The 57,671-nt window shown below is 69.1% G+C and carries 47 protein-coding genes and 1 pseudogene (1 of these 48 running past the window's edge); 21 read left to right on the forward strand and 27 right to left on the reverse strand.

Going from position 1 to position 57,671, the window contains the following annotated elements; genetic code table 11:
- Positions 1–942, reverse strand: a 942-nt coding sequence (locus AC3IFE_RS29055) for an aldo/keto reductase (protein WP_489193606.1), incomplete at its 3' end; no start/stop codon positions are given.
- Positions 943–1,034: 92 nt separating this feature from the next.
- Entirely contained in the window at positions 1,035–1,787 is a 753-nt protein-coding gene (locus AC3IFE_RS29060) for an SDR family NAD(P)-dependent oxidoreductase (protein WP_489193608.1), read from the reverse strand.
- A 165-nt stretch (positions 1,788–1,952) separates the two neighbouring features.
- Between AC3IFE_RS29060 and AC3IFE_RS29065 the strand changes: the two genes are divergently transcribed.
- Complete coding sequence (locus AC3IFE_RS29065) at positions 1,953–2,558, forward strand: TetR/AcrR family transcriptional regulator (RefSeq protein ID WP_489193610.1); 606 nt, start codon at positions 1,953–1,955, stop codon at positions 2,556–2,558.
- A gap of 203 nt (positions 2,559–2,761) precedes the next feature.
- Here the strand turns inward: AC3IFE_RS29065 and AC3IFE_RS29070 are convergent, their stop codons facing one another.
- Entirely contained in the window at positions 2,762–4,186 is a 1,425-nt protein-coding gene (locus AC3IFE_RS29070; protein ID WP_489193612.1) for an aminotransferase-like domain-containing protein, read from the reverse strand.
- A 571-nt stretch (positions 4,187–4,757) separates the two neighbouring features.
- Between AC3IFE_RS29070 and AC3IFE_RS29075 the strand changes: the two genes are divergently transcribed.
- Positions 4,758–6,938: a DUF4132 domain-containing protein gene (locus AC3IFE_RS29075; protein WP_489193614.1), complete on the forward strand. Its 2,181-nt coding sequence runs from the start codon at positions 4,758–4,760 to the stop codon at positions 6,936–6,938.
- Between the two features lie 22 nt (positions 6,939–6,960).
- Here AC3IFE_RS29075 and AC3IFE_RS29080 read toward each other — a convergent pair whose 3' ends face one another.
- The 5 genes from AC3IFE_RS29080 to AC3IFE_RS29100 form a co-directional block, all read right to left on the reverse strand.
- Positions 6,961–7,881 (reverse strand): hypothetical protein, encoded by a 921-nt coding sequence (locus tag AC3IFE_RS29080; RefSeq protein ID WP_489193616.1) that lies wholly within the window; start codon positions 7,879–7,881, stop codon positions 6,961–6,963.
- 38 nt (positions 7,882–7,919) lie between these two features.
- Positions 7,920–8,045: a hypothetical protein gene (locus AC3IFE_RS29085; RefSeq protein WP_301736832.1), complete on the reverse strand. Its 126-nt coding sequence runs from the start codon at positions 8,043–8,045 to the stop codon at positions 7,920–7,922.
- A gap of 55 nt (positions 8,046–8,100) precedes the next feature.
- Positions 8,101–9,834, reverse strand: coding sequence for a site-specific integrase (locus AC3IFE_RS29090; protein ID WP_489193618.1), 1,734 nt, complete (start codon positions 9,832–9,834; stop codon positions 8,101–8,103).
- Positions 9,835–10,017: 183 nt separating this feature from the next.
- Positions 10,018–10,209 (reverse strand): DUF2964 family protein, encoded by a 192-nt coding sequence (locus tag AC3IFE_RS29095; protein WP_489193619.1) that lies wholly within the window; start codon positions 10,207–10,209, stop codon positions 10,018–10,020.
- A 13-nt stretch (positions 10,210–10,222) separates the two neighbouring features.
- Positions 10,223–10,702: a universal stress protein gene (locus tag AC3IFE_RS29100; protein ID WP_301736829.1), complete on the reverse strand. Its 480-nt coding sequence runs from the start codon at positions 10,700–10,702 to the stop codon at positions 10,223–10,225.
- 297 nt (positions 10,703–10,999) lie between these two features.
- Here AC3IFE_RS29100 and AC3IFE_RS29105 point away from each other — a divergent pair, with 297 nt between their 5' ends.
- The 4 genes from AC3IFE_RS29105 to AC3IFE_RS29120 all read left to right on the forward strand — a co-directional run bounded on the left by AC3IFE_RS29105 (position 11,000) and on the right by AC3IFE_RS29120 (position 16,562).
- The gene (locus AC3IFE_RS29105) at positions 11,000–11,761 is read left to right on the forward strand and encodes a 2-keto-4-pentenoate hydratase (RefSeq protein ID WP_489193621.1); all 762 of its coding nucleotides are present in this window, start codon (positions 11,000–11,002) and stop codon (positions 11,759–11,761) included.
- Positions 11,762–11,792: 31 nt separating this feature from the next.
- The gene (locus tag AC3IFE_RS29110; RefSeq protein ID WP_489193623.1) at positions 11,793–13,205 is read left to right on the forward strand and encodes a 3-deoxy-D-arabino-heptulosonate 7-phosphate synthase; all 1,413 of its coding nucleotides are present in this window, start codon (positions 11,793–11,795) and stop codon (positions 13,203–13,205) included.
- 473 nt (positions 13,206–13,678) lie between these two features.
- The gene (locus tag AC3IFE_RS29115) at positions 13,679–15,847 is read left to right on the forward strand and encodes a PA5441 family protein (protein ID WP_489193625.1); all 2,169 of its coding nucleotides are present in this window, start codon (positions 13,679–13,681) and stop codon (positions 15,845–15,847) included.
- Between the two features lie 7 nt (positions 15,848–15,854).
- Positions 15,855–16,562, forward strand: a complete 708-nt coding sequence (locus AC3IFE_RS29120; protein ID WP_489193627.1) for a DUF3142 domain-containing protein — start codon at positions 15,855–15,857, stop codon at positions 16,560–16,562.
- 132 nt (positions 16,563–16,694) lie between these two features.
- On the opposite strand, the gene AC3IFE_RS29125 is transcribed toward AC3IFE_RS29120, so the two are convergent.
- Complete coding sequence (locus AC3IFE_RS29125; protein WP_489193629.1) at positions 16,695–17,531, reverse strand: alpha/beta fold hydrolase; 837 nt, start codon at positions 17,529–17,531, stop codon at positions 16,695–16,697.
- Positions 17,532–17,666: 135 nt separating this feature from the next.
- On the reverse strand, positions 17,667–18,500 hold the full coding sequence (locus AC3IFE_RS29130) for an oxidoreductase (protein WP_489193631.1): 834 nt from the start codon (positions 18,498–18,500) through the stop codon (positions 17,667–17,669).
- Between the two features lie 94 nt (positions 18,501–18,594).
- On the opposite strand from AC3IFE_RS29130, the gene AC3IFE_RS29135 reads away from it, so the two are divergent.
- Complete coding sequence (locus AC3IFE_RS29135; protein WP_489193633.1) at positions 18,595–19,566, forward strand: AraC family transcriptional regulator; 972 nt, start codon at positions 18,595–18,597, stop codon at positions 19,564–19,566.
- Positions 19,567–19,787: 221 nt separating this feature from the next.
- Here AC3IFE_RS29135 and AC3IFE_RS29140 read toward each other — a convergent pair whose 3' ends face one another.
- The gene (locus AC3IFE_RS29140; RefSeq protein ID WP_489193635.1) at positions 19,788–20,993 is read right to left on the reverse strand and encodes an MFS transporter; all 1,206 of its coding nucleotides are present in this window, start codon (positions 20,991–20,993) and stop codon (positions 19,788–19,790) included.
- Positions 20,990–21,355 (reverse strand): RidA family protein, encoded by a 366-nt coding sequence (locus AC3IFE_RS29145; RefSeq protein ID WP_089471129.1) that lies wholly within the window; start codon positions 21,353–21,355, stop codon positions 20,990–20,992. The genes AC3IFE_RS29140 and AC3IFE_RS29145 overlap by 4 nt, the downstream gene beginning before the upstream one ends.
- Positions 21,356–21,489: 134 nt before the next feature.
- On the opposite strand from AC3IFE_RS29145, the gene AC3IFE_RS29150 reads away from it, so the two are divergent.
- Together AC3IFE_RS29150 and AC3IFE_RS29155 are read left to right on the forward strand one after the other, a co-directional pair.
- The gene (locus AC3IFE_RS29150) at positions 21,490–22,308 is read left to right on the forward strand and encodes a TrmB family transcriptional regulator (protein ID WP_301736820.1); all 819 of its coding nucleotides are present in this window, start codon (positions 21,490–21,492) and stop codon (positions 22,306–22,308) included.
- 16 nt (positions 22,309–22,324) lie between these two features.
- Positions 22,325–23,184, forward strand: a pseudogene (locus AC3IFE_RS29155) (PhzF family phenazine biosynthesis protein).
- 27 nt (positions 23,185–23,211) lie between these two features.
- Here the strand turns inward: AC3IFE_RS29155 and AC3IFE_RS29160 are convergent.
- Together AC3IFE_RS29160 and AC3IFE_RS29165 are read right to left on the reverse strand one after the other, a co-directional pair.
- Positions 23,212–24,375 (reverse strand): aldose epimerase family protein, encoded by a 1,164-nt coding sequence (locus tag AC3IFE_RS29160; RefSeq protein ID WP_489193638.1) that lies wholly within the window; start codon positions 24,373–24,375, stop codon positions 23,212–23,214.
- A gap of 103 nt (positions 24,376–24,478) precedes the next feature.
- Positions 24,479–25,516 (reverse strand): helix-turn-helix transcriptional regulator, encoded by a 1,038-nt coding sequence (locus AC3IFE_RS29165; RefSeq protein WP_489193640.1) that lies wholly within the window; start codon positions 25,514–25,516, stop codon positions 24,479–24,481.
- Here AC3IFE_RS29165 and AC3IFE_RS29170 point away from each other — a divergent pair.
- Positions 25,504–26,412: a LysR family transcriptional regulator gene (locus AC3IFE_RS29170; protein ID WP_089471125.1), complete on the forward strand. Its 909-nt coding sequence runs from the start codon at positions 25,504–25,506 to the stop codon at positions 26,410–26,412. The two genes, AC3IFE_RS29165 and AC3IFE_RS29170, sit on opposite strands and share 13 nt — an antisense overlap.
- 145 nt (positions 26,413–26,557) lie before the next feature.
- On the opposite strand, the gene AC3IFE_RS29175 is transcribed toward AC3IFE_RS29170, so the two are convergent.
- The 6 genes from AC3IFE_RS29175 to AC3IFE_RS29200 form a co-directional block, all read right to left on the reverse strand.
- The gene (locus tag AC3IFE_RS29175; protein WP_301736818.1) at positions 26,558–28,045 is read right to left on the reverse strand and encodes a mechanosensitive ion channel family protein; all 1,488 of its coding nucleotides are present in this window, start codon (positions 28,043–28,045) and stop codon (positions 26,558–26,560) included.
- 111 nt (positions 28,046–28,156) lie between these two features.
- Positions 28,157–28,576 carry a DoxX family protein gene (locus tag AC3IFE_RS29180; RefSeq protein ID WP_089471123.1) on the reverse strand — a complete coding sequence of 140 codons (420 nt, stop codon included), beginning with the start codon at positions 28,574–28,576 and terminating at the stop codon, positions 28,157–28,159.
- Between the two features lie 230 nt (positions 28,577–28,806).
- Positions 28,807–30,618 carry an ATP-binding protein gene (locus AC3IFE_RS29185; protein WP_301736817.1) on the reverse strand — a complete coding sequence of 604 codons (1,812 nt, stop codon included), beginning with the start codon at positions 30,616–30,618 and terminating at the stop codon, positions 28,807–28,809.
- Positions 30,619–31,052: 434 nt separating this feature from the next.
- Positions 31,053–31,874: an alpha/beta fold hydrolase gene (locus AC3IFE_RS29190; protein ID WP_301736816.1), complete on the reverse strand. Its 822-nt coding sequence runs from the start codon at positions 31,872–31,874 to the stop codon at positions 31,053–31,055.
- A 64-nt stretch (positions 31,875–31,938) separates the two neighbouring features.
- Positions 31,939–32,370: a DUF3331 domain-containing protein gene (locus tag AC3IFE_RS29195; protein ID WP_301736814.1), complete on the reverse strand. Its 432-nt coding sequence runs from the start codon at positions 32,368–32,370 to the stop codon at positions 31,939–31,941.
- A gap of 125 nt (positions 32,371–32,495) precedes the next feature.
- Complete coding sequence (locus tag AC3IFE_RS29200; RefSeq protein WP_301736813.1) at positions 32,496–32,915, reverse strand: hypothetical protein; 420 nt, start codon at positions 32,913–32,915, stop codon at positions 32,496–32,498.
- On the opposite strand from AC3IFE_RS29200, the gene AC3IFE_RS29205 reads away from it, so the two are divergent.
- Complete coding sequence (locus tag AC3IFE_RS29205) at positions 32,896–33,717, forward strand: alpha/beta fold hydrolase (RefSeq protein ID WP_489193644.1); 822 nt, start codon at positions 32,896–32,898, stop codon at positions 33,715–33,717. The genes AC3IFE_RS29200 and AC3IFE_RS29205 overlap by 20 nt on opposite strands.
- Before the next feature lie 100 nt (positions 33,718–33,817).
- Here the strand turns inward: AC3IFE_RS29205 and AC3IFE_RS29210 are convergent, their stop codons facing one another.
- On the reverse strand, positions 33,818–35,398 hold the full coding sequence (locus AC3IFE_RS29210) for an MFS transporter (protein ID WP_489193645.1): 1,581 nt from the start codon (positions 35,396–35,398) through the stop codon (positions 33,818–33,820).
- Positions 35,399–35,481: 83 nt separating this feature from the next.
- Between AC3IFE_RS29210 and AC3IFE_RS29215 the strand changes: the two genes are divergently transcribed.
- Both AC3IFE_RS29215 and AC3IFE_RS29220 read left to right on the forward strand, forming a co-directional pair.
- Positions 35,482–36,510, forward strand: a complete 1,029-nt coding sequence (locus tag AC3IFE_RS29215) for an HlyD family secretion protein (RefSeq protein WP_489193647.1) — start codon at positions 35,482–35,484, stop codon at positions 36,508–36,510.
- A complete protein-coding gene (locus tag AC3IFE_RS29220) occupies positions 36,507–37,955 on the forward strand; it encodes an efflux transporter outer membrane subunit (RefSeq protein WP_489193649.1) in 1,449 nt (482 codons plus the stop codon). The genes AC3IFE_RS29215 and AC3IFE_RS29220 overlap by 4 nt, the downstream gene beginning before the upstream one ends.
- A 27-nt stretch (positions 37,956–37,982) precedes the next feature.
- Here the strand turns inward: AC3IFE_RS29220 and AC3IFE_RS29225 are convergent, their stop codons facing one another.
- Positions 37,983–39,254, reverse strand: a complete 1,272-nt coding sequence (locus AC3IFE_RS29225) for an NAD(P)/FAD-dependent oxidoreductase (protein ID WP_089471116.1) — start codon at positions 39,252–39,254, stop codon at positions 37,983–37,985.
- A 226-nt stretch (positions 39,255–39,480) separates the two neighbouring features.
- On the opposite strand from AC3IFE_RS29225, the gene AC3IFE_RS29230 reads away from it, so the two are divergent.
- The 7 genes from AC3IFE_RS29230 (at position 39,481) to AC3IFE_RS29260 (ending at position 47,736) form a co-directional block, all read left to right on the forward strand.
- A complete protein-coding gene (locus AC3IFE_RS29230; protein WP_089471115.1) occupies positions 39,481–39,753 on the forward strand; it encodes a ubiquitin carboxyl-terminal hydrolase 14 in 273 nt (90 codons plus the stop codon).
- Between the two features lie 325 nt (positions 39,754–40,078).
- The gene (locus AC3IFE_RS29235) at positions 40,079–41,365 is read left to right on the forward strand and encodes a c-type cytochrome (RefSeq protein ID WP_489193652.1); all 1,287 of its coding nucleotides are present in this window, start codon (positions 40,079–40,081) and stop codon (positions 41,363–41,365) included.
- Positions 41,362–41,862, forward strand: coding sequence for a (2Fe-2S)-binding protein (locus AC3IFE_RS29240; protein ID WP_089471113.1), 501 nt, complete (start codon positions 41,362–41,364; stop codon positions 41,860–41,862). The genes AC3IFE_RS29235 and AC3IFE_RS29240 overlap by 4 nt, the downstream gene beginning before the upstream one ends.
- Complete coding sequence (locus AC3IFE_RS29245; protein ID WP_489193654.1) at positions 41,862–44,123, forward strand: xanthine dehydrogenase family protein molybdopterin-binding subunit; 2,262 nt, start codon at positions 41,862–41,864, stop codon at positions 44,121–44,123. The genes AC3IFE_RS29240 and AC3IFE_RS29245 overlap by 1 nt, the downstream gene beginning before the upstream one ends.
- A gap of 105 nt (positions 44,124–44,228) precedes the next feature.
- On the forward strand, positions 44,229–45,146 hold the full coding sequence (locus AC3IFE_RS29250; RefSeq protein WP_489193656.1) for a LysR family transcriptional regulator: 918 nt from the start codon (positions 44,229–44,231) through the stop codon (positions 45,144–45,146).
- Between the two features lie 181 nt (positions 45,147–45,327).
- Positions 45,328–46,545 carry an MFS transporter gene (locus AC3IFE_RS29255; RefSeq protein ID WP_489193658.1) on the forward strand — a complete coding sequence of 406 codons (1,218 nt, stop codon included), beginning with the start codon at positions 45,328–45,330 and terminating at the stop codon, positions 46,543–46,545.
- A 78-nt stretch (positions 46,546–46,623) separates the two neighbouring features.
- Complete coding sequence (locus AC3IFE_RS29260; protein ID WP_489193660.1) at positions 46,624–47,736, forward strand: alkene reductase; 1,113 nt, start codon at positions 46,624–46,626, stop codon at positions 47,734–47,736.
- 94 nt (positions 47,737–47,830) lie between these two features.
- On the opposite strand, the gene AC3IFE_RS29265 is transcribed toward AC3IFE_RS29260, so the two are convergent.
- The 3 genes from AC3IFE_RS29265 to AC3IFE_RS29275 form a co-directional block, all read right to left on the reverse strand.
- Positions 47,831–48,505 carry a phosphohydrolase gene (locus AC3IFE_RS29265; RefSeq protein WP_489193662.1) on the reverse strand — a complete coding sequence of 225 codons (675 nt, stop codon included), beginning with the start codon at positions 48,503–48,505 and terminating at the stop codon, positions 47,831–47,833.
- 79 nt (positions 48,506–48,584) lie between these two features.
- Complete coding sequence (locus AC3IFE_RS29270; protein ID WP_489193664.1) at positions 48,585–50,483, reverse strand: amidohydrolase; 1,899 nt, start codon at positions 50,481–50,483, stop codon at positions 48,585–48,587.
- A 144-nt stretch (positions 50,484–50,627) separates the two neighbouring features.
- On the reverse strand, positions 50,628–53,561 hold the full coding sequence (locus AC3IFE_RS29275) for an ATP-binding protein (protein WP_489193666.1): 2,934 nt from the start codon (positions 53,559–53,561) through the stop codon (positions 50,628–50,630).
- Between the two features lie 400 nt (positions 53,562–53,961).
- On the opposite strand from AC3IFE_RS29275, the gene AC3IFE_RS29280 reads away from it, so the two are divergent.
- Positions 53,962–54,882, forward strand: a complete 921-nt coding sequence (locus tag AC3IFE_RS29280; protein ID WP_089471106.1) for an AraC family transcriptional regulator — start codon at positions 53,962–53,964, stop codon at positions 54,880–54,882.
- A gap of 176 nt (positions 54,883–55,058) precedes the next feature.
- Here the strand turns inward: AC3IFE_RS29280 and AC3IFE_RS29285 are convergent, their stop codons facing one another.
- The gene (locus tag AC3IFE_RS29285) at positions 55,059–56,048 is read right to left on the reverse strand and encodes an alpha/beta hydrolase fold domain-containing protein (RefSeq protein ID WP_489193668.1); all 990 of its coding nucleotides are present in this window, start codon (positions 56,046–56,048) and stop codon (positions 55,059–55,061) included.
- Between the two features lie 184 nt (positions 56,049–56,232).
- Positions 56,233–57,671, reverse strand: partial view of an ATP-binding protein gene (locus AC3IFE_RS29290; protein WP_489193670.1) — the 3' portion only. Its footprint extends 1,129 nt past the window's final position; the window shows 1,439 of its 2,568 coding nt (coding positions 1,130–2,568); its start codon lies off the right edge, out of view; the stop codon is at positions 56,233–56,235.

The raw sequence follows: 57,671 nt of genomic DNA on the forward strand, positions 1-57,671 counted from the left end.
AATCGCGCTCGCGATGTCGAGGCGGCCGATCTGCTCTACCGAAAGGGTGACCCGGATAGCGGCCAGATTGCTCTGGAGCTGCGCCAACGTGCGCGGCCCGATGATAGGCTGCACGCCCTTTCCGGCAACCCACGCGATGGCGATTTCTCCGGGAGTCACGCCCGCTTCGTCTGCAACGGCAATCAGCGCGTCGAGGATCGCCGTACGTTGCGGGGTATTTTCGGGCTGGAACACGTTGCCGCCAAAACCTTCCCGCCTCCCGGTTTCGCCATTACGGTATTTTCCGGTAAGCATGCCGCCGCCCAACGGGGACCAGCCAACGATCCCCAGTCCCAATGCCTTGCCGGCCGGAAGAAGTTCATGCTCGCTGCTACGTTCCACGAGGCTGTATTCCAGCTGAAGACCCGCGACAGGCACCGTACCGCGCAACTCGGCGATGGTCGCCGCGCGAGCCACCCGCCAGGCGGGGAAATCGGACAGACCCGCGTACAGGATCTTGCCGGCACGTACGAGATCGTCGAACCCTCGCACGAGCTCTTCAAGCGGCGTCACACCGTCGGACATGTGCGCCCACAAAAGGTCGATACGGTCGGTCTTGAGTCGCTTCAAGCTGGCCTCCACGGACGCCACCATGGCTTTGCGGCTGTTGCCCGTCGTGAGAATGCCGTCCTGAGGCGTGGCGCGATAAGTGAATTTCGACGCCAGCACAAATGCGTCCCGGTGACCACGAAGCAGTTCGCCGAGAATTTCCTCGGACTCGCCGAACTGATATCCGTTGGCGGTATCGATGAAATTGCCCCCGGCCTCCGCGTAGGCTTCAAAGATGCGACGCGCCTCCGCCGGCTCGGCACCATGGCCCCAGCGCGTCCCGAAATTCCCCGCGCCGAGTACCAGTTCGGAGACTCGCAGCCCCGTATGTTGTCCAAACAGTTTGTATCGCATGAACGTTGCTCCTGAACGATGCTGGAATGCTGAAGTCGGAACCACCGTGCAATCGTGGCAAACCGGGCTTCGGCGAAGTTTCCGCAATTCGATTAGATCTGGCTGGCACCGCCGTCTACGGGCAAGTCGACGCCGTTGATGTACGCGGCTTCGTCGGAGGCCAGAAACAACGCGGCAGCAGCAACGTCATCGGGATGCGCAATGCGGCCCAGCGGATTTTGCGATGCCACATGCGCCCTCATTCCGGACGCAGCGTTCGGATCGCCCACCAGGCCGTCAATGGCGGGCGTATCGACCATGCCGGGGCTAATGACGTTGACGCGAATTTTCCGTTCCTTCAGATCCAGGAGCCAACCGCGCGCCAGTTGCCGAATCGCCGCCTTCGTCGCGCTGTATACGCTGAATGCCTCCATGCCCCTATAGCCCGCTGTCGACGAAGTGAGAATGATCGAGGCGCCTTCGGAAAGCAGAGGAACCGCGTACTTGACGGTGAACACGACGCCCTTCAGGTTCGTATCGACGATGCTGTCGTAATGCGCTTCAGTGATCGCCGAGAGCGGTACAAACGCTGCAATGCCGGCATTCGCGAACAACACGTCCAGCTTGCCGCTCGTGTCACGAATCGTGGCGTAGACCCGCTCGAGATCGGCAGCGACGCTGGAGTCGGCCCGGATAGCCGTAACCTTGCCGGCTATTGAGCCAACGGCCGCGTCAAGCGCCTCCTGTTTGCGCCCGGTGATATAGACGGCTGCGCCTTCTGCAGCGAAACGCGTTGCCGCGGCGAGACCGATACCCGAACTGCCGCCCGTCACCAGGACCACCTTTCCATTCAAACGACTTGTCATTTCACTCTCTCTAAACGTTAGGTTTGCGTTTACTTTTGTACCGCTCGGTAAGTATCTGCGGATGGACAGCGCCTCGTCAAGGACTTAATATACCGATCGGTAAAAATATTGATTGGTGCACGAATGGCAATCGGCAGGCCACGGGCGTTCGACCCGGACAAGGCGTTGGACCAAGCCCTGACTCTCTTCTGGGAGAAGGGCTATGAGGGGACGTCGCTGACGGATCTGACGGAGGCGATCGGCGTCAATAAGCCGAGTCTCTATGGTGCTTTTGGAGGAAAGGAACAGCTTTTCTTCAAAGCCCTCGCCCGCTACCAGGAGCGGCTCGGAGCCTTCGCGGCACCATCGTTGGCGCTGCCATCGGCGCGTAGCGGAATAGAAGGGTTCCTGCGCGCCCTGGCGACGTTTCAGAGCGCAAAAGGCACCCCTCGGGGCTGCTTGTTGGTGCAGGGAGCGCTTACTGGAAGCGAGGATTCACGACGCGTGGCTCAGGTTCTATGTGAAGTCCGGGAGTCGGGCGTTGAGATGATCCGGAAGTGTCTGGAGGAGGCCCTTAAGCGCGGGGAGCTGCCGCCAGACACCGACATCGGCGCCTTGGCGCGTTTCTTCGGCACTGTTTCGCAAGGTATCTCCGTTCAGGCGGCGAGCGGCGTGCCGACCAACGAGTTACACCAGACAATCAGCATTGCGATGCGGAGCTGGCCTGAGACTCGGCCGCCCAAGGCCAAAGGAACCGGTAAGCAATTGGATTCGAGTTCGGGGAAACGTTGAGCCTGACCGTAGGCGCTGGTTAGCTCAAGCGCGTCCGTCGCCATGTGCGACCGCAGACGGTTGAACAATGGTCGTTCGGTGTCCGCTGTTGATTGGCTGTTCAGGGTCGGCCAGCGACGTCCACGAAATTCCACGAAGCACCAAAACAAAGCCGGCACGAAGCCGGCTTTGTCATCGAATCCCATGACACCGCCCGCGCCCATTCATCGCATGCACGCCGCGGCCAGCTTGCCGACCGTGATCACGGCCTGCTCGATCTCCGGCGACCACGGGCTGCTGTAGTTCAGCCGGATGAAGTTCCGGTAGTTATCGGTGATCGAGAACATGTAGCCGGGGCCGATCGTGATCCCCTGCTCAAGCGCAAGCTGGTACAGCCGCATCGCATCGACCTGCGCGGGCAGTTCGACCCACAGCACGTACCCACCCGCCGGGCTCGAAATGCGCGTGCCTTCCGGAAAGAATCGCGACACCATCGCGCGCATCAGGTTCGCCTGCTGCGCATACGCCTTGCGAACCCGCCGCAGGTGATGCTCATAGCCGTCACGTTCGAGAAACTCCGCGATCGCCAGTTGCGGCAACGACGGCGTCGCGAGCGTATTCAGGAATTTCAGCTTCTCGACCTGATCGCGGTAGCGGCCCGGCAGCGCCCAGCCGATCCGGTATGCGGCCGTCAGGCTCTTGGAGAACGACGAGCAATGCAGCACGATTCCGGTCCGGTCGTAGGATTTCAGCGAACTCGGATGCGCGTCGCCGAAATACAGTTCGTTGTATACGCCGTTCTCGATGATCGGCAGATCGGTCTTCGTTGCGAACTCAACCAGTTCGCGTTTGCGCTCGTCCGGCATCTGGAACCCCAACGGATTCTGGAAGTTCGGCATCACCATGCACGCGGCGATCGGCTGCGACTTCGCGATCGCGGCCAGTGCCGCGATGTCGATTCCGTATTCCGGATGCGTCGCGACCTCGATCGCCTTCATCCCCATCCGCTCGATCGCGTGCAGCATCGCGTAGAACGTCGGCGATTCCACCGCGATCGTGTCGCCCGGCTTCGCCACGGCCTGCAAACACAGATTGATCGCCTCCGTCGCGCCGACCGTCACGATGATCTCGTTCGGGTCCACCGACATCCCGTTTTCCAGGTAGCGCCGCGCGATCTGCCGGATCAGCCGCGGATGGCCCGGCGGCAGCCCGTCGGTCACGCCCCACAGCGACTTGTCGCGACCGGCCGCATATGCGTAGCGGTTCAGCTTCTCGAACGGGAACAGGCTCGGGTCCGGATACGGCGAACCGAGCGGCACCGCGTCGTCCGTGCCGATCGCGCGCAGCGTCGACAGCACGAGCCGGCTCACGTCGACCGACGACGAGATCGCGATCGGCTTCGACGGCCGCAGCTCGCGCACCGGCGCGTGGCCGTCGTCGCGCCGCAGGTTCACGAAATAGCCGGACTGCGGCCGGCTTTCGAGCAGCCCGCGGCTTTCCAGCAGCAGATACGCATGCAGCACGGTCGTGATGCTGATCCGGTGCTGCTGGCTCGCCTGCCGCACCGACGGAATCCGGTCGCCGTGCCGGTATACGCGCTGGCGGATCAGGCGCTCGATATCGTCCGCGAGTTTTTCATAGAGTTTCATCGCGCGTCTCCCGCTGGCGCGCACCGCCGCGCCGCCCCGCCGTGTGCGTCCGATACGCACGTGTTGCACGTGTTGCACGTGTTTCGCCCGCCGACCGGGCCGTCGTGATTCCTGATCTGCCCCTCCGGTTTTGCCTTTTCCATCGCACTGACTCTCTCTTGAAGATGCGCCGGCAGGGCTCCGGATGAGCTGGATCTGCGGCACTGTGCACTTGATGATTGAATCTTAAGAGAAGAACAGTTGGCGGCGAGTACACACATCGAACGAGCGAACAAGAGTACAGTTCCGCGCGAATCGCACGTCACGGGAAAACTGTACGTCTTATGAAATGCCTGGGGAGCCGGTTGGCCGGCCCCGCGCAGCCGAATCGGGCCGGGACGCCCGCCGCACGGGCATTCGCACGGACGTGCCAATGAGGGTGCAATACTGTGCGCCCGCAGGGTTTCCATCTTTGAGCACCAGACCATGCAGTCCACGATCGAACCTGTAGCCGGCCTCGGCGGCGCGATCCGCGCCGCGCGAGCCGTACAAAAGCCATCGCGCCAGAACGGCGCATCCGGGAGGTGTGCGCATGACTGATCGCGCCCTCGTTGCGCGGCTCATCGCGCGGCTGACCGACCCGGCCGATCACGCGAGCGCCGCCGACACACCGATCGACCTGTCGGCGCTCGATGCGCGGGCGCTCGGCACGGTGTGGCCCGCGTTGCGGCGCGTCGAATACGAGATCCTCGTGCGCGACGAGGCGTTCGACGATCCGCGCGCCGGATTCGCGTGCTGGCTGCACCGGCAGATCGACGCGCTCGGCCTCGTGCCGCTCATCGATGCCGATGCGGCACTCGAACTGTTCCGCGCCATTCCGGCCGGCGAGTGGAAACGCGCGCTGGAGGATTTGCCCTGCCTCGACGCGCTGCCGTCGCCCGCGCTGCAGGCAGAACTCGCGCGGATCGCCGGCGAACCGGAAGAAGGCGGATTGCGCGCGGCATCCGTCTATGGCGCGTATACGCTCGACTGGTTCGCGGGCCGCCGCGACTTCTCGGCGCGCCGCGCCGCGTATGCACAGTTGCTGGCGGACTCGTCGTTTCGCGTACGCGAACTCGACGTGCTGCCGGCACTCGGCCCGGCCGCGCTGCTCGCGCTGGCCGCGACCGACAGCGGCTATTTCATGCCGAAGCGGCTGTGGATCGACTCCAGCGATCCGGCCGTGACACTCGTGGAGGAAGCCGCGTATGTCGCCTTCGCGCGCGACGCGTTGACCGACGCCGCGCGGCAGGTCGCGGCGCTGCACGCCGGCACCGTGCCCTACGAAGCCGATCGCGCGTTCACGACCAACGACGCGCAAGTGCTCTCACGCGCCGCACGCGTGGCCGCCTATCGCGACGAAGCGTGGCTGCGCCCGCTGATCGGGCCGCTGCTGACTGGCGTGTGCGTCGCGCCGACGGCCGCGAAAACCGCGCCTTCACAGTCGCTCGCCATCGCGCTCGGCCATGCGATCGAGACGATCCCGACGCCCGAAAGCGTGCGCGCGCTGCGCGACGCGCTGGCCGTCGTCCGTCACGCGGGCGTGCAAAAGAAACTCGCGCGCAACCTGAAGCCGGCCGAGCGCGCGCTCGGCGAACGGCCGCACACGGCGCTGCGGATGACGCTCGACGCGAAGCCCGACAAGAAGGCACTCGCGATACTCGCCGCGTGCATGGAAGCCGGCTTCTGGCAGCCGATGACGCTCGGCCACGCCGAATGGCGCGAGCGGCTCGTCGATGCGCCGGCCGGCGCCGCGTTCTCGGCGCGAGTGATCTGGCAAGCACGGCGCAGCGACGGCACGACGCAGTCGTTCATGCCCGACATCGCGAAGGGCAAGGTCGTGCTGCGCGATGCGGCCGGCAACGCGTGCGAAATCGCCGACGATTGCGCCATCCGGCTATGGCACCCGCTGCTCGCCGATGCGGACGAACGGCTCGCGTGGCAGCGCGCGATCGTCGGCCGGGCGCTGCGGCAACCGATCCGGCAAGCGTTTCGCGAGTACTACGTGCCGGGCGACGGCGACGCGTCGTCCAGCGATACCGCGATGTTCGAGGGTCACGTGCTGTCGAGCCGGCCGCTGCTCGGCGTCGCGCGTCGCGAAGGCTGGTCGATTCGTGCGTACGACGACGCGCTCGTCCGCGAATTCGGCGACGTGCGCGCGACCTTCGTCGTCGATGCGCGGCTTTTTCCCGGTTCGGAAAGCCACGGTACGTCGCGCCGGCTGCATGTCGAACGCCGGCACGGCGCGCGCTGGGCGCCGCTGCCGATCGGCGACATCGATCCGGTCGTGTTCTCCGAAGTCGCGCGGGCGGTCGACCTGCTCGTCAGCGTGTCCGCATTCGCGCTCGACGACGAGGCCACGCGCGCGGCGGCGGCTGCACACACGACCGACCCGGCTCGCCAGCGCGATATCGAAACGGAACGCCAGGACCGCCTGAACCGGTTGTCGGATCTGCCACTGGGCGTGATGGCGCGGCATCGCCGGCACGTGCTGTCGCTCGTGTTCGCCGAACCGGTTGCGCAAGGGAGGATCGTGATCGACGAACGCTACGTGCGCGTCGGCGCGTGGGCGGTGCATTGCGCGACCGGCCGCGTGACGCGCGACGGCGAACCGGTCGAATCGATGATCGAGTCGCCGCCGTCGCCATCAGCGCCGCGTGCGGTGCCGTGGCTGCCGTACGACGAAGCGCTGCTGCAGCGGATCGTCGACGTCGTCGCAGGATTGCTCGACTGAGCCGGCGAGCCGGTAGGCAGCGTCATCGCGCCGTCTGCTGCCGCTGCACCTCCTGCGTTTTCATCTGCAGATACGCGCCCCGCTCCACTTCGTGCAGTTGCTGCGGATACTGCTCGGTCGCGTCGAACCAGCGCGCGAGGCGCTGGTCGATCGGCTTGTCGAGCGTCGCGAGATACGTGTCGATCGCGAGGTAATAGCGCATCGTGTTGCGCTCCAGCAGCCCGCGCACGCCGCCGACGTACTGCGGCTGCCCGGCCGAAGCCGCGCCGACGGTCGTGAACCCGACCTTGTCGCTGCCGACCGTCGCGAGATAGGTTTTCATCGCCATCCGGCCGACCGTGCCGAAGCCATACGAATACGTGAGATGCAGGAACGTGCGCGACGCGCCGATCGGCACGGCCTCGAGCGCGATCCGGTAATCCTTCGTGCCCATCGGGCCGCTGTCGGCGGTCAGGTCGACCTGGAAATAATCGGGCGTCGCGGCCGCCACACGATAGCGGAACTGCACGCGATAGGTGTCCGACAGCTTTTGCTCGATCTTGCGGCCGAGGTTCACGTCGAGCACCGGGCCGTTGCCGCCGCTCGACGCGTGGCAGTACTTGGTGTTCAGGTGCAGGATCAGCACCGCGCACCAGTTCGCCGGGCCTTGCGCGGGATCGTCGAGCTGGCCGCTCACCACCGCGAACGGATAATCGACGACCGCGTAGATGTCGCCCTTCAGCGACGACGACGCTTCCGACGATTCGAGCACCACGGGCCGGTGAAACGCGTTGTCTTTCAGTTGAGGCCCAAGGCTGCGGTAGCGCTCGAGCAGCGCGGCCGCGCCGCTCGCGCCCTCCGCGCCGAACGACAGCGCGCTCCAGCCCACACACAGGATCGCGACGAGCGCGTGCCAGGCGCGGCGCGCCGGCCGCATGCCGCGCGTCAATGCGGATGTCTCCATGTTGGTACTCCCTGGCGCACGATGGTCGCGCGCATGTGTCACAGAATACGCCTGCCCGCTGCGCGGCGTGGCGCCGTATTCGCCGGACATCTTGCGGGCCGATACCGTGCCGGCCGCACGATCTGCTCGACGATGAAATCGACCGCGCCCTGGCTCGACGCCATGCGAATCTCCGGGATCGAAACATCGTCTGACCCGCGTCGATGCTGCGTGTTCAACTCATTTGTCGATACCGAACGCGCTCGACATCTGCCGCGCCCGCTTCACGTCGTCGCCATGCAGATAGATCGACGTCGTCGAGATCGACGCATGCCGCAGGTTGTCGCGCACCGTCGTCAGCTCCGCGCCGCGCGCCAGCGCGTGCGTCGCATGCGTATGGCGCATCCAGTGCGGGCTCGCCTGGCGCAGTTTGTGCGCAAGCGCCGGATGGTCGGCCTCGACGGCGTCGGCCGTCTGCGCGAAGAAACGCTGCATCACCTTCCACAACCGCACGCTGGTGATCGCGGCCGCGTCGTCTTCGGCAAGGCTCGGAATCAGCGGCGTATCGGGCCGCCAGCGCGCCGGCGTGACCGGCAACCGGCGCGCGACCAGATAGCGATCGAGCGCGGTGCGCGCCAGCGGCGGCAGCGCGACGCGGGCGGCCTTGCTGCCCTTGCCGATCACTTTCAGCCACGCGTCGCCGTGCGCATCCGTCTCGATGTCGCCGAGCATCGCGCCGACCAGTTCGCTCGCGCGCAGCCCGGTCGCATAGCCGAAATCGAGAATGAAGCGCAATCGTTGCGCGGCGGCCGGCGTCCAGCCCGACTGCGGCGCACCGTCGTCCGCGCGCTTGCCGAACTCGAGCCCGTCGGCGATCGTGCGGACCAGCAGCCACTCGCCTTCGGTGAACGCATGCGACGCATCGAGCGCGGTCGCGCCGCGCGTGTCGCGCACCTTGACGCCCGCGAATGGATTCGCGAGCAGGTAGCGCTGCTCGATCAGCCAGCGGAACAGCGCGCCGAGCACCGACAGCGTGTATGCCGCCGAGCGCGCGGACAGCGCGCCCGAGAACGGCCGCCAGTCGGGCGCGCTTCGCGGCCGCACGGGCCCGACCCAGCGCTCGTGCGGCGTCGGCCGCCGGATGAATGCGCGATACGCGAGCGCATCCTCGGTCGTCAGCGACGACAGTGCGCGCCCGCGCTCGACGATCGCCCACAGGATCAGCCGCTCGGCCTCCTTCCGGTACGCGCGCCGCGTCGCGGCCGATTCGTGCAGCGACAGCCATGCGTGCACGGCCGCGTAATCGTTGTCCGCGTCGAGCGTGCTGGTCGCGCGCGGCGCGCGGAACGTGCCGGCCGAGCCGTCGACTTCGTGCGGCAGCTTCAGGTGCTCCCACGGCACGATGCTGCCGCGCGGCGTCGCGGCGATCAGCGCGCGCGCCCGTTCGGTCAGGTCCGGATGGGCGGCGAAGAACGCTTCGATGCGCCGCGCGCTGGCCATGCCGAGGCCGGCGATCGCGCGCCACCACTGGCGCCGGCGCGGAATCCGCACCGTCAGATCGGCGAGCGTCGCGATCCCGTGCGCACGCAGTGACACGACCGCGCGCGCCGGCAGCCACAAGCCGACGTCGTCGCTGATCTGCGGGACCGGCGCACGCGCGTGGCGCAGCAGGCCGATCGCGTCGGTGGCCGCTTTCGCCTCCCGCAAACGCTCACCCGCATGGCCGAGCCGTTCCGCGAGATCGGGGCGGCCGACCTGCCGCGCGACGCGCACGAGGCGACGGCGGATCGCGCCGATCACGCCGCGCGCCGACCGCCCGCCGCCGAGCCGGTCGGGCAGGTAGCGTTCGACGGCCTCGCGCACGGTCATGCCGGCATACCACGCGCGCAGCGCGGCGAGTTCGTCGGCGTCGGGAAAGCCTGCGGGCGCAGGCGCGGAATCGGCGGAAAGCGGTGCAGTGAGGCGCTGTTTCATGGGCGCCAGTTTGACAGAAGCGCCGAGCGGGCGGCAACGTTGAAGCGGCTGATGATCCAGATCGAACAGGACGGCACGAATGCGCCGGCGACGACACGCGACCACGCGAAGTCACGGCGGCGCAACGGCCGTCGCCTGTCATCGCGAAACCGCGGCCCGACGCGCGCCGCCACCCCGCCCGCGTCACTCCTCGCCTTTCGGCCCCGGGTTCAGCATCACGACGAAGCCGGCGACGCCGACGATCAACGCAAGCGCGCCGCCGCGCACCGCCGTCGCGGCATCGAACAGCAGGCCCGTCACGACGGCCATCATCCCGGCGAGCGACACGAACACGGCGATCGCCGCGACGACGATCCGGTACTGGCGGCGTATCATCGCGCGCGCCGCGTCATGCCGCGGCCGCGGCGGCCGGCGCGTCGGCGTCGTCGCCGCGAATCAGCAGCACCGGGCACTTCGCGCCGCGCACGAAACGCTCGGCGACGCTGCCGAGCAGCACGCGCCGGATGCCGCGCCGCCCGTGCGTACCGACCACCGCGAGATCGATCCCGCGCTCGTTCACGTAGCGTTGCAGGCGTTCCGCGATGTCCTCGCCGATGCTCTCGGTCTCGACGAGTTCGCCTTCGCCCTTCGCGCCGGCCAGCGCGATGACCTGTTCGGCTTCACGCAGCACCTTGCGCCCGTCGTCGCGGATTTCCTCGACGAGCGCATGCGGATCGAGACTGCCTGCATACGTAAACAGTACCGACTTGTCGACCACGTACACCGCGCTGACGTGCGTATCGCCCGCCAGCGCCACCTTCACGGCTTCGGCAAGCGCCTGTTTCGACGAAGCGCTGCCGTCGACGGCCACCATGATTTTCTCGTACATGCGAACCTCGCTGGGGTGAGTTGCCGCGCGCGCTGTCGCGCACGGCGATGCCCCCATCATCGGCCGGCGGCGGGTTCGGATGTTGACGGCGGTCAAGCCCCGGCGATCCCGCCGCATGCGGCAAAGCGACGCGACGGGAAACGGGCGGCTCGCGTTGTCGGCAGGCCGCGAACCGCGCCGGCCATGCAGGCGCCGATGCCCTTTCGAGCGCCCATCGCGCCGAAGGCGCTATCATCGACCATGCGACTTTCGTCCGGCCCTTTTTTGCCGGCCCCACTTTCAACTCGCTCAACCGACATGACAACGACTACCGAACGCGTGGACGGCGCCGCCCAGCATCTCGTCGCCGCCCGCCATGCCGGCTCGCCCGGCCCGCTGTTGCCCGATGCACTGCGCCCCGACGACATCGACACCGCGCTCGCGATCCAGCAGCGCGTGGCCGACTTGCTCGGCGAACCCGTCGGCGGATGGAAATGCGCGTTGCCGCCGCCCGATCGCGTGATCCTCGCGCCGATCTTCGCGTCGACGATCCGAGACGCCGATGCGCCGTACCGCGTCGTCGGCGGGCCGATCGTGCGGATCGAACCGGAAATCGCGTTCGTGCTCGATCGCGACCTGCCCGCGCGCGAGCAGCCGTATGACGAAGGCGACGTGCGCGCGGCGGTCCGGGAAGTGCGGATCGTGCTCGAGGTGCTCGGCTGCCGCTACGCGGAACCGGCGCGCGCATCGAAGTTCGAACTGCTGGCGGACGGGCAATTCAACCAGGGGCTGTGCGTCGGCCCGGTCGTGCCCGACGGGCTGAACGTGCCGCTCGCGACGCTCGCGCTGTCGTTCGAAGGCGCGCTGAACCGCACGATCGACGGCAGTCATCCGGACGGCGATCCGCTGAAGCCGCTGGTGTGGCTCGTCAATTTCCTCGCGTCGCGCGGCGATGCGGTGCGCGCCGGCCAGATCGTGACGACGGGCTCGTACGCGGGCGCGATCGAGGTGCCGCTCGGCGATGCGCTGACGGTGCGCTTCGGCGAGCTCGGCAGCCTGTCGGTGACGCCGACCGCTTGACCGGTCGGGTCTCTTTCACGCCCACACCGCCATGTCGCTGACACCGCTTCCCGCCCTGCTCGACGCCACCCTGCGCACCGTCGCGCGCCGTTACCGGCTGCCGCCGCTCGAGCGCGCGTCGTCGCTGACCGACGCGACGAACCCGGCCACCGCGCTGGCGATCGTGATCGACGAAGCGCGCAGGATGCGGGCGGACGGCCACGCGCCCGGCGCCGACTTGCGGCAGCGCTTCATCGATGCGCTCGCGCGGATGATCCGCGACGCGATGGATCCATCGTCCGGCGATTCGTCGTTTCAGGCGTCGGTGCTGCGTCACGATGCGCCGAACGTGCGCGAATACGCGTCGTTGTCCGCGCACGCCGAGCAGGATCGGCGCGCGCTCCACTCGGCCGTCAACGCGATCGCGCACCCGGCCAAGCTCGCGCGCAGCGCACAGGCCTGGCAACGCGACGGGCTCGCGCGCCTGCATGCGGCCGCGACCGCGGCGTCGTGGGCCGAGTTGCACGCAGCGCTCGCGCAACTGCTCGCGCTGCCCGGGATGGCGACCGACGCGGCGTTCGAGCAGGACGTCGTCAAACTCAAGGACAGCCCCGCGCTCGAACGCATGCTGCGGCTCGACGCGCTCGCCGCGGACGAGGACGTCCGTCGCTACCGTGCGCTGTGGGTTCGTCAGGGCCCGCTCGTCGGCAGCACGGTCGCCGTCGCGCAGGGCGTCGCGTCCCAGCAGCGCGGCGCGGCCGTCGAAGCGCTGGCGGCGCAGGCGCTCGACGCACTGGCGCGCAAGCTCGACGCGGTGGACGAGCAGCGCACCTACCGCGTGGTCACGTCGATGCGCGTGCCGTCGTCGATCCCGGGCCGGCACGACCGCGCGAAAACCGAATGGGATGCGATCCTGCTCGAACGCGCGCGCGGCAACGACTCGGCGCTCCCATGGAACGTGCGCTTCCTCGTCGAGGCGAAGGCCTCCGCGGATGCCGCGACGACCGATCTGCCGCGGCTGCTGCGCGGCCTGACCCTGCTCGCGCAAGCGGCCCCCGACACGGTCTATGCATTCGAGACGCACCAGGGCACGGTGCGCGTGCACGGCGCATCGCTGCATGCGTTGACGACCGACGATGCGGCGCTGCCCCGGGAAGTGCTGTATTGCTGCGACGCGTCCGCGGATGCGACGCCGCGGCTGCTGAGCGCCGCGAGTCGGATGCAGCTGCTGTCCGCGCAGGCGAGCCTCGAATACGCGAGCGCGCTCGCGCAACGGCAGGATGCCGATCCGGAAGGCCTCGGCGTCATCTGGCACGCGCTGCTGACCCTGCCGCAATGGCAGGCCGTGCTGCATCAGTACCCGTCGTTGCGGCAGGTCCGCGAACTGATGGTGGCCATCGACGACTTGCGCGCCACGCTCGACGAGATGGACGACGGAGGCATCGCCAGCAGCGTGTGCGCGTGATGTGCGAATACCGCCGCCACCTCACGACGCTCGCGCATGGACCGCTCAGTGGGTGAGCACCCGAACGGCAGCGTCCATCCCGCCAGCAGGCCGCCGTCGCCCCAGCGCGCATCGGTCGCACCGCACGGCGGCAGGATCGGCGCCGCCACATGCGGTCCGTGCGGGCTCGGCCGCCATGACCATCCATGCAAGGGTTTTCATCGGAAACGCGAACGCCGCTTTCGGCAGCCCTCCCCCGTCGGGCAGCGCGGACCCCGTCGGGTCGCCCATCGCCGGACGTCCGCCACTGCCGGCTGCATCTTAATTGAAGCGATCCGGATTCAAGGTGACGTTGCGTCCACACCGAGTGGATTTCCATTTCGCGGGAGCCGGCACACTGCCGGCCATGACGGCCCGTGAGGTACGATACGCGCCGGGCCCACGCGCCCCCTGAGAGAACCGGCCGTCGCGGCCCCCTACCCGACACAAGAAAAATGCGAAGAAACCCGACGCTGCACCGAAACCTGTTCGCCACGCTGGCGGCCAGCCTGCTGGGGATGCCGGCCGCCCATGCGAGCGGAGACGACGGCTGTTACGTGCCGAACACGCTCCGGCAGACGTCCTACTCGTGCGGCAACGTGCCGATGCTGACGCCCGCCAACGACACGCGCGTCAACGCGATGCTGATGATGGTCGACAGCGCCAAGGTCGCGCAGGTGTTTCCCGATCCGAAGACCATTCCCGCGAAGGAGCGGATCGACCGGATCATCGTGCCGTTCCCGATGGACTTCTCCGGATGGATCGACATCGGCCAGAAGACGCCCGACAAGACCGGCGGCGGGGCCGATGCCGATGCGTCGTCGAACCGGTACGCGGACGGCGAAGGCAGCATCTGCCGCAGCATGAGCGCGGGCGCGGACGCGTTCAACGACGCGCTGGGCGGCGCCGGCGGCCTGCCCGCCGACGAAGCCGCGCGCCTGCGTGCGGCGCGCGCCGACATCGCGCAGAAGACCTGTGCCGCGGGCGGCGCGAGCGCCGCATGGACGAAGCCGCCGGTCAAGTCGCCGCTCGGCCAGCAGTTCGCCACGTACCTCGACGGCACGAACGCGTTCTACCGGGCCGACTTCCTCACCGCGACCCGCGCGTTCGCGAACGCGTCGCACAGCGCGGACCCGTGGCTGAAGGAAACCAGCCTCTACATGGCCGGGCGCGCGCAGTTGAACGCCGCGCAGGCCAACGTATTCGACAACGACAGCCCGACGCCGACGCGCGCGCGCGTGACGAAGGTGTCGCTCGACGCGGCGAACACGGTGTTCCAGACCTATCTGAAGGTGTATCCGAAGGGGCGCTATGCGGCGTCCGCGAGCGGACTGTTGCGACGGGTCGCATGGCTCGGCGGCAACGTCACGCAGCAGGCCGACCTGTACGGCCATGCGCTTGCGCGCTGGTCGCCAGCGACGTCGAACGTGCCGCTGATGCAACTGGCGAACGAACTCGACAGCAAGCTGTTGTTCGGCCCGGAATTCGACGCGCGCCAGATCCAGTCGCCGACCGTGCTCGCCACCGTCGACCTGCTGCGCATGCGCGCGTCGGACAGCACCGATGCGAGCCGCAAGCCGATGACGCTGGACGAGCTGCAGGCGCAGAAGCCGCGCTTCGCGAACGCGCCCGCGCTGTACGACTACCTGCTCGCGACCTGGTACGTGCAGATCGGGCACAAGCCGGACGCGGCCCTCGATCTGTTGCCGCAGACGCCCGCCGCGCCGCTCGACTACTTCGGGCTGAGCCAGCAGGCGCTGCGCGGGTTCGCGCTCGAGGACAGCGGGCAGAACGACAAGGCCCGCCAGCTGTGGCGCGACCTGATCCCCCTCGCGACGTTCCGCTTCCAGCGCGAAATGCTGGAACTCGCGCTCGCGATCAACCTGGAGCAGGCCGGGCTCGTCAACGACGCGTTCGCCGACGATTCGCCCGTGCAGAACGCCGCGATCCGCGGAGTGCTGCTGCAACGCACGGCCAACGCCGACCTGCTGCGCGCGCAGGCACAGAATCAGGCGACCACCGGCGCGCTGCGCAGCACCGCGCTGTACACGTTGCTGTACAAGGAGCTCACGCGCTCGCACTACGCGGACTTCCTCGCCGATACCGCGCTGGTGCCCGGCACGCTCACCGATCCGTTGAAGCCGTTCGTCGCCGCCGACGCGAAAAACGAAGACGGCTACACGTGCCTGTCGGCGCGCGACATCGCCGCGACGCTGCAGCAGAATCCCGCCGATCCGAAAGGGTTGAACTGCCTCGCCGATTTCGTGCGGCTGCATCCGCCCGCATCCGGCCTCGAAAGCGATCCGGTGCCGCTGTGGATCCGCAACGCGTCGAACACGGCCGCCACGCGCGTGCCGCCGACGCTGGGCGCGGCGCCGTCGCAGTTCGCGGGCAAGCCGTACGAACGGATGTCGAGCTACGTGACGGTGATGGCCGATACGCAGGCGAACCCGAACGACCGCGCATACGCGTTCTACCGCGCGATCAAGTGCTATGCACCGGGCGGCTCCAACGAATGCGGCGGCAAGGACGTGCCGAAGAGCACGCGCAAGCGCTGGTTCGACACGCTGAAGACCGCCTATCCGGGCAGCCCGTGGGCGCAGAAGCTTCGCTACTACTGGTAAGCGCCGGATGAAGCGCATCGCGTGCGTCGCGCTGCTGCTGGCCGCGCGCGTCGCGCTGGCCGGCACCGTCGACGCCGCGCGGTACGACGCGTTCTGGCTGTGGGCGGGCGTGAAGCCGCAGTCGGTCGTGCGCGGTGCGCGCATCGTCTACGTGCTGCAAGGCCAGATCGAGGCGTCGCCGCGGGACGAATCGCAGGTGCGCGTGATCGCGCAGGGCGTCGCGCTGCCGCCGGCGCCCGGCGCGCGCGTGTGGCTCGTCTATCGTGCGCATACGCTGCGCTGGACGCCGCGCGTCACGCAGATCATGCTCGCGCAGCTCGCACGCTGGCGTGCATCGGGGCGCACGATCGCCGGCATCCAGATCGACTTCGATGCCGGTACGCGGCATCTTCAGGATTACCTTGCGTTCCTGCGCACGCTGCGCGACACGTTGCCCGCCGATTGCCGGCTCAGCATCACGGGGTTGCTCGACTGGAGCAGCCGCATCGATACCGACCAGGTCAACCAGCTCAAGGGGATCGTCGACGAGGTGGTCGTGCAGACCTATCAGGGCCGCCGCACGATTCCCGACTACGCAGCCTATCTGCCGCGCGTCGCGCGGCTGCAACTGCCGTTTCGGATCGGCGTGATCCAGGGCGGCGAGTGGGACGCGCCGCCGTATCTCGCGTCGCATCCGTGGTTTCGCGGTTATGTCGTGTTCCTGCGCAACGACTAGCGGTGAGGGGCTAGCGGTTAGCGGGCGGGTGCAAACGCGGCGGGGCGATCGGCAGCCATGCGCGGCACCGCCGCCGGATCGCCCGGTTTCGATCACGGCGCCGCCCGCCGCAGCGGGCCGGCGCCGCCATCGTCATGCCCGCACGAACGCGAGCAGGTCGGCGTTGAGCACGTCCGCGTTGACCGTCAGCATCCCGTGCGAATAGCCCGGGTACGTCTTCAGCGTGCCGTTCTTCAGCAGCTTGACCGACTTCAGCGCGGCATCCGCGATCGGCACGATCTGGTCGTCCTCGCCGTGCAGCACGAGCGTCGGAACCGAGATCGACTTCAGGTCTTCGGTCTGGTCCGTTTCCGAAAACGCCTTGATGCCGTCGTAATGCGCCTTCGCGCTGCCGTCCATCCCCTGCCGCCACCAGTTGCGGATCACGCCCTGATGAACGGTTGCGCCTTCGCGGTTGAACCCGTAGAACGGGCCGCTCGGCACGTCGAGGAAGAACTGCGCGCGATTGTCGGCGAGCGCTTTGCGGAAACCGTCGAACACCTCGAGCGGCAGGCCTTCGGGGTTCGATTCGGTTTTCAGCATCAACGGCGGCACCGCGCTGACCAGCACGGCCTTCGCGACGCGGCCGGCCGGCTCGCCGTGCTTCGCGACATAGCGCGCCACTTCGCCGCCGCCGGTCGAGTGACCGATATGCACCGCATTGCGCAGGTCGAGCGCTTCGACGACCGCGAACGCGTCCGCGGCGTAATGATCCATGTCGTGACCGTCCCACACTTGCGCCGAGCGGCCATGGCCGCGCCGGTCGTGCGCGATCACGCGATAGCCGTTCTGAACGAAGAACAGCAGTTGCGCATCCCAGTCGTCGCTGGACAGCGGCCAGCCGTGGTGGAACATGACGGGCTGCGCGTCTTTCGGACCCCAATCCTTGTAGAAAATCTCGACGTTGTCCTTCGTGGTGACGTATGGCATCGCGATGCTCCTGTGAGGTGAATGAACGTGGCGAACGGGCCGCAGCCATTATCGCCATTATCGTGAAACCACGGCGCCATCGTGCAATGCAACGGCCGATCGTCGCTCGGCAGGAAACGAACGACGCCGCGCGCGTCAGCCGTCGGTCGACACCGTCACGGCTTCCCACGCGCGGATTTCGTCGTCCAGCGCTGCCAGTTTGCTCCGCACGAGGCGCAGCGCGTCGCTGCCGAGCAGCAGGTGCGCGGGCGGATGGTCCGCCGCGATCACCGCGAGCATCGCCCGCGCGGCCTTCGCGGGGTCGCCCGGCTGCTTGCCGCTTTTTTCCTCGCGCGCGCGGCGGATCGGGTCGAACAGCGCGTCGTAGTCGGCGATCGAGCGCGGCGTGCGCGCCATCGAGCGGCCGGCCCAGTCGGTGCGGAACGAGCCCGGCGCGACGGCCGTCACCGCGATGCCGAACGGCTCGAGCTCCTTGCCGAGGGTTTCGGAAATGCCTTCCAGCGCGAACTTGCTGCCGCAGTAGTACGCGATGCCCGGCATCGTGATGTGCCCGCCCATCGACGTGATGTTCAGGATGCGGCCGCGCCGTCGCTCGCGCATGAACGGCACGACGGCCTTCATCATCGCGACCGCGCCGAACACGTTCACGTCGAACTGCCGGCGCATCTCGTCGAGCGGCGCCTCCTCCATGATCCCTTCGTGCCCGTAACCCGCGTTGTTCACCAGCACGTCGACGGGCCCGACGTTCGCCTCGATGTCCGCGACGACGCCGTCGATGCGCTCGAAGTCGGTCACGTCGAGCACGCGCGCGACGGCCGCCTGCGCGGACAGCGCTTCGAAGTCGCGCGCCGCCTGCGCGCTGCGCACCGTGCCGACCACCGTGTGGCCGGCGGCCAGCGCTTCCTGGGCCAGCGCGCGACCGAAACCGCTGCTGACGCCGGTAATGAGCATGATGTTGCCGGATGCCATGTGAGCTTCTCCCGAATGTCGATTGAAGCGTGCATACTAGTCTGACGATCCGAGTCGAATAAGCCCGATTCCACTGAATTTCTTGCACAAAACTATGAGCACCGTACCCGTCTCCGCCCGGCCTCCGGCGCCTTCGCCACGCGACCGGAAGCGCCTGGTGACGCTGCTGCGCGCGCTGGCGCCCGACGAAGGCTACAACCTGACCGCGCTGCCGAGCGTGCGCATCCTGCGCTCGAACCGCGCGCTGTCGCGCACGCCGGTGCTGTACGACCCGGGCATCGTCATCGTGTGCCAGGGGTCGAAGCGCGGCTACTTCGGCGGCGAGCGCTATCTGTATGACGAACACCATTACCTGGCCGTCTCCGTGCCCGTGCCGTTCAGCATGGAAACCGACGCGACGCCCGAGCGTCCGCTGCTCGCGCTGTACCTGCACCTCGATTTCACGCTGGCCGCGGAACTCGCCGCACAGATCGATCGCGCCGGCGTCGCGGAAACCGTGCAGGCGCCCAAAAGCATGATGTCGACGCCGATGGACGAAGCGATGCACGCGTCGGTGCTGCGTTTCGTCGACGCGATGCAGCGGCCGCTCGACGCCGCGGTGCTCGGCCCGGCGCTGCTTCGCGAGCTGTATTTCCGCGTGCTGACCGGCGCGCAGGGCAACGCGATGCGCAGCGCGCTGGCGATGCGCGGGCAATTCGGCCGGATCGGGCGATCGTTGCGCATGATCCATGCCGATTACGCGCGGCCGCTCGACGTGTCGCAGCTGGCCGACGCAGCCGGCATGAGCGTGCCGAGCTTCCACAGTCACTTCAAGGCGATCACGCAGGTGTCGCCGATGCAGTATCTGAAATCGACGCGCCTGCATCAGGCACGGTTATTGATGGTGCGTCAGGACCTGACGGCGGAAGCAGCCGGCTACGCGGTCGGCTATACGAGCCCGTCGCAGTTCAGCCGTGAGTTCAAACGCCTGTTCGGTTCGACGCCGGCGAAGGAAGCGCAGCGCATGCGCGCAAGCTTCGCGATTCCGGAGGCGTTCGACGATGCGGTATTCGTGTCGTCGCATTGACGTGATTGGCGTGCGCCGAACCCCGAGCGCGACGCACGCATTCATTGCGCGGCCTCGAGCGCGAAGCCGGCCAGCGACTTCACGACGAACGTGGTCACGCTTCAGATGTCCCGCGGCTGATCCACCCAATACCAGCAGCCCGCACGTTCGCCGTTCGCGTATTGCCGCGCCAGTTCCGCATTCGGCAGCGCAGCGAACCGGAACGCGACAATTTGCCCGCTTCACCCGGCGGACGTCGGTTCGCCCGCGGCATCGACGCTCACGCGTGCGGCCCCGACCCACGCGGCCACCGTCACCGCACCCGTCGCGACGAGCATCATCACGCCCCACCCGATCCGTTCGACGAGCATGCCCGCCGCCACGGCGCCGCCGGCGCCGGCCGCGTAGTACAGCGTCAGGTACGCGGCGTTCAACGCACCGGCCCGCGCCGGTTGAATCGCCACGACACGGGCCTGGTTGGCGACCTGCGCGGCGAAACAACCGGCATCGAACAGCGCCAGCCCAACGCCCAGCCAGCCCGGATGACCCAACGCCACGCCAAGCAGCAACGTGGCAAGCGCAGCCACCGCGAGCCCGCCACCGATCACCGCACGATCGCCGAAGCGATCCGCGAGCTTGCCCGCCACCCGCGTCACGCCCAGGCCGAGCACGCCGGCGAGACTGTATGCGCCGATCGCGGCCGCCCCGAGGTTGTACGGCGGCGCGGCCAGCCGGATCGCCAGCCCCACCCACACCAGATTGAACGCGAAGAACCACAGCATGCCGGCGCAGGTGCGGCGCCTCAATGCGGCGCTGTCGCGCAACAGCCGCGACATCGCGCCGATCGTGGCCCCGTGGCCGGAACGCCGTTCGGGGCGATCGCCGGGCAACAGCACGCCACTGCCGACGGCCGCCAGCGCCACGCAGCCGGCCAATGCGAGCAGCGCGCCCCGCCATCCGCACCATTGCGACAACGCGCCGCCGACGAAACGGCTCAGCAGGATGCCGGCGGAAATCCCCGCGGAGACGGCGCCCATTGCCCCGCCGCGCCGATGCGGATCCGCGTGCTTTCCGACGACCGCGCTGCATTGCGCCGCGACCGTCGTGGCCGCGCCCACCAACAGGAAGCAGGCGTCGAGCGCGAGCGGCGTCGGCGAGCGCGAGGCGCACGCGAGCAATATCGCAAGCACGCTCATTTGCGCCGGAATGAGCGTGCGCGCACCGAACCGGTCGACCAGCGGCACCAGCAGCGCCAGGCCGGCCAGATAGCCGAGCATCGTCACGGACGCGAGGGCCGCCATCCGCGCGGCCGGCACGCCGAAGTCGCCGGCCATCGCCGCCAGCGACGGCTGCAGCGCATAGCCGTTGGCGATCGCGACGCCCGCCGCGAGCGCCAGCATCGCGGTCGCGGTGCGGGACAGGTACGCGCGCGGGCCGGCGACCGTCATGCGGCGGTCCGGACCGCGATCGCCTCGACCTCGACGCGAATCCCGGGATCGACGAACGGCAGCGCATGGACCAGCGAGAACGCCGGCCGGATATCGCCGTATATCTCGCCGTGCGCCCGTGCCGCGTCTTCCCAATGGTCGAAATCCGCGACCACCAGCCGGCTCTGGACGACGTCCGACAGCGCGAATCCGCTGTCCGCGAGCACCTTGCCGAGCGTCGCCAACGCATCGCGTGTCTGCGCATACACGTCGTCGCCTTTGCCGGCCGTCCCCGACACGTAGATCGTGTTGTCGACGACGACCGCACGCGAATAGCCCACCTTCGGCTCCCACGGGGAGCCGGTACTGATCCGTTGACGCATCTTGATGATCCTCTTCGGTAAGGTTTGGAAAACCCGCCTACTACTTCGGTAGTAGGCGGGATCGATTCTATACTACTCCGGTAGTTAATCAAGCACCGCCGTGACGCACGTCACGGCCATTCGAGTCCATGCAGATGAACGAAAACGCGGAATTGATCACGTCATTGATCCGGCTTGGCTTTACGCAATACGAGGCGCAGGCGTACGCCGCGCTCGTCGGACAAGCCGCGCTGACGGGCGCGGAAGTCGGCCGGCGCGCCGGCATGCCGCCATCGAAGGTCTACGAGACGCTCGGCCGCCTGGAGGCGCGCGGCGCGGTGCTCGTCAACCGCTCCGAGCCGGTCCGCTATGCAGCCGTGCCGCACCGGTCGCTGCTGGAAGAATTGCGCACGCGCTTCAACGCGGATCTCGAACTGGCGGCGGGCGCGCTCGACCGGCTGCCGGTGCGGCAAGAGCCGGGGCTGGTCTGGTCGTTGAGCGGACGCGCGGCGATCGTCAGCGCATTCGCGCGCGTGATCGACCAGGCGAAAACGGCAATCTTCGCGGGCGTGTGGGACGAGGAAATCGACGATCTCGGGCCGCTGCTCGAAGCGGCCGCGGCGCGGGGCGTCGATACGCACGTGGCGATCTACGGCAATCGCACGCTCAACGGGCCGCGCCACTACGACATGGCCAAATGCGGCGCCAGCGCGCGGCTTCGTCTGTCGGGGCGGCGGCTGGCCGTCGCGGTCGCGGACGACACCGAGGCGGTGGTCGCGGAATTCGGCGACCAGTCGCCCGACCACGCGACGCTGACGACCAATCCGGTCATCGCGCTGCTCGCGGTCGAGTACATCAAGGCCGACGTGAGCGGCCGCGTCTTGATCGATGCGATGAGTCCGGCGGAATACCGGAAAGTGTTGAAGCATCCCGACATGCAGGCGATGCTTGCACCGATCGACAAGCAGGGCTGACCCGCACGAGATCCCGATGACCCAATACACCTTCCGCCTGCTGAACGTCTTCGCCGAATCGACGTTCGGCGGCAACCCGCTTTGCGTGTTCGACGATGCGCGCGGCATGGACGACGCGACCATGCAGGCGCTGGCCGTGCAGTTCAACCTGTCGGAGACGACCTTCGTGCTGCCGTCCGAGCGGGCGCATGCACGCGTGCGCATCTTCACGCCCGGCTACGAGATGGCTTTCGCGGGCCATCCGACGCTCGGCACCGCGCACGTCGTGCGCGACCGGCTCAAGGCCGGCGATGCGCTGTCGCTGGAATTCAAGGCCGGCGTCGTCGACGTCACCGCGCGCGACGACGTGTGGACCTTCATCGCGCCGCATGCCGGCATGCCGAACACGGCGCCGTGCACGTTGCCCGATGCGCGGATCGCGGCGCTGCTCGGGCTCGCGGAGGACGACCTGCTCGCGCCGCCGCTATGGGTCGACACCGGCGCCGACCAGTTGCTGGTCGCGCTCAAGAGCCCGGCCGCCGTGCGGCGCGCGCAGCCCGACAGCGCGCACCTCGACATCTGGCCGCGAAGCAGCCTCGGCCGGAAGACCGCCTATGTATTCGCGTTCGACGCCGAGCCCCGGGGACGGTCGTGTCCCGCTACTTCTTCGTGAAGCAGGGCGGCGGCGTATCGGAAGACCCGGGCACCGGATCGGCCTGTGCGAACCTGGGCGGCTGGTTGCTCGCCGCCGGGCACGATCTGCCGGCCGCGTGGCGGGTCGAGCAAGGCGAAGCCGTCGGTCGGCCTTGCCTGCTGCGGTTGTCGGTCGATGCCGCGGGCGAAATCGGCGTCGGCGGGCGCGTGATCGAACTCGGGCGCGGCACAATCAACGTGTGATCGGCGCGCGCCCGCCTGCGTCGACGATCATCGCGCGCCCACCCGCCACACCGTCACTTCGTGCAGCGTGTCGCCCGGCTTGAGCACCGTCGACGGGAAGGCCGGATGATTCGGCGAATCGGGAAAATGTTCGGCTTCCAGCGCGAACGCGTCGGTTTGCCGGTACACCGTGCCGCCCTTGCCCGCGACGCTGCCGTTCAACCCGTTGGCCGTATAGAACTGCAGCCCCGGCTGCGTCGTGTACAGCTCGAGGAAACGCCCGGACGCCGGGTCGTAAGCACGCGCGGCAAACGCGGGCGCCGGCTGGCCGCCCTGGTCCAGCACCCAGTTCTGATCGTAGCCATGCGCGATCACGAGCTGCGGATACCCATCGCGCAAATGCGCGCCGATCGGCGTCAACTGGCGCAGATCCATCGGCGTGCCCGCGACGCTCGCCAGTTGCCCGGTCGGAATCGACGTATTGTCGGTCGGCGTGAAGCGCGACGCGGCGATCTCGATCAGTTGCCGCTCGACGCTGCCACCGGCCTGCCCCGCCAGATTGAAGTAGCTGTGGTTGGTCAGGTTGACGACGGTGTCCTTGTCGGTCGTCGCGCGATAGTCGATGCGGATCTGGTCGTCGGGGGTCAGCGTGTAGGTCACGTCCGTCGTCAACGTGCCGGGGAAGCCGTTCTCGCCGTCGGGGCTCACGTAGCGCAGCGTGACGCTCGAACCCGTCGCGTCGCTGTGCGTGCCGGTGACCTTCCACACCTTCGCGTCGAAACTGTCGGGACCGCCGTGCAGCGTGTTCGGCCCGTCGTTGACCGGCAGCGTCCACATCCTGCCGTCGAGCGCGAAACGCCCGCCCGCGATGCGGTTCGCATACCGGCCGATCAGCGCGCCGAAATGGATGTTGCCGTTGTGCGTTTCGTAGTCGCGCAGCGAATCGAAGCCGAGCACGATGTCGGCAACGTGGCCGGTGCGGTCCGGCACGTCGAGCGCCGTCACGATGCCGCCGTACGTGATCACTTTCAACGTCACGCCGTGCCGGTTCGCGAGCGTGTACTGGCTCACCGCCTGCCCGTTCGCGGTCGTCCCGTAATCCGCGCGGCTGATCGACACGTCGGATGCCGCGTAAGCGATGGCGGCATGAAAGCCGATCGTTGCGAACACACCTGTCGCGAGCATCGCTCGTCGTGGCCAGCGTCGTTTCATGAAAACCTCCGAAGTCGTGCAGCCCGTGCTCGCCCGCAAGTTGCATGCCTGCACGTCGCCGCGTTTGCGATGCGCGCGCCCCGCCCCCGGCGTATCGCGGCGCTCACGTATGGTCCGCGCGCCACCGGCGTGGTGTGACACCGGTCAACCGCGTGAAGACTCGCGAGAAATGGCTCTGATCGGCAAAGCCGCATGCAAGGGCGATCGTGCTCAACGGCACGTTCCGGTCGCGCATCCATTCCTTCGCCCGCTCGACCCGCTGCACGATGAGCCAGCGATGCGGCGGCAGCCCGGTGGTTCGCTGAAACGCCCGGACGAAATAGCTGCGAGACAACCCGCACGCGCTCGCGACGTCGGCCAGCCCGATGTTGCCGTCGATGTGCTCGAGCAACAGTGCCTTCGCGCGGCTGGCCTGCGACGGCGTGAGCTTGCCGCCCGATCTCTCCCGCCGTTCGCCGACGCCGCCGTAACGGTGAGCGACGTGGGCCTGAAACGCCAGCCCCACATGATCGATGAAGATCTGCGATGCCTCGCCCGGCCGGGCCAGCGCCGGCAGTAGCGACTGGCCGAGCGCGTGGATGATCGAGTCGTGGGTGCTCAGATGCGGCGGCAGATAAAGCTGCGGCCGCTGCCGGCCGCCGAGGTCGTCGACCGTTTCCTCGAGCGTGTGGCGCGGCAGATGGAAATGCAGGCAATCGAACGCGCCCTGGAGGTCGGCCACCCAGCGCCGGTCGAGATCGTAGATCGACACGGTTCCCGCGTCATACGGGACGAACGGTGCGGGGCGGCCGTCGAGCCACAGACCCTGTTCGCCGAACGGACGCAACTGCAATACGATCAGATCCGTATTCTCGAGTTCATAGGGTGCGGTCAGCCCCGAGTTCCTGCGCAAGCTCTGAAGTCGGACGATACCGATTTGCCCGTTCGGCAACGCTTGCGTGACGACGGTCTGCCTGACGTCGGCCGGGATGAAATCGGACGATGCGATGTCCGGCTGAGGGGCGCTCATGGGGCGATGCGGGGCGGCGAATGACGATACCCGCCACTCTAGCAAATCGCGGCGACGCACGCTGCTCGCGCCGTATCGGCACTGGTATGATGCGCCAGCCACCTCTACCGGAATTCGCAATGAAGCTGTCATTCGAAGCGCTCGAAGCCCTGGACGCGATCGACCGCACCGGAACCTTTGCCGAAGCAGCGGAACTGCTGCATCGTGTGCCGTCGGCGCTGACCTACCTGGTGCAGAAACTCGAAAGCGATCTCGGCGTGGCGCTGTTCGACCGCAGCGGACGGCGCGCGAAGCTCACGCATGCGGGACGCATCGTCGTCGAGGAAGGCCGGCGCCTGCTGCGCGCGGCCGAGCAACTCGAAATGAAGGCGCTGCGTGCGCAACAGGGCTGGGAAACGGAAGTGCGCGTCTGCATCGATGAAATTCTGCCGTTCGACGCGCTGTGGCCGTACGTGCACCGGTTCTACGCGCTCGGGATGGACACGCGGCTGCGGCTGTCCACCGAAGTGCTCGGCGGCGCATGGGATGCGCTGATTTCGCGTCGGGCCGATCTCGTCGTCGGCGCGGCGGGCGAACCGCCGGAATTGCCGGGCATCGTCGCGCGGCCGATCGGCTCGCTGAAACACGTGTTCGCGGTCGCGCCGACCCATCCGCTCGCATCGATGCCCGAACCGCTGGCGATGGCGTCGGTCGTCCGGTATCGCGGCGCGGTGATCAGCGATACGTCGCGCGAATTGCAGCCGCAGTCGGTCGCGATCGATGCGGGCCAGCCGACCCTCGCGGTCCCGACGCTGGCCGCGAAACTCGAAGCGCAATGCGAAGGGCTCGCGGTCGGCACGCTGCCGGAATGCATCGCGGCGCGCGCGATCGCCGACGGCAAGCTCGTCGCGCGCCAGGTGACGGGCATGCGCGACACCACGCACTGCTATCTCGCGTGGCGCGGCGACGAGGCCGGCCGCGCGCTGCACTGGTGGGTCGAGCAACTCGACCAGCCCGATCTCGTCGAGCGGTTCACGACACCGGACTGACGCACCCGTTCACGGCCTGCCGGCACGGCGGGGTCGCACCCGCGACCGCGTCGTCGATGGCCGACGGCCCGGCAGCGCGCGCGTGGCGTACCACCAGCTCGCCGCGCTGCCGCCGGCCGCGCTGGCGGCCCTCGCGATCCGCACGTCAGCCGAGCGAATCGTGCAGCCGCTTCATTTCCTTCTCGAGCCAGCCAATCAGGCTGAACCCCGCGTGCGCCTTCTCGACCGGGGGAATCATCATCCTTTCCTCGGTCGCGATATGGTCGGTGAGCGACTCGCACATCAGCCTGCCGAGCGCCGGCTTCCTGCCGATCAGTGCCGACAGATCCTCGCTGCGAAGCTGATGCACAGTCATCGCGGTCACCGCATGGACGGTCGCGTGAAGCCGCGTGCCGGCGAGCACGACCGACTGCCCGATCGCATCGCCCGGCGCCATCCGTCGCACTTCGACGTCGCCCGACGCGCCCGGCACGAACACCGCCGCGACGCCCGATTCGACGATGGTCAGCACGCGCGACTCCGCAGTCGACGCATAGATCACGTCGCCCTTGCCGAACGAACGCGAGACCAGCGCATCGGCCAGCACGGCCAGATCGTCGTCGTCGACGCGCGCGAACAGTTCGACCGCACGCAACAGCAGCAGCCGGCGCGATACCGGATGCGCTTGCGACGTCGACGACGATGCGGACGCCGGCGCCGGCCCCGCGAGCGGCCGCCACGCGACGCCCGCCGCGGCCAGATGCCGATGCGCGAGATCGTAGAGCGCGTTGCGCACGGTCGTTTTCTTCTGCAGCGCGTCGACGTAGCAGACGAGTTCGTACTGGATCGCGTTCGCGCGGAACGCCTTCACGACGGCGATCGGCGCGGGGCGCGCGAGCACGTCGAGCGAACTCGCCGCGGCCCGCTCCAGTGCGCCGACGGCGACGGCCGGCCGCACCGCGGGATCGAGGTCGAGCGCGAGCGTGACGCCGTGCAGGCCGGCCGGCTCGCTGAGGTTCACGATGGTGGCGCGCGCCGCCGCGCTGTTCGGCACGACGACCAGGTTGCCGAGGCTGTCGATCAGCTTCGTCGAACGCCAGTTGCTTTCGACGATCCGCCCTTCGAGTTCGCCGATCGACACCGTGTCGTCGAGCCGAAACGGCTGCGTGGTGTTCAGCACGAGCCCGGAGAACACGTCGTTCAGCGTGTTCTGGAGCGCGAGACCGAGGATCACCGCGACGGCGCCGGAGGTCGCGACCAGGCCGCTCAACGGCAGGCCGAGCACGTAGCCCAGCGCGGCCACCGCGGCCGCGCCGAACACGATGCCCGCGGCGATGTCGTGAAAGAGCCGCTGGCTATGCCACGCACGCGGCAGCAGCAGATGATTGAGCAGCAGGCTGAACACGATCGCGCACTGGAGCCACCACGCGATGCACACGGCCTGGACCACGATCCGGTCGAGCCCGCCGAGCGACGCGGGAACGGCGAGCGGGCTGACGCCGGTCGCGAACAGCACGGCGCTCAGCGCGGCGAACGCCGCGCAGCGCCGGATGGCGCGCGCCACGGGGCGATCGTGCCCGAGCAGCCGCCACGCGGCGAGGTCGGCCAGCACGATCGGCGCGCCGTAGATCGCCGTATCGGAGAAATTCAACATGTCGGATCGCCAGCGCGGCGCGCGAAAGAGTGGAAGCGCCAGCACGCAGGTCGCTGCGGGCACGGAACCGGCGGATACATGGCGGGCGCGCCGCCGACGCGCCGGTTGCGGCTAGCTACGCCGACGCACGACGCCCGGCAACGGCAACACATAGCGGCCGGGGCCCGCGATCGCGATCGTGCCGAACAGGATCAGCAGCATCCACGCGAACTGCGCGTCGCGCAGCGGCCAGTCGGGGTGGACGAACACCAGCGCGACGAGCGTGACGATCATCACCGGCAGCGCCGCCAGCCTCGGGAACAGACCGACGATCATGAAGATCGGGCACACGACCTCCGCGAAGATCGCGAACAGGATCGACAGCGTGCGGCCGAGATGGAACGGATCCTCGATGGCCGCGGCTTCGGCCGTGTAATGGACGACCTTCGGCAAGCCGTGCACCACGAGCAGCAGCACGCTGGCGGCGACACGCAGGAACAGCAGGCCGAAATCGGTCGCGCGACGGGAAAGGTCGGACGGGTCAGGTTTCATGCGGAGGTTCGTCGATTGAGCGGGACGCGCGACGACGTGCACGCCGGGCGTTTCGCCGCGCCGGCGTTCAGTGATGTCGCGCGATGCCGGCGGGCGCACGGGGTCGGCTCGCACGCGTGCCGACGGGGTGCCGGCGCCCTCCGTTCACGCAATCTACGCGCGCGGCCTGCCGCCGTCCTGTAACGGGGCTGAATCGTTCTGAAGCATCGAGACGCGCGACGAACCCGGCGTCACGACTCGCGCGACGGCAGCTCGGCCTCGGCCGCATCGAGCCCGAGCCCGTGCACTTCCGACCACGCATCGTGCACGGCCTGCGTCGAGCCTGCCGTATGCGCGAGCGCGGCCGCATACGCGGCCAGCAGCCGCACGCGCGCATCGTCGGACACGGGCGCCGCGCCTGCGTCCGCGTCGCGCATCGCATCGAGCGCGACGCGCGCCCGCTCGCGGCATTCGTCGACGAGCGACAGGTCGAACAGGCAAGGCACCGCGAGGGCCGCGAGCGCGATGCCGAGCGCCGCGTCGCCCTGCGCCGAAAACGCCCAGTCGAGCGCGGCACGCAGATTGCCGAGCTCGCGCCGGACCGCATCGAGCCGGGTCGTGCTGCCGGCCTCGCTGCGCGACTCGTCGCCATCGTGGGCCGCGCGCCGGAACAACGCGAGGAAGTAGGTCGCATGCGCGCGCGCGGCGGCCGCCGCCTCGCCGTGACTGTCGAGCTGCTGTTGCGCGTAGGCCCGCGTGGTCGTCAACAGCCGGTAGCGCGGCGCTCCGTGCGCGGTCTCGAGGATCAGCAGCGACTTCGACACGAGGCCGGCGATCGTATCGAGCAGGTCGGCGCCGGCCAGCCCGTTGGCGCCGACGACCTCGCGCACGGCCTCGATCGAGAAGCCGTCGCGAAACACGCCGAGCCATCGCAGCAGCAGGCGCTCGGCCTCCCCGAGCAACCGGTAGCTCCAGTCGTACATCGCCTGCAGCGTCTGATGGCGCGGCAACGCGGTGCGGAAACCGCCGGTCAGCAGCCGAAAGTGATCGTCGAGATGGGCGGCCAGCACGTCGATGCCCAGCACGGCGGCGCGGGCCGCGGCCAGCTCGATCGCGAGCGGCAGGCCGTCGAGGCGGCGACAGACCGACGCCATCAACGCCACGCTGCGTGCATCGAGCGGAAAACGCGGATCGGCCGCGCGCGCACGCGCCGCGAACAACTGCACCGCGCTCGCGCGCATCGCCTCGTGTTCGCCGGCCCCTTCGTCGGGCACGTCGAGCGGCGGCACCGGGCACACGCGCTCGCCGTGGATGCGCAGCGATTCCCGGCTCGTCGCGAGCACGCACAGCCCGTCGTCCGCATCGGTGAGCGCGCTCGCGATCTGCGCGGCGGCGTCGAGCAGGTGCTCGCAATTGTCGAGCACGAGCAGCATCCGGCGACGCGCGACGCTGGCGAGCACCGCTTCGAGCGTCAGCGACCCGATCGGCTGCGTGATGCCGAACGCGCCGGCGAGCGCGTCCGGCACGAAGCGCGGACACGCGACTGTGGCGAGCGAAACGAATACGCTGCCTTCCGGAAAGCGGGCGTCGGCGCGCGCCGCCGCTTCGATCGCGACCCGCGTCTTGCCGATGCCGCCCGCGCCGACCAGCGTCACGACGCGCGCGCCCTGCAGCGCGGCCAGCACGTCGGCGACCGTCTGTTCGCGGCCGAACAACGCACTCGGCGCAGCGGACGGCCGCCACGTCGCGGGACGCACGGGCGCGTCGCCGTCGTCCTGCCCGACGACCAGCCGGTAGCCGCGGCCGGGCACCGTCACGATCAGGTTCCGGTCGCCGGCCAGCGCCTTGCGCAGCGAAGCGATGTGCACCTGCAGGTTGTTTTCCTCGACCACGGTGTGCGGCCATACGCGCTGCATGATGTCGTCTTTCGATACCAGCGCACCGTTCGCCCGAATCAACAGCTCGAGAATTTCGAATGCGCGGCTGCCGATGCGCAGCAGCTTGCCGTTCGAACGAATTTCACGTCTGTCGAGAAAAACGTGAAGTGTTCCAATCCGGATCATGAGAATTTCTTGAGGGTGACATTCAACGGCGCCCCACTGAAATCGGGGGCCGGTTCGGTGTCAATGCTACGGTATTTGCATGGCCGAATGATTCAAATTATCAGAATGAACGGCACGATTTTTTTGAAATGACGAAAAACGCCGCCGCGACACGCTGCTTTGAACCCCGCACCGAAAGGCGACAAGGCCGCGCACGTTTCATGTGCAAATCGTGGATGCGCCGATGAATACGACTTCGTTATATCAGACGAAATGTTTTTCGACTGGCGCCATGCGCGCATTTTCGTTTTGATTGACCGGCCGGTTTATTTTCAGGCGCCTCTATTGCGCCGGCCGACTATCCGCCGGCTCGTTTGCCCGCGTTTGCGGCGCGATTCGCCGCGCGGCGCGGGCGCGCCCGCGGCCTCGCGCCGCCACCGGCCGGCATCGCGGGCTCAGGCCCGCGCGAACGCCAGCAGCTCGTCGTTCAGCCTGGCCGCGTGCGTCAGGTAGAGCGCGTGCGGGCCGCCTTCGTAGACGCTCAGCGTCGCATGCAGCACGCGTTTCGCCGTGGCGGCGCCGGTCAGCGCGAGCGGCGCCGTCTGGTCGTCGTCGCCATGAATCACCCGCGTCGGTACGTCGAATCGTTGCAGATCGGCACGGAAATCGGTTTCGGAAAACGCGCGGACGCAATCGAGCGTGCCCTTCAGCCCGCCCTGCAGCGCCATGAACGACGTCCAGCCGAGCGCCGCGCGCGACACCGTCGAGCCGTCGCGGTTCGAACCGGTAAAGAGCGGCCAGAAGCCGTCGAAAAACGCCGCGCGATCGGCCACGATGCCCGCGCGCATGCCGTCGAATACCGCGACGTCCACGCCCTCCGGATGATCGTCGCGGCGCGCGACGAGCGGCGTCACCGAGCCGATCAGCACCGCCTTCGCGATGCGGCGCGTGCCGTGCCGGCCAATGTAGCGCGCCACCTCGCCGCCGCCCATCGAAAAGCCGACGAGCGTCACGTCATGCAGGTCGAGCGTCTCGAGCAGCGTGGCGAGATCGTCGGCGAGCGTGTCGTAGTCGTATCCGCTCCACGGTTGACCGGACCGCCCGAAGCCGCGCCGGTCGTACGCGATGCAGCGCAGGCCGTGCGACGCGAGATGATGCATCTGCACGTCCCACATGTCGGCGTTCAGCGGCCAGCCGTGAACGAACACGACCGGGCGGCCGCTGCCCCAGTCCTTGTAGTGAATCGACACGCCGTCGCGGGTGGTGAATGTGCTCATGAGGGTTCCTTTCGCATCGGGACGCCGCGGCCGCGAACGCGGCCGACGCGTGCGGCGCGGCGCGTCATGCCCGCGACGGCCGCGCGACGAACTGTTCGAGCGCCGTCGCGAGCACCATCTCGCGGCAATTCGCGGGGCGTTTCTCGCCGCGCCACTGCGGTTTGTAGATCGCGTCGCCGATCCGGATCGGCTGCCCGGTGAGCGCGCAGCGCGCCAGCCTGCGCGCCTTCGCGCAGATCCAGCGTTGTTCGTCGTAGCGGCAGCGCGTCGGATCGCTCCACGACACCAGCATCGACGAATCGGTCTGCCGCTCGACGGCGACGATCGCGCTGCGGCGGCGCACGTCGCCGCTCGACGGCATCGGCGCCTCGTCGCGATGCGGGTGACGCGAGCCGTCCGTCTCCCGCGTGCGCGGCATCGGCAGCAGCCGGACGCCCGCGACGGGCAACGGTCCGAGCGACGTGATCATGTGCTCCCAGCGATTGAAGGCGTCCATGGCGGCATATCCAGGCAGGTGACGGGCGGAGCGGGCCCGCCGGCCCGTGCGCGTGGCGCGCAACGTGTGCCGGTGACCCGATGTTGACGATAGCCGCCGTGCGCTGAAGAGTCCCGGTCCCGCGCTTAATTTTTCTGCAGCGCGGCAAATCCGCGCGCGCCGCCGCGGCGTTCAAGAAAATTCAGCCGGATTTCAGTACGGCGGGCGCCGCGCCGGGATACGCTCCCGACGGCTTTCGTTCGTCCGCGCGCGCCAGTCGACGCGCGGCGGCGCACGCCGGACGGCTGCCGGGCGGGATGGCCGCGGCCGGCCGCCATCGAACCACCGTCCCGGGCGGCCTCGCCGCCGCATACCTCAGGAGTCCAGATGCACCCCGAACAGACCGATGCCGTTGCGTCGGCCCGCCGCCGCGACATGCTGCTCGCCGGCGCGACGGCCGTTGCCGCAGCCGCGCTGCCCGCGATGGCGGCCGCCGCCGGCACGCCGTCCCCCAGCCCCTCTTCAGCCCATGCAGGAACGCAGACGATGAACACGATCACCACCAAGGACGGCACGCAGATCTACTTCAAGGACTGGGGTAGCGGCCGCCCGGTCGTGTTCTCGCACGGCTGGCCGCTGTGCGCGGACGCGTGGGATGCGCAGATGCTGTTCCTCGTGCAGCGCGGCTATCGCGTGATCGCGCACGACCGCCGCGGCCACGGCCGTTCGAGCCAGCCGTCGCGCGGCAACGACATGAACACGTATGCGGACGATCTCGCCGCGCTGCTCGACGCGCTCGACGTGCGCGAAGCCACGCTCGTCGGGCACTCCACCGGCGGCGGCGAAGTCGCGCGCTATATCGGCCGTCACGGCACGAAGCGCGTGGCGAAGGCCGTGCTGATCGGCGCGGTGCCGCCGCAGATGGTGAAGTCGCCGACCAATCCGGGCGGCCTGCCGATGGACGTGTTCGACGGCATCCGCAAGAACGTCGCGGAGAACCGTTCGCAGTTCTACAAGGATCTCGCCGTGCCGTTCTTCGGCTTCAATCGCCCGAACGCGAAGGTGTCGCAGGGCACGATCGACGCGTTCTGGTCGCAGGGGATGATGGGCGGCATCCACGGCCAGTACCTGTGCGTGAAGGAGTTCTCGGAAGTCGACTACACCGAGGACCTGAAGAAGTTCGACGTGCCGACGCTCGTGCTGCACGGCGACGACGACCAGATCGTGCCGATCGACGATTCGGCCCGCCTGTCGTCGAAGATCGTCAAGCACGCGGTGTTGAAGGTGATCGAGGGCGGCTCGCACGGGATGTGCGTCGTGAGCGCCGATCGCATCAACGCCGAATTGCTCGCGTTCCTGCAGGCGTAAGCGCACCGTCCGTCGCGGCGGCGCGCATGCCGCCGCGACGGACGCCGCACACGCGCCATTCAGGATTTTTCAGGAAATTTCAGATCGTCCGGTGCGGCGCTCACGGCGCCCGCACCGGGCGCAGCAGGATGCCGAGCAGCGCGCCGGCGAGCGCGAACGCCATCGCCACGCGGAAGTTGTCGGCCAGCGCGAGCGTCGTGGCCTGCACGCGCACCGCGCGGTCGATGAGCGCATAGGCCGCCTGGTCGCCCGTCGCGAACGTGGCGCCATGCGCGACCAGCGACGCCGCGCCCGCCCGCAGCCGTTCGAGCGTTTCCGGATCCGACAGCGACACATGCAGACCGACGAGATTCGAATGGGTAGCCTCCCTGATCCGCTGAATCACCGCGATCGACGTCGTGCCGAGCTGCCCGCTCAGCAGGCGCGTCGTCTGCACGACCGCGCCGAACGTGAGCGCATGCTCGGCCGTCACGTGCCGGCCGAAGAAAACGATGACCGACGTGAGCGCCATCGTCTGGCCGAGCGCCTGCAGCAATTGCGACGGAATGAAATCGGGTTCGGCCCACACTGGCGTGAGCCGCGAGCCGAGCGCGAATGCGATCGCCACCATCGCGAAGCCGGCGACGATCAGCCGGCGCGGGTCGACCCGCTGCAGCAACAGCGCGACACACGGCGCGAACAGCAGTTGCGGGATCGCGATCCAGCGCAGCGTGTCGCCGATCTGCAGCGGGCGCAGGCCGTACGTGCTGGCGAGGAACAGCGACGGGATGAAGCTCGTGTTGAGCACGGTGAAGCGCACGAGGCCGACGAGCACGATCAGCAGCGCGATGTTGGGCCGCGCGAGGTAGCCGAGATCGATGCCCGCGCGCGGCGACGCGAGTTCGTGGATCAGGAATGCGGCGATCATCAGGATGCCGGCGACGAGCAGCGCGACGATCAGCGGCGACTGCAGCCAGAACAGCCGCTCGCCCTGGTCGAGCGCGACGCACAGGCACGCGAACCCGCCCGCGCCGAGCAGCATCCCGCGCGCGTCGATGCCGGACGCGAAGCGCTTGATCGGCTCGTCGGCGAGCGACAGCATCAGGCACGCGATGAACGGCACGGTCAGCGCCGCGTTCTGCCAGAACAGCCAGCGCCAGCTCAGGTGTTCGCTGTACCAGCCTTCGAGCGTGGCCGACAGGTTCAGCGACATCTCCAGATTCATCGCATACGCGGCGATGCCGAACGGAATCAGCCGCGGCGGCAGCGTGCGCACGACGAAGCCGACCGTCAGCGGCACGAACACGCCGGACGCGAGCCCCGCGATCGCCTGGCACACGATGAACGCGCCGAATTGCGTGCAGAGCGGCAGCACGGTTTCCGCGCCGAGAAACACCACGGCGCCCGCGACCAGCACGCGGCGCGTGCCGAACATGAAGGCCGCCGCGATCGCGAGCGGCCCGACGAACATCTGCGACGCGGTAAACGCGGTGTTGATCCACGCGCCTTCGTCGAAGCCGATGCCCAGCGCGCCGCGCACGTCGGCCAGCCCGAGCGACGTGATGCGCGACGTCAGCGTCGCGATGATCGCGCCGAGCAGCACGGCCGCGATCGCGGCGATCGACCGAAACGTCGGAATGTCGGAGGCCGGCCCTGTGGCCGGCGCCGGCATGGCACTGCCGGTGGCGAACGTCGTGTTCATCGTCGAGCGGCTCCCGCCTGTCAAGCTGGCGCAAGCATAACGCGGTGCGTCGAATCCTGCCCGTACGACGGAGTTTACCGATCATGACCCCACCCTCCCCCGCGCCGTCGCCCGCCGTGCCCGCGCGTTCCCGCAAGCCGGCCATCGTCGCGATCGCCGCGATCGCGCTGCTGCTCGCCGCATTGCTCGTGTACGAGTTCGACGCACGCGATCGCGGCACCGACGACGCGTACGTGACCGGCCACCTGCACGTGATCTCGCCGCGCGTTTCCGGCACGGTCGAACGCGTGCTCGTGGACGACAACCAGTTCGTGCACGCGGGCGACGCGCTCGTGCAGATCGACCGGCGCGACTTCGACGTGCGTGTCGCCGCGCAACGCGCACGCGTCGCCCAGGCGCATGCCGATGCGAGCCGCGCCCACGCGCTGATCGAACAGGCGGACGCGGCGCTCGTGTCGGCGCACGCCGATGCCGAAAAGGCCGAACTCGATTACGCGCGGGCCCGCGAACTGACCCGCGAGACGCCGCGCGGCCTGTCGAAGCAGGAGTTCGACGCGGCCGATGCCGCCCGCAAGTCCGCCCGCGCGCGTGTCGTGGCGGCCGACGCGCAACGGCGCAGCGCCATCGCGGCCGCCCAGGCCGCCGACGCCGCGTCGAGCCAGAACGATGCCGAGTTGCGCGACGCGCTGCTGCAGCTCGGCTACACGGCGGTCGTCGCGCCGTCGGACGGCTACGTCGGCAAGAAGACCGTGGAGACCGGCGAGCATGTCGCGCCCGGCCAGGCGCTGCTCACGCTGGTCGAACCGCATCCGTGGATCGTCGCCAATTTCCGCGAGACGCAGTTGCGGCACGTGCGCGCCGGCGACACCGTGCAACTGCGCTTCGATGCGCTGCCGGAGCGCGCGTTCAGCGGCCACATCGACAGCCTGTCGCCCGCGACCGGCGCGCAGTTCGCGCTGCTGCCGCCCGACAACGCGACCGGCAACTTCACGAAGGTCACGCAGCGCGTGCCCGTGAAGATCCTGCTCGACGGCCCGGCCGCGACGGAGCCGCGCATCCGGCCCGGGCTGTCGGTCGTCGTCACGCTGCAACCCGGCGGCGCAGCGCAATGAAGCGCGCCTTCGCCCTGCTCGCCGCGAGCCTGCTGGCCGCCTGCTCGATCGCGCCGCAGCCGCTCGCGCCCGTGCCGGTCGGGCGCGACGGGTTCCGTCATGCCGATCCGTCGGCCGATGCGCATGCGCCGTCGCTCGCGGCATGGCCCGCCTGGTTCGGCGACCCGCGGCTCGGCCGCCTCGTCGACGCCGCGCTCGCGCACAACTTCGATATCCGCGCGGCGGCCGCGCGCGTCGATCAGGCGCAGGCGCTGCTCGGCGTGCGCGAGGCCGCGCTGGCGCCGACGGTGCGCGTCGACCCGTCGTTCAGCCGCTCGCGCGTATCCGGCACGGTCGACAACGCGCTGCCGAAGCGCACGATGCACAACTGGTCGGTGCCCGTCGCCGCGAGCTACGAAGTCGATCTATGGGGCCGCTTGCGCGGCGATGCCGACGTCGGCGAACAGAACGTGCTGCAGGCGGCGGCCGACCGCGATGCGCTGCGTCTGCGGGTAGCGACCGAAGTGGCCGTCGACTACCTGACGCTGCGCTACGTCGACGACGATCTCGTGACGCTCACGCGCGCGATCGGGTTGCGGCGCACCGCGCTCGACGTGATCGCCGCCCGCGTGCGGGCCGGCGCGGCGAGCGATCTCGACGGGCTGCGCGCGTCGGCCGATCTCGATACCGCGCATGCCGATCTCGCGGAGAGCCGCCGGCTGCGCGAGAACCTCGTCGACGCCATCGCGGTGCTGACCGGCGTGTCGCCGACCGCGTTCGACGTCGGCTCGGCCGCCGTGCCCGTGCAGGTGCCGGAGGTGCCGGCCGGGCTGCCGTCCGTGCTGCTCGCCCAACGCCCGGACGTATTCGCGGCGGCCCGGCGCGCCGACGCGGCGTCGCTCGAGCTGGGCATCGCCCGCACCGCGTGGCTGCCGACGCTGACGCTGACCGCCGACGGCGGTTTCGCCACCCGCGACCTGCGCTCGTTTCTCGATCGCAACAGCTCGCTGTGGAGTCTCGGCGCGAACGTCGCGCTGACGCTGTTCGACGGCGGCAAGCGCGACGCCGCGGTGGCCGCCGCGCGAGCCGGCACGAACGTCGCCGACGCCAACTATCGCGCGACCGCGATCGCTGCGTTGCGCGACGTGCAGGATGCGCTCAACGACATCGCCGCGCAAAAGGAGCGGATCGTGCGCTACGACCGCGCGGCGCACGCGACGGACGCCGCGGCGCGGCTGTCGCTGAGCCGTTACGCGCACGGTTACGTCAGCTACCTGGAAGTGATCGACGCCGATCGCGATGCGCTGAATGCGCGGCGCCAACTGATTCACAGCCGGCAGGCGCTGGCCGTCGCGACGGTGAGCCTCGTGCGCGCGTTGGGCGGCGGGTGGACGCCGCCGGTGCGCGCGGGTCGGGATGGATGGCGGGACGGGCTGCGCGACACGACGCAGGCCGACGCGCGATGAATGGATCGAACGGCCCGCGCGAGCGCGTCACGCGAGCGCGAGCCGATGCGCATCCTCGCCGAGAAACCGGTGCACGAAGGTCACGGCCATCGCGCCTTCGCCGACCGCCGACGCGACGCGCTTGACCGATCCCGATCGCACGTCGCCGGCCGCGAACGATCCCGGCACGCTGGTTTCGAGGTGGTACGGCCGACGCTCGAGCGGCCATACGCGCTCGAACGCCGGACAGTCGTACAGGTCGCCGCCGGTCACGAGATAACCGTCGGGATTGCGGATGATGTCGGTGTCCTTCGCCCAGTCGGTATTCGGCGCGCCGCCGATGCACACGAACAGGCGCGTGGCCGGCAGCCGTTCGAGCGTGCCGTCCGCCGAGCGAAGCTCGATCGCGTCGAGCCAGCCGTCGCCGTGCAGCGCGGCGACGCTCGACCGGTAGCGGACCTCGATGTTCGGCGTGCGCTCGATCCGGTCGATCAGGTAGCGCGACAGCGTGTCGGCGAGCGACGCCCCGCGCACGAGCATCGTCACCTGGCGCGCATGCCGCGCGAAATTCATCGCGGCTTGGCCGGCCGAATTGCCGCCGCCGACGATGAACACCTGCTCGCCCGCGCACATCGGCGCTTCGCTCGACCCGGCGCCGTAGAACAGCCCCGCATTGAGAAACGCCGGCTCCTCGGGCAGCCCGAGGCTGCGATATTCGATGCCGGTCGCGCAGATGTTCGCGCGCGCGACCAGGATCGACCCGTCGGCGAGCTCGACGCGGATCTTGCCGTCGACGAACGTCGCATGCACGCCCTCGCGCATCGTCAGCAGCTCGACGCCGAACTTCACCGCCTGCTCGCGCGCGCGTTCCGCGAGCTCCGCGCCCGGGATGCCGTCGGGGAAGCCCATGTAGTTCTCGATCAGCGAACTCGTGCCGGCCTGCCCGCCGATCGCGCCGCGCTCGATCACCACCGCGCGCAGCCCTTCGGACGCCGCGTAGACCGCCGCCGACAGCCCGGCCGGCCCCGCGCCGTAGATCGATACGTCGTATTCGACGAAGCGCGGGCGCGCGACCCAGCCGAGCCGCGCGGCGATCTCGGCCAGCGTCGGCTGGTACAGGCGCGAGCCGTCCGGAAAGATCACGACCGGCAGCCGGACGTCGCGCAGCGGCGCGATGCCGAGCATCTGTGCACAATCGGCGTCGGATGTCAGCTCGCACCAGTCGTACGCGATCATGCGCCGCTGCAGGAAATCGCGGATCGCGTACGCGTCCCTGCTGCGCGGCAGGCCGACGATTCGCACGTGTTGCGGTTGATCCATGAGCGCCTCCCGATGAAGTCGATGTCGAATGCGGTCCGGCCGATGCCGCGGCGTGGCCGGACGCATTCGCGACTGTACGCCGCCGGTGCGCGCCGCGCGGGCCGCTTCATGACAATTAAGGTCGGGCCGCGACGCGACGCTGCACAATGCCGCGTATCCCTTCCGCTTGCGGCCGCGTGCCGGCCACGCCGCAAGCGTCGCTCCCGCGCCGGCATCGGAGCGCAAGATGGCCAACGCCTGTACGCATCTCGACGAAGCACGCGTGTTCGACACGGACAAGGACTACTGTGAGGAATGCGTCAAATCGGGCAGCCGCTGGGTGCATTTGCGGATGTGCCTGATCTGCGGGCACGTCGGCTGCTGCGACTCGTCGCCGAATCGCCACGCGAGCCGGCATTTCCGCGAAACCGGTCACCGGCTCGTCCGCTCGATCGAGCCCGGCGAGCGCTGGATCTGGTGCTACGCGGACGAAGTCGTCGCCGGCGAGATGCCCTCGTGACGCGACGCGCGGGGCCGCCGCGACACGGCGCGCCCGTGATCGGCCCCCCGGCCGATCCGGCGCCGGACACCGTTCAGAACGTTTCAGCGCCGTTTCAGGCAAGGGTCGCGGCCTCTGCGTAGACTGCCGTTCATGAGCCGCCGCGCAGAACGGCGCTTGCGCCCGTTATCGACTGCTGGAGTAAAAACATGATCCCCGCCGCCAATCACCGCCGCTCGGCAACACGCTCGCGGCCGCATCGGACGACCCCGCGCGGCCGACACGCATCGTCCGGTGTCGCCGCGCCTCGCATGACTTGCGGCGCACCGCGTCGCCTGGAGCGCGCATGAAGCACAAACGACTCTGGTTCGGCGCGGCCGGCATCGCGATCGCGGGCGTCGCGGTCGCGATCGGCATCATGGTGCGGCCATCGATCGCGCCGATCGATCCGCCGGCCCCCGCTTCGTTCGATCCGCAACTGGTGCGCGCCGGCGCGCGCGTCGTCGCGCTCGGCGACTGCATCGTGTGCCACACCGCGAAGGACGGCAAGCCGTTCGCGGGCGGGCTGCCGCTCGCGACGCCGTTCGGCACGATCTACGCGACCAACATCACGCCGGACGCCGAAACGGGGATCGGCCGCTGGTCGCGCGACGCCTTCGCCCGTGCGCTGCGCACCGGCATCGGGCGCAACGGCCAGCCGCTTTACCCGGCGTTTCCATACATTCATTTCACGCGGATGTCGGACGACGACATCGCCGCCGCGTACGCGTACCTGATGACGCGCGAGCCGGTACGTGCGAAGGCGCCCGCCAACGACCTGATCTTTCCGCTGAACTTCCGGCCGCTGGTCGCGTTCTGGAACGTGCTGTTCCTGCGCGAAGGCGCGTATCAGCCCGACCCCGCGCAGTCGGCGCAATGGAACCGCGGCAGGATGCTCGTCGACGGGCTCGGCCATTGCGCATCGTGCCATTCGCCGCTGAACGCGATCGGCGGCGAACAGCGCGGCCGCGCATTCGACGGCGGCATCGTCGACGGCTGGGAAGCGCCGCCGCTCAATGCGCTCGGCCAGGCCGCGCGGCCGTGGACGCAGGCGCAGCTCGTCACCTACCTGCGCACCGGCCGCGCGAGCGAGCACGGCGCGGCGGCCGGGCCGATGCTGGCGGTCACGCGCGACCTCGCGACGGTGCCGGTGGAGGACGTCGAGGCGATCGCCACGTACATCCTGTCGATCCAGAAACCGGCGACCGCGCGTGCGGCCACGGCAACGGCCGCTGGCGAACACCCCGCGACGACGCCGGCCGCGCGGCGCGGCGCGACGCTGTTCCAGGCGTCGTGCGCGCAGTGCCACGGGCCGGCCGCGCCGATGCAGTCGATCGGCGAGCGGCCGACGCTTTCGTTCAGCACGGCGGTCAACGCCGATACGCCGCGCAACGCCATCCAGATGATGTTCAACGGAATCGGCTGGCACGGCGAGGACACGCTCAACTACATGCCGTCGTTCATCGACCAGTACGACGACGCGCAGATCGCCGATCTCGCCGCGTACGTGCGCGAGACCTATACCGATCGCCCGGCGTGGTCGGGCGTCGACGTGATGGCCGCGAAGCTCAGAAAAGAGGACACCGCACGATGATTACCCTCACCGTCAACGGCGTGCGGCACACGCTGGACATCGATCCGTCCACGCCGCTGCTGTATGCGCTGCGCAACGACCTGCACCTGCACGGCGCGAAGTTCGGCTGCGGCCTCGGCCAATGCGGCGCCTGCACCGTGATCGTCGACGGCAAGCCGACCTTCTCGTGCCTGATGCCGGTGGCCGCGGTCGGCGCGCGCAGCGTGCGCACCATCGAGAGCCTCGGCACCGCCGAGCATCCGGGCCCGCTGCAGCGCGCGTTCCTCGAGCACCAGGCCGCGCAGTGCGGCTACTGCATCGCCGGGATGATCATGCGCGCGCAGGCGCTGCTCGAACGCAACCCGAAGCCGACCGAACAGGAACTGCGCACGCACATGGAACCGAACCTGTGCCGCTGCGGCACGCACATGCGGATTCTCGCGGCGGTGCGCTCGGTCGCGGGGCTGCCGCCGCCGGAACCCGCTTCCGCTCCCGTCACGATCAGCAAGGGGCTGTGATGAATTCCCATGACGACATCGACGAAGGCCGCCGGCACTTCATCGTCTCCGGCGCGCTGTTCGTCGCGTTCACGCTCGCGCCCGCGTCGCGCGCGGCCGCGCAGTTGGTGATCGCCGACGAAGGCGCGGCCGTGCACGTGGCGAAGGCCACGCAGGCGCTCGCCGGCAGCCTGAAGACCAATCCGCTGCTCGATGCATGGGTCAAGATCGCGCCCGACGGCAAGGTCACCGTGTACACCGGCAAGGTCGAGCTCGGCACCGGCGTGCGCACCGCGCTGCTGCAGGTGGCCGCCGAGGAACTCGACATGAAGCCGTCGCTGATCACGTTCCTGACCGCCGACACCGGCGCGTCGCCGGACGAAGGATTGACCGCCGGCAGCCATACGATGGCCGACAGCGGCTCCGCGCTGCTGAACGCGACCGCGCAGGTGCGCGCGCTGCTGGTGGAGGGCGCGGCGAAACGCTTCGGCGTCGATCCGCGCACGCTGACGACCGCCGACGCGGTGATCACGGCGCCCGACGGCCGCACGATGACCTACGGCGACGCGATCCGCACGGTGGACCTGCACCGCAACGCGACGCCCACGTCGCCGCTGAAGAACCCGGCGACGTTCGCGGTGATCGGCACGTCGCTGCCGCGCGTCGACATCCCGAACAAGGTCACGGGCGGCGTCAGCTACGTGCAGGACATGCAGCTGCCCGGCATGCTGCACGCGCGCGTCGTGATGCCGCCGGTGTATGAAGCGAAGCTGCTGTCGTTCGACGAAGCCGCGATCCTGAAGCTGCCGGGCGTCGTGCGGATCGTGCGCAACGGCAGCATGCTCGCGGTGGTCGCGCAGGGCGAATGGCAAGCCGTGGTCGCGCAGCGCGCGCTCGCCGCCGGCTGCCGGTGGTCGCCGGGCCGCAAGCTGCCCGAGCGCGGCACCGTGCACGCGGACCTGAAGCGGATCTCGACGCAGCCCATTGAGATCGCGAACACGCACGCGGCCACCGCGCCGGCCGTGAAAACGCTGAACGCGACGTTCCTGAAGAACTACCTGCTGCATGGGTCGATCGGGCCGTCGTGTTCGGTCGCGCATCTCGAGAACGGGATGATGACGGTGTGGACCCACTCGCAGGGCGTCTATCCGCTGCGCGACGCGCTCGCCGAGATGCTGTCGATGCCGAAGGCGAACATTCGCTGCATTCACACCGAGGGCTCCGGCTGCTACGGACACAACGCGGCGGACGACGCGGCCGCGCACGCGGCGCTGATCGCCGCCGCGATGCCGGGCAAGCCGATTCGCGTGCAATGGATGCGCGAACAGGAACACACGTGGGATCACTTCACGCCCGCGATGGTGACGGAAGTCAGCGCATCGCTCGACGCGAGCGGCCGCATCGTCGACTGGAACTATGCGTTGTGGAGCAGCTCGCACAACGAGCGGATCGTCAACGCCGGCCGGCTGCTGCCCGCGCGCATGCTGGAGCCGCCGTTCGTGCCCGCGCCGTCGACGCCGATGCTGCAACCGGAAGGCGGCGGCGATCGCAACGCGATTCCGCTGTACGCGCTGCCGAACCAGCACATCGTCAACAACTTCTCGCCGACGATGCCGCTGCAGACCTCCGCGATGCGCTCGCTCGGCGCGCACACGAACATCTGGGCGATCGAGAGCTTCATGGACGAGCTCGCGCATGCGGCCGGCGTCGATCCGGTCGAATTCCGGCTGCGTCACATGGAAGACCATCGCGCGCGGCAGGTGATCCAGCTCGCCGCGAAGCACTTCGGGTGGCCGCGGCCGCCGCGCGCGCGCAACCGCGGCGTCGGCTTCGCGTTCGGCAAGTACAAGAACCTGATGGCCTACGTCGCGATCGCGGTCGAGGTGTCGGTCGTGCCGGAAACCGGCCAGGTGACGCTCGAACACGCGGAAGCCGCCGTCGACGCGGGCCAGATCGTGTCGCCGGACGGGATCCGCAACCAGATCGAGGGCGGCATCGTGCAGGCCGCGAGCTGGACGCTGTACGAGGCGCTGAAGTACGACACGGAACGGATCCGCAGCTTCGACTGGAGCAGCTACCCGATCCTGCGCTTCTCGGCCGCGCCGCGGAACGTGAAGGTCCACCTCGTCAATCGCCCCGGCGCGCCGTTTCTCGGCGCGGCCGAGGCGTCGATGGGCCCGACCGCCGGCGCGCTGGCCAACGCGATCTTCGATGCGACCGGCCAGCGCCTGCGCGAAATGCCGTTCGCCGGCGATTCGCTGAGAAAGCGCATCGAAGCCTAGCGGCGGCGTGGCACCCGCCACGCGACACGCCCTATCCGATACCCGACAAGACGGCGCCGGCACGCACCGGCGCCGCGCCCCGACAGGAATGGAGAGCTTCCGACGATGGATACCTTGCTTTCGATGCGCGTGTTCACGCGCATCGTCGAAACCGGCAGCTTCACGCGCGCGTCCGACACGACCGGCCTCACCACGCCGCGCGTGTCCGCGCTGCTGAGCGCACTCGAGCAGCATCTCGGCTGCCGGCTGCTGAACCGCACCACGCGCCGCATCTCGCTGACCGAGGACGGTCAGGCGTATTACGAACGCGCCGTCGCGGTGCTGCGCGAGATCGACGACATGGAGGCATCGGTCTCGCAGGCCCGCAACATGCCGCGCGGCCGGCTGAAGGTGAACCTGCCGCCCGCGATGGCGAAGCAGGTCGTGGTGCCCGCGCTGCCGGCGTTTCTCGACGCCCATCCGGACATCATGATCGAACTCGGCGTGACCGACCGGCAGATCGACCTCGTCGGCGAAGGGGTCGACTGCGTGGTGCGCATCGGCGCGCTCGACGATTCGGGGATGATCGCGCGGCGGATCGGCAGCCTGACCACCTGCACGTGCGGCTCGCCCGCATATTTCGCGCGGTGCGGCGAGCCGGAGACCGTCGACGATCTCACACAGCACGTCGCGGTCAGCCACATCTCGGCCGACACCGGGCGGCCGCGCCCGTGGGATTACGTCGTCGACGGCGAGCCGCGCATCGTGCAGATGTGCGGCACGGTGGCCGTCAACGACGCGGACAACTACATCGAGTGCGGCGTCGCCGGCATCGGCCTGATCAAGACGTCGCTGTACCTCGTCGAGCCTTACCTGAAATCGGGCCGGTTGCGCGAGGTGCTGACCGATTTCAACGCGCCGGCCAAGCCGATCTCGGTGCTGTATCCGCCCAATCGCCACATCCCGGTCAAGCTGAAGGTGTTCGTCGACTGGCTCGCGGGGCTGTTCGAGCAGATTCCGACGCTGCAGGGCAAACGCGGCTGAACCGGTGCGGCGCGGCACTTTTGCGTGCCGCGCAACGCTCGATTGCGCGGCAGCTCGCTTCCGGCTTTATCGATTGATCAATAGTATGGACGGCAATGCGATGCACCGTATCGCGGCCGGGCGAACTCGATGCCGGCGCGACGCTTCGGTGTCCGGCCTTTCTCTTTTCCAGGAGTCGATCATGTCAACGGATTCAACACCGCTCGCGCCGCCCGCGCACGGCGTCAAACTCACGCAGGGGCTGATCCTGCTGTTCGCCTTCAGCTGCGGCGCGATCGTCGCGAACCTGTACTACGCGCAGCCGATCACCGAGCTCATCGCGCCGAGCCTGCACATGTCCGGCAACACGGCGAGCCTGATCGTGTCGCTGACGCAGATCGGCTATGCGCTCGGGCTGTTCTTCATCGTGCCGCTCGGCGACCTGCTCGAAAACCGCAAGCTGATGATCGTGACGGCCGTCGTGTCGATCGCGAGCCTCGCGGCAGCGGCGTTCGTGCGCACGCCCGGGCTCTTTCTCGCGATTTCGCTGCTGATCGGGTTCAGTTCGGTGGCCGTGCAGATCCTCGTGCCGCTCGCCGCGCACCTGGCGCCCGACCATTCGCGCGGCCGAGTCGTCGGCACGATCATGAGCGGGCTGCTGCTCGGCATCCTGCTCGCGCGGCCGCTGTCGAGCGTCGTGGCCGACGCGTTCGGCTGGCGCTTCGTGTTCGCGGCGGCGGCCGTGCTGATGACGCTCGTCACGGCCGTGCTCGCGCTGACGATTCCGTCGCGCCAGCCCGATCATCGCGCGACCTATTTCGAACTGATCGGCTCGCTGCTGCACCTCGTTCGCACGATGCCGGTCCTGCGTCACCGCGCGTTCTACCAGGGCCTGATGTTCGCGTCGTTCAGCCTGTTCTGGACCGCCGTGCCGGTCGAACTGACGCGTCACTACGGGTTGTCGCAATCGGCGATCGGCCTGTTCGCGCTGGTCGGCGCGATCGGCGCGACCTCGGCGCCGGTGGCCGGGCGCCTCGCGGATGCCGGCCATACGGTGCGCGCGACGCTGATCGCGCTCGTCGCCGGCGCGCTCGCGTATGCGGTCGGGTTCGTGCACGGCGCCGGCCTGTACGGGCTCGTCGTCACCGGCATCGTGCTCGACTTCGCGGTGCAGATGAACATGGTGCTCGGCCAGCGCGAGATCTACGCGCTGCATGCGGCGAGCCGCAACCGGCTCAATGCGCTGTACATGACGAGCATCTTCGTCGGCGGCGCCGTCGGCTCCGCGCTCGCGAGCCCGCTGTACGAGTATGGCGGCTGGCCGCTCGTCGCCGCGGTGGCCGGCGCGTTCCCGATCGTCGCGCTCGCCCACTACCTGCTCGTCGGGCGGCCGCACGCGCAACGTCACGCGGCGGGTTGAACCCTCGTCACCCATCGAATCGATCCGTTCGCGGGGCGCGAAGCCGCCCCGCTCCCCGTCGAACCACAGGAGTCCATCATGTCTTCCCTGCTCAGTGCCTACGATCTGCGCGGCCTCGCGCTGCCGAACCGCGTCGTGATGGGGCCGATGACGCGCTCGCGCGCGCCGTCGCGCGGGCTGCCCACCGAACTGATGGCCGAGTACTACGCGCAGCGCGCGTCGGCCGGCCTGATCGTGACCGAGGCCACCAACGTCAGCCGGGCGTCCGCCGCCTTCGAGCTGACGCCGGGGCTCGTCGACGATGCACAGGTCGCCGCCTGGAAGATCGTCACCGACGCCGTCCACGCGAACGGCGGACGCATCTTCGCGCAGCTGTGGCACGGCGGCCGCGTCAGCTCGCTGACGCTGCTCGGCGGCGCCGCGCCGCTGTCGCCGTCCGGCGTGAACGACGACCTCGAACAGTTGCAGGTCTGGGCGCAGTTGCAGAACGGCTACTACACGAAGATCCATGCGACGCCGTCGCGCGCGATGACGACCGATGAAGTCGTCGCCGCCGTCGACGAATTCCGGCAGGCCGCCGTGCGCGCGATGGCCGCGGGCTTCGACGGCGTCGAGATCCATGCGGCCAACGGCTACCTGCCGCACCAGTTCCTGTCGTCGACGCTGAATCGCCGCGACGATCGCTACGGCGGATCGGTCGCGAACCGCGCGCGCTTTCTCGAGGAAATCGTCGACGCGGTCGGCGGCGTGATGCCGCTGAGCCGCGTCGGCGTGCGCATCTCGCCGTACGCGAAATACAACAACGTGCGCGACGCCGATCCGGACGCGACGCTCGCGTACGTCGGCCGGATGCTCGACGCAGCGGGCATCGCGTATCTGCATGCGGCCGACACCAACGGCTGGAGCGGCGAACCCGATCTGCCGCGCATCGTCGAGCACGCGCGCCGGTCGTTCCACGGCACGCTGATCGTCAACGGCGGCATTTCGCCGGAAGCGGCGAACGCGCTGATCGACGCGGGCGACGCCGATCTGGTCGCATTTGCGCGCGCGTATATCGCGAATCCGGATCTCGTGGAGCGCATCGCGGCCCGCGCACCGCTCGCGGAGCCGAAGGCCGCCGGCTGGTACGGCGGCGACCGCGCCGGCTACGTCGACTATGCGCGGTACGACGCGGCGCCCTCGCACGCGTGACCCGCACATGCGGCGCGCAACATGCCGCATCCCCGGCGCGGCCGCGCGCCGCGGCCGGTCCAGCGTGCGGTAGCCGCACGCTCGACCGGCGCCGTCAGGTGTCGTTCCACCGCGCGCCCAGCACGCGCCCGCAGAAATTCGGCCGATGGAAATCCGGATCCGCGCGTTCGAGCACGTCGGCGCTCCACGTGCCGAAGGTCGACTGCGGCCGATGCGAGACGCCGCGCGCGACCAGGTCGAGAAACGCTTCGGGAAAACCGCTACCGCGCGGATACGCGGCAAGGAGCGCGTCACGCTCGTCGACCATGTATGCGTCGAAGTCGGTCGCCATCAGGTCCGTCGACACCGCAACCGCCAACGCGCGCGCGAGCGGCGACGCGCGGACGGCCACGCCCGGCGTCGTATGCAGCGCGATCGCGTGCCACACGTCGTCGCGCATGCGCCGCGACCGGCGGTGCCGCAGCAACAACGCGCGCGCGGCATCCGCGCCGTCGAGCTCGTAACGTTCGGTCGAACGGCAGTACGCCGGGCTCAGCCCCATGTTCGCGTACATCGCGGCGACGTACAGTGCATCGGCGTCGCACGCGTCGCCGGCACGCCGCGCGGCGAGCGACGCGAACACGAACACGCGCGCCGCGTGATCGACGAGCGCGGCGGGCAACGACGCGCGGGCCGCGTCGGCTGCCTCGACCGCAACGGGCGTGCGCGGAATGCGAACGCCGGCCACTTCGTCGCCGGTGGCCGATGCGCGCGGGTGCGCAGCATTCATCCTGTCTCCTTCATGCCCCGTGCCCGGGGCGGAAAATCGTTCCATGCACGGCGGCGTGCGTCGCGCACCGGTACGCCGCTCAAAACGCGACGCAGCAGCGGCCGAAGGCTTCGCAGCGTTCGGCGGCCGCGCTTGCCGTCGGATAGCGCGACCGCGCGAAGCGGCGTCCGTGACTGTGCGCGCGGCATGCATCGACGCCGGAAGCCGCGCATGCGTCGCCCGCCGCCGATGCATGCGGCGCGGCGCGCCCGCCGGCGCCCGCCGCATCGGCGACGCCGCCTGAAGCGACCGGCGACCATGCCGGGCTGACGGGCGGAGGCGGCGGCGCCAGCGGCGAGAATTCCTGCTCCGCATGCACGACCTTGCCGTCGACGACCGTCAGCACCGACGACAGCGCCGGGATATGCCGCGCGTCGACCGTGAAGTAATCGTCGCTCAGCACCGCGAAGTCGGCGTACCGGCCGGGCACCAGCGCGCCCTTGCGATGCTCGTCCGCGGAGAACCACGCGCTGCCGACCGTGTAGCGGCGCAGCGCCTCCATCCGGCCGAGCCGGTTGCGCGCCGGATACAGCGCGGTGCCGCCCACGCTGCGCCCCGACACCATCCAGTACAGCGCGACGAACGGGTTGTAGCTCGCCGCGCCCGTCGCGCCCGAGCCGGCGCCGACCGGCAGCCCGGCCGCGAGCATCGCGCGGATCGGCGGCGCGCGCGTGGCCGCCGCCGCGCCATGGCGCGCGATGAACGCTTCGCCCTGGAACGCCATGCGCGGCTGCACGGTAATGCCGCCGCCGAGCGCCGCGACACGCGCGATATTGGCATCCGAAATCGTCTCGCAGCGGTCGAAGCTCCAGCGCAGCCCGTCGAACGGCGTGTCGCGATCCACCGCTTCGAACACGTCGAGGAAGCGGCCGATCGATTCGTCGTAGGTCGCATGCAGCCGGAACGGCCAGCGATGGCGCACGAGCAGCCGGACGATGGCCGCCAGCTCCACCTCGACCGATGCGGGCAGGTCGACGCGCGGTTCGAGAAAATTGCCCAGATCGACGGCCGAGAACAGCAGCCGCTCGCCCGCGCCGCACGCGCGCAGGAACGCGTCGCCGCGGCCGGGCGCCGTCAGCGCGATCCATGTCGCGAAGTCGTCGAGTTCCCGGCCGGCGTGCCGCGCGCCCAGCGCATAGGCGATGCGCGTCGTCAATTCGCCGCGCCGCGCGAGCGTCGCGACCGCCGCATAGTCGTCCGGATACGCGAGGCCGTCGCCGCCGGCGTCGATCGCGCTCGTCACGCCGACGCGGTTCAGCGCGCGCATGAACTGCCGCGTCGAGTTGACGCGGTCGTCCGCATCGAGCATGGGCGCGCGGGCGAGCGCCGCGCCGAGCACCGCCGGGTCCGGACGCGCGAGCAGCAGCCCGGTCGGCCGCCCATGGCGGTCGCGCCGCAGTTCGCCGCCGGGCGGATCGGGCGTGTCGCGCCCGTAGCCGAGCGCGCGCAGCGCGGCCGCATTCAGCCACGCACTGTCGGCCAGATGCTGGATGAACACCGGCGTATCGGGTGCGATCGCGTTGAGCTCGGCCGCCGTCGGGCCGCGCTTTTCCGCGAACTGCAGCGCGGTCCAGCCGGCCGCCACGCGCGCCCATTGCGGCGCGGGCGTGCGGCGTACCTGCCGGCCCAGCAGCTCGAGCGCGTCGGCCAGCGACGGCACGCCGTCCCAGCGCACCTCGAGGTTGAAGTTCATGCCGCCGCGGATCGCCTGCAGGTGCGCGTCGATCAGGCCCGGAATCACGGTACGGCCGTTCAGATCGATTCGGGTCGTGTCGTCGTGCGCATGGCGCAGCACGTCGCGATCGTCGCCGGTCGCGACGATGGTCCCGTCCTTCACCGCGAGCGCGCGAACGAACGAGCGCTGTTCGTCCTGGGTCGCGATCTTGCCGTTGAACACGACGAGGTCCGCCGAACGCGCGGGTTCCGTCGCTCTAAGCACCGTCGGGCCTCCCGTGCGCGCCCGCGCGCGACGCCATCCGACACGCGCGGCTTCCCGCCGCGCACCGGCAAGCGTCCACGGCGCGCGCGTCGGCACGCATGCTGCGATCGCGCGGCCGCCCTGCGGTACTCGGTTCGCGCATCGTTATGCCGCCTGCTGCGCCGCGTCGGCGGCATCGCGTCGCGTGCGCGTCAGGCACGGCGCGAGCGGCGCATCCGGACGGACGAAGTTCTGCACGCGCAGCAAGCGGCGCACGTCGTGGGCGCGCGAACGCGGATCGAAATGCCGCGCGACCCCGGCGACGAGCGCCGACGCCTGCGCGGTGTGCCCGCGCTCGATCAGGTGATCGGCGAGATCGAGCGAGCCGCGCAGCGCCCACATCGCGGCGCCCTGCGCGTTCGCGGTCTGGATCGCCATCTGCAGATGACGATGCCCGTCCGCCTCGTACGCGGCGGCGAGATCCGCGCCGACGGTACGTGCCTGTTCGAGCATCGCGACGCCTCTCACGCGCAGCAGTTCGGGAACGAACAGGTGCTCGCCGTGCGCGCGGCAGCGCGCGAGCGTCGCATCGAGCCGGGTGCACGCTTCATCCGCGCGGCCGGTTCGCACGAGGCCTTCCGCGTACGCGACGGTCAACGGCGCGAGCACGCGCCGGAAGCCGCTCGCCTCGACGCGCCGCAGCGCGGGTTCGAGCCGGGCGAGCCCGGCGCCGGGATGGCCGGCCTGGATGTCGAACTGGCCGGTCAGGCATTCGGCGTGACTGCGCCAGATGTCGAAGCCGTGCGCGTCGGCGGTCGCGCGCAGCGTCGCGAGATAGTCGGAGGTGATGTCGTGATCGCCGTAGCGCAGCGCGATCGGCACGGCGGCCGCGCCGAGCACGATGCACAGCGCGAGCGGCGACGGGCCGCGCCGCGCGCACTCGACCGCCTGCGCGGCGACGCGCATCGCGTGCTCGGGCTCGCCTTGCATCCACAGAAGACGGATCAGCATCGTGCGGCCCAGCGTCGCCATGTCGACGCCCAGCGCGGCCTGCGCGCACGGCGATTCGCCCGCGTCGGCAAGCTCGGCCGTCGCCGCTTCCAGCCGCTCGCGCGCCTGCGCATGCTCGCCGAAGTAATGCAGCGACGTCGCGACCATCGTGTTCGCCAGCAACCGCTGCGACCGGTCGCCGCGCCGCTCGGCCGCCCGCTCGAAGCGCGTCGCGTAGCGCAGCGATTCGTGAATGTCCGACAGCGTCAGCATCGTGTTCCACAGCCCGACCAGCGCGCGCGCGTCGAACGCATCGTCGCCGACGTGCGCGGCGAGACCGAGCGTGCGGTCCCACATCGCGGCGGCGGCCAGCGCGTCGCCGTCGGTATGCAGCAGCGCCGACGCGCAGGCCGCCCGCAGCCGCATCTCGCGCGCCGCGTCGACCGGGTCTGCCGCGCCCGTGTCGAGTTCGTCGAGCACCGCTCTCGCGCGCGCCGTGCACGCGCGCATCCGCGACGGCTCCAGCAGCGCGCGCGCCAGCCGGTCGGGCTCGGGCACGCCGGCGGCCTCGGCGGCGTCCGCCGGTTCGTCCAACGGTTCTTCCACGGCCAGCAAGGGCGCATCGGCAGGCGTCACGTCGGCGGGCGTCACGGGCGCGACGAGCCGCACGGGCGCACGCTCGCGCTCGTACGCCGCATGGCGCGCGACGATGCGCTCGAACTCGCCTTCGTTGTGCAGTTTTTCGAGCGCGTACGCACGCGTCGATTCGGTCAGCCGGTAGCGCGCATACGCGCCGTGGAACTCGACGGTCACCAGCGATTTCGCCACCAGCTCGCCGAGCACCGCGATCATGTCCGCGGCCGACGTGCCGGGCTCGGTGGCGACCGCGTATGCGGCATCGAACGAAAACGGCCCGATGAAGCACCCCATCCGGCGAAACAGCGCGCGCGCGGCCCGATCGAGCAGCACGTAGCTCCAGTCGAACGTCGCGCGCAGCGTCTGATGACGCGGCAGCGCCGAGCGCAGCCCGCCCGTCAGCAGGTTCAGCCGGTCGTCGAGACGCGACGCGACGACCGCGAGCCCGAGCGTCGCCACGCGCGCCGCGGCCAGTTCGATCGCGAGCGGCAGCCCGTCGAGGCGCCGGCAGATGTCGCCGATCAGCCGCACGCCGGCTTCGTCCACCGTGCACTCCGGCGCGGCCGCGCGCACGCGCTCCAGGAACAGCTCGACGGCCGAACAGCGGACGATTTCGTCGGCGGACGCGTTGCCGTCCGGCACCGCGAGCGGGCTCATCCGCAGCACCGCTTCGGCCGAGATGTGCAGCGGCTCGCGGCTCGTCACGAGCACGCGCAGCGAGCCGGCGCTCGACGTCAGCGTTTCGACGAGGCTCGCCACCAGGTCGACGATGTGCTCCGCGTTGTCGAGCACCAGCAGGCAGCGCGACGCTGCGAACGCGTCGCCGATGCGGTCGATGGCGGGCACGCCCTGCGTGTCGAGGCCGAGCTCGGCGGCGAGTGCGATCAGCATGTCGTCGCGTGTCGACGCGCGCGCCAGTTCCACGAACAGCACGCGCTCGCGCGAGCGGCTGCGCACGCCGTGCGCGACGCGCACGGCAAGACTCGTCTTGCCGATGCCGCCCGCGCCGACGAGCGTGACGACCGGCGTGCGTTCGAGCATGTCGACGATCTGCGCGATTTCGGCGTCGCGCCCGACGAGCGGCGCGGGCAGCGACGACGCGGGCACATCGGGCAACGCGACGACGGGCGGCGCCGCCTCGACGGCCGGCGCGTCGACCACGGGCACGAGGTCCGGGCCGGACGACGTGCTCGCCACCAGCAGGTAGCCGCGCCCGGGCACCGTCTTGATCAGATCGCGGCTCGCGCCGAGCGCCTTGCGCAGCGTCGCCACGTGCACCTGAAGCCGGTTTTCCTCGACGATCAGGCCCGGCCAGACCGCGTCCATGATGTCGTCCTTCGACACGACCGAACCGCTCGCGCGGTGCAGGACTTCGAGAATGTCGAGCGCGCGCGCGCCGATGCGCAGCGACGCGCCGTGCTGGCGAATGTCGCGCTGCTCGAAATCCACAGACAAAGTTCCGATCTGGATCATGGCCGCCTCCGGTCCCTCGGGATGGCTGCCCGATGAACGCGGCAGTTCACCCGGCAGGAAGTCCGCGTCCGGCGCGCCGTTGCACCGGACGGAAAATGTCGAATTCCGGACCGAGTGTAGACGGGTGGCCGCCGAAAATCTTGAAGGAAAATGCGCTCTGGCCGCCGATTTCGGTCGGGCGCGACCGGCACGATCACTTGCGTGTAAAAGTGGGGCGCTATACTCTGCCGGGCCGCTCGCGCAGGCGTTGAGCCGGACTGCGCACGCATCGCGCGCATGCATTGAAAGCACTTTGTAATGATGGCCGGTGGACGTTTATGCAAATTCATTTTGAACGTTCGCGTGCGCATCTAAACTGGACTCGTCATTTCACGCTCCGAGTCCCTCGCTGGGGAATTCCATGTCAGACTCCGTCATCGCCGCGCCGGTGGCATCGCCTCCGCGGCGGCCGAAAGACACGCTCGGCTGCGTGTCGAGCCTGCTGGCAAAGGATGTCGAGACGGCATCCGGCGGCCTGAGGCTGCACCGCAAATGCATGCGCGAAGCGCACGTCGAACGCATCGAGATGCCGCCGTGCGACCGCGGCTTCCTGGTCGGCGTGTCGCTGGGCGGCGGCCATCGCCGCACGCTCTATGGGCGCGCCGGCGCGAGCGAGCGCCGGTTCCAGCATCACTCGATCTACATTCGCGATTTTTCCCGTCATTTCCACGCGGACCTGTACGGCAACTTCGACTTCGTGCTGGTCGAGCTGCCGCATGCGTATCTCGAACGCGTCGGCCCCGAGCACGGCGGCCAATCGATCGGCGGCCTCACGTGCCGCCCCGACGTACGCGATCCGGTGCTCGGCCATCTCGCGCACGCGGTAGCCGACAGCCTCGACGCAGGCGGCCCGCTGAACGCACTGTTCATCGAACAGATCGGGCTTGCGATGGGCACGCATCTGGTGCGCCGCTACGGCAATGCGCGCACGCGCGAACTCGAACGCAAGGGCGTGCTGTCTCCCGCGAAGGTGGCGCGCGCGCAGGAGCTGTTGATGGAAAAGGCGGACCTCGGCGTGTCGATCGAGGAAGTGGCGAACGAATGCGACCTGTCGCGCGGTTATTTCATCCGTGCGTTCTCGCGCACCACCGGCCGCACGCCGCACCAGTGGCTGCTCGAACAGCGCGTGACGCGCGCCCGCGAGCTGATCGAGACGTCCGACATGACGCTGGCCGACATCGCGATCGCGTGCGGCTTCGCCGATCAGAGCCATCTGAACCGCGTATTCGCCCGGATCGTCGGGCATCCGCCCGGCGCGTGGCGGCGCGCACGGTCGCGCTGATCGGCCTTCCATGCCGTTGGCAAGCAGGTCGAAGGTGCAAGCAGGATCGGAAAGCATGGCGACAAACCTGCGTGCCGAACCGGTCGCACAGTGCGGGCATCTGCCGCACGAGGAACAACCCGGGCGCGTCAATGCGCTGCTGCCCGCTGTCCCGAGGCGATCGATCTGTCCCATATTCAGTGTCCGCGTGGCGTCGCGCGGATCGTGCCGCATGCCAATCGCAATGCCGCCTCGGTGGGCGGCGTGTCGGCGAGGCCGTCGAGCACCGTGAAATCGCGAATCGTGCCGAGGCAGCGAACCGCGCTGACGCGAACCCCGGCGAGCATCAGCTTGCGGGCGTAGGCTTCACCGTCGTCACGTGCGACATCGTTTTCAGCCGTGACGATCAGCGCGGGAGGCAGGTCTTCGAGATCCGTGTAACTCGCGTTTAGCGGCATGGCGATTGTTTCGCCGAGGTTTTCTGACGGAAAGCGCGTCCGTGCATGCATGCGCCCGGTGTGCGCGGTCAAGCCGGGGCCGTCGGCGTATCCCGCTGCCGACGCGCCCGCCGTGCTTGTGGAAAACGTCGGACACAGCATGATCTGAAGCGCGATACGGGGACCGCGGCGCGCCTTGGCGAGCAGCGCGAGGGTCGCGGCGAGATGACCGCCCGTGCCTTCGCCGGCGACGATAAGGGCGCCGCCGTCGAGATTCAATGCGCGTGCGTGCTCGTGCAGATGGGCGAGCGCGGTGAACGCCTGCTCGTTTTGGGTCTGAAAGCACGCAGCGGGTGCCGACGTGTAATCGACGAGTACGACGGCCGCCTCGGAGTCGGTGGCGATCCTGCGCGCGAGCCGGTTGTCGCTTTGGCAACCCGCGAAGCTCGTGCCGTCCGGCAGGAAGAGCACGGCGGGCAGCGGCATCGGCGCCGCCTGCGGCGGTCGTACGATCCGTATCGTGAAATCCGAGGCCGCCGCGCCCGCTTTCAGCGCGATTTCTTCGGCGTGCATCGCGTCCGTGGCATCGCCGTTTGCCCATTCGCGCAAACGCTCTGCCGGAACCCCTGCCTCGGTGGCATGGTCGACGAACGATTGCGTTTCCGCATCGAGGACCGGATACGAATCCGCGGATTGGATCAGGCCCGGTGCAGCGTCTTCGGGCAGACGGGCAGACGTGAAATCGTTCATGGGGCAGTTTCCGATGAGTGAGCTTGCTTGTCGATCCGGCACCGTTGGCCGTCGACAGAACAAATTTTCATCGGATGCCCGCACGAGCGACAGTTAAGCGTTGCTAAGAGGCGTTAAGCCCGTGTCCAGCAAAGCGTTCAGGCCAGTGACGCACGCTTCGAGCCGATTTACCGTCGCTTCATGTCTACGCACCGCGCATTGCCGCGGCTTCCAGCAAATGCACCTGTAACCACGATGGCGTGTTCGCCCGTCCGGCTTCGATCAATGCGTTAGCGCTCCCTGCGTCGCCAGCGCGCGCGAACACTTCGAGTTGCATCGGGGTGGCGCCTGCCGGCGTGACGGGCCTCCCTTCGTGAATGGCCTCGAAGCCCTCGCCCCATTTGTCCCAATACGCGAGACCGCGCCGGCGCGTGCGCTCGCGAAGCCGCGCGGTCCATTCGCGCGCGAGCGTCACTTCGCCTTCCCATGTCGCGACGGCGATCGAGCCGATCGCGAGCCCATAACAGACGGTCAGATCGTGATCGATCGCGAGCGCCTCCGTCGCGCAGTCGCGCGCGAGCGCCATCGCCGCGTCGGTCTCGCCCTGCAGCCACAGAATGCGCATCAGAATGGCAATCGCAGCGATATGCGCGTCGACCTGCGCGTGATTCGCGTGCGTCGCGCGCACCGGGTCCTTGTCGCGAGCCATCACCGCTTCGATCAATGCGCGCGCGATATCGTGGTCCCCGAGGAAGTGATGTGACAACGCGCACATCCGCTCGCCGGTTTGCGTCGTCGAAAAATCGCCCGTGCGTGCGGCGGCAGCGCGAAACGCACGCGCATGTTCGAGGCTTTCCGCGTACGTGCCCGCGAGCGTCCGATGCGCCCACACGCCCCACAGCATGCGCAAGGCGAGCCGATCGTCGCCGAGGCGCTGCGCGGCGGCCTGTGCGGCGTCGAACGCGTTCGCCATCTCCGCCGTCGGCCCACGCGTGTGCCAGAGCGCGTGACCGTACGCGGCGAGCAGCTCGATATGCTGCTCCTTGCCCGCCAGATCCGAGTTTTCCGCGGCAGCGATCGCGCGCTCGGCCATCCCGAGGAACTCGTGAGGTAGCGAAAGATGAAACCACAGCGGCGCCGTCGCGATCAGCAGGTCGATCGCGAGCTTCGGCTCGCCATCCTGGCCGGCCGCCCAATCGAACGCGGCTCGGACGTCGTCGATTCGCTGGCTGTGAATCGCGAGCCACTGACGCGGCGCCTTGCCTTCCCACGCCGCCACGGGGTCGGCAAAGCTCGCACAGCAGTACGACGCATGGCGGCGGCGCGCGTCATCGCGCTCGCCCGCCTCTTCAAGTCGCATGGTTGCGTAATGGCGCGTTGTGTCGAGCAGTCGATAGGGATGGTCCGAATCGTCGATTGCGCAGGCGATCAGCGACTTGGCGATCAGGCCGGTGACGGCGTCGAAGGCTGCGACGTCGTCGACGTCGCCACCGGCCGCGACAGCCGCCGCGGCATCCATGCCGAACGCGGCCCGCATGACCGAGAGGCGGCGCAGCACCTGGCGTTCCTCCGGCCCGAGCAACTCATAGCTCCAGTCGAGCGTTGCGCGCAGCGTCTGCTGGCGCGCAAGCGCCGTGCGGCGGC

It is taken from the genome of Burkholderia sp. APQ4-4ca (genome assembly GCF_057837105.1).

Bases quoted from the DNA above. Each gene is read 5' to 3' on its own strand.
- AC3IFE_RS29060 (WP_489193608.1), bottom strand. From the start codon at position 1,787: ATGACAAGTCGTTTGAATGGAAAGGTGGTCCTGGTGACGGGCGGCAGT.
- AC3IFE_RS29070 (WP_489193612.1), bottom strand. From the start codon at position 4,186: ATGAAACTCTATGAAAAACTCGCGGACGATATCGAGCGCCTGATCCGC.
- AC3IFE_RS29075 (WP_489193614.1), top strand. From the start codon at position 4,758: ATGACTGATCGCGCCCTCGTTGCGCGGCTCATCGCGCGGCTGACCGAC.
- AC3IFE_RS29080 (WP_489193616.1), bottom strand. From the start codon at position 7,881: ATGGAGACATCCGCATTGACGCGCGGCATGCGGCCGGCGCGCCGCGCC.
- AC3IFE_RS29085 (WP_301736832.1), bottom strand. From the start codon at position 8,045: ATGGCGTCGAGCCAGGGCGCGGTCGATTTCATCGTCGAGCAGATCGTG.
- AC3IFE_RS29090 (WP_489193618.1), bottom strand. From the start codon at position 9,834: ATGAAACAGCGCCTCACTGCACCGCTTTCCGCCGATTCCGCGCCTGCG.
- AC3IFE_RS29095 (WP_489193619.1), bottom strand. From the start codon at position 10,209: ATGATACGCCGCCAGTACCGGATCGTCGTCGCGGCGATCGCCGTGTTC.
- AC3IFE_RS29100 (WP_301736829.1), bottom strand. From the start codon at position 10,702: ATGTACGAGAAAATCATGGTGGCCGTCGACGGCAGCGCTTCGTCGAAA.
- AC3IFE_RS29105 (WP_489193621.1), top strand. From the start codon at position 11,000: ATGACAACGACTACCGAACGCGTGGACGGCGCCGCCCAGCATCTCGTC.
- AC3IFE_RS29110 (WP_489193623.1), top strand. From the start codon at position 11,793: ATGTCGCTGACACCGCTTCCCGCCCTGCTCGACGCCACCCTGCGCACC.
- AC3IFE_RS29115 (WP_489193625.1), top strand. From the start codon at position 13,679: ATGCGAAGAAACCCGACGCTGCACCGAAACCTGTTCGCCACGCTGGCG.
- AC3IFE_RS29120 (WP_489193627.1), top strand. From the start codon at position 15,855: ATGAAGCGCATCGCGTGCGTCGCGCTGCTGCTGGCCGCGCGCGTCGCG.
- AC3IFE_RS29125 (WP_489193629.1), bottom strand. From the start codon at position 17,531: ATGCCATACGTCACCACGAAGGACAACGTCGAGATTTTCTACAAGGAT.
- AC3IFE_RS29130 (WP_489193631.1), bottom strand. From the start codon at position 18,500: ATGGCATCCGGCAACATCATGCTCATTACCGGCGTCAGCAGCGGTTTC.
- AC3IFE_RS29135 (WP_489193633.1), top strand. From the start codon at position 18,595: ATGAGCACCGTACCCGTCTCCGCCCGGCCTCCGGCGCCTTCGCCACGC.
- AC3IFE_RS29140 (WP_489193635.1), bottom strand. From the start codon at position 20,993: ATGACGGTCGCCGGCCCGCGCGCGTACCTGTCCCGCACCGCGACCGCG.
- AC3IFE_RS29145 (WP_089471129.1), bottom strand. From the start codon at position 21,355: ATGCGTCAACGGATCAGTACCGGCTCCCCGTGGGAGCCGAAGGTGGGC.
- AC3IFE_RS29150 (WP_301736820.1), top strand. From the start codon at position 21,490: ATGAACGAAAACGCGGAATTGATCACGTCATTGATCCGGCTTGGCTTT.
- AC3IFE_RS29160 (WP_489193638.1), bottom strand. From the start codon at position 24,375: ATGAAACGACGCTGGCCACGACGAGCGATGCTCGCGACAGGTGTGTTC.
- AC3IFE_RS29170 (WP_089471125.1), top strand. From the start codon at position 25,504: ATGAAGCTGTCATTCGAAGCGCTCGAAGCCCTGGACGCGATCGACCGC.
- AC3IFE_RS29165 (WP_489193640.1), bottom strand. From the start codon at position 25,516: ATGACAGCTTCATTGCGAATTCCGGTAGAGGTGGCTGGCGCATCATAC.
- AC3IFE_RS29175 (WP_301736818.1), bottom strand. From the start codon at position 28,045: ATGTTGAATTTCTCCGATACGGCGATCTACGGCGCGCCGATCGTGCTG.
- AC3IFE_RS29180 (WP_089471123.1), bottom strand. From the start codon at position 28,576: ATGAAACCTGACCCGTCCGACCTTTCCCGTCGCGCGACCGATTTCGGC.
- AC3IFE_RS29185 (WP_301736817.1), bottom strand. From the start codon at position 30,618: ATGATCCGGATTGGAACACTTCACGTTTTTCTCGACAGACGTGAAATT.
- AC3IFE_RS29190 (WP_301736816.1), bottom strand. From the start codon at position 31,874: ATGAGCACATTCACCACCCGCGACGGCGTGTCGATTCACTACAAGGAC.
- AC3IFE_RS29195 (WP_301736814.1), bottom strand. From the start codon at position 32,370: ATGGACGCCTTCAATCGCTGGGAGCACATGATCACGTCGCTCGGACCG.
- AC3IFE_RS29205 (WP_489193644.1), top strand. From the start codon at position 32,896: ATGAACACGATCACCACCAAGGACGGCACGCAGATCTACTTCAAGGAC.
- AC3IFE_RS29210 (WP_489193645.1), bottom strand. From the start codon at position 35,398: ATGAACACGACGTTCGCCACCGGCAGTGCCATGCCGGCGCCGGCCACA.
- AC3IFE_RS29215 (WP_489193647.1), top strand. From the start codon at position 35,482: ATGACCCCACCCTCCCCCGCGCCGTCGCCCGCCGTGCCCGCGCGTTCC.
- AC3IFE_RS29220 (WP_489193649.1), top strand. From the start codon at position 36,507: ATGAAGCGCGCCTTCGCCCTGCTCGCCGCGAGCCTGCTGGCCGCCTGC.
- AC3IFE_RS29225 (WP_089471116.1), bottom strand. From the start codon at position 39,254: ATGGATCAACCGCAACACGTGCGAATCGTCGGCCTGCCGCGCAGCAGG.
- AC3IFE_RS29230 (WP_089471115.1), top strand. From the start codon at position 39,481: ATGGCCAACGCCTGTACGCATCTCGACGAAGCACGCGTGTTCGACACG.
- AC3IFE_RS29235 (WP_489193652.1), top strand. From the start codon at position 40,079: ATGAAGCACAAACGACTCTGGTTCGGCGCGGCCGGCATCGCGATCGCG.
- AC3IFE_RS29240 (WP_089471113.1), top strand. From the start codon at position 41,362: ATGATTACCCTCACCGTCAACGGCGTGCGGCACACGCTGGACATCGAT.
- AC3IFE_RS29245 (WP_489193654.1), top strand. From the start codon at position 41,862: ATGAATTCCCATGACGACATCGACGAAGGCCGCCGGCACTTCATCGTC.
- AC3IFE_RS29250 (WP_489193656.1), top strand. From the start codon at position 44,229: ATGGATACCTTGCTTTCGATGCGCGTGTTCACGCGCATCGTCGAAACC.
- AC3IFE_RS29255 (WP_489193658.1), top strand. From the start codon at position 45,328: ATGTCAACGGATTCAACACCGCTCGCGCCGCCCGCGCACGGCGTCAAA.
- AC3IFE_RS29260 (WP_489193660.1), top strand. From the start codon at position 46,624: ATGTCTTCCCTGCTCAGTGCCTACGATCTGCGCGGCCTCGCGCTGCCG.
- AC3IFE_RS29265 (WP_489193662.1), bottom strand. From the start codon at position 48,505: ATGAATGCTGCGCACCCGCGCGCATCGGCCACCGGCGACGAAGTGGCC.
- AC3IFE_RS29275 (WP_489193666.1), bottom strand. From the start codon at position 53,561: ATGATCCAGATCGGAACTTTGTCTGTGGATTTCGAGCAGCGCGACATT.
- AC3IFE_RS29280 (WP_089471106.1), top strand. From the start codon at position 53,962: ATGTCAGACTCCGTCATCGCCGCGCCGGTGGCATCGCCTCCGCGGCGG.
- AC3IFE_RS29285 (WP_489193668.1), bottom strand. From the start codon at position 56,048: ATGAACGATTTCACGTCTGCCCGTCTGCCCGAAGACGCTGCACCGGGC.